This window comes from Alteromonas sp., from assembly GCF_984505615.1.
This window is the reverse complement of sequence record NZ_CFHOXV010000032.1, coordinates 1-50,994: the sequence shown is the minus strand read 5'-3', so window position 1 is coordinate 50,994 and position 50,994 is coordinate 1. Positions and strand designations below refer to the sequence as shown.

The window sequence follows — 50,994 nt, the reverse complement described above, 5'->3', positions numbered from 1 at the left end:
ATTACGCAAGGCTGCCTAATTTAGCGAGTGGTGCACTTCGGAGTTGAATTCGCGAGTAAAGATGAATATTAATTATACAATAAAGAGCGGCAAGAAAGCTGGCGTAATATGTGCCCCTCATAGAACTAAAAACGGCAAATTCATTGTTAGTAAAACGCGTTTTAAAGAAGATTATATCGAAGTCTCTACTTACGAAGAGATAAAGTCCTATGTGGATAAAGGGTTTAAGGTCCGAATGAGCGGTGTAACTGAAAAAATAGCACCCAGCCTGGTGTCTAAAGAATCTTTAGTATTTAGTTGATTTTAAGTTGAAGGTACAAAAGTGCCTTCAAAATTTTCTGAGCAAGAGGATAACGTTTGTGGATACTGAAAATTTGAAATTAACTCCATATTCAAATGATGAATTGCTGAAAATTACATATGTAATAACTACAAAACTTCAAAGGTTAACCATGCTTGTTACAACAGGCTATCTGGGTACCGAAGAAACCTTCGCCGCTGAAGACGACGACCCTTACCTTGCTATTGAATTTAAGGCGCTATCAAAAGAAAGGCTTGATGAGCTTCGAACTTTGCAGATTTTTAAGAATTTAGTCCTGCTCAATCGCTATGTGTTCGATCAGACTCTTACGGATACTAATAAAAAGCATTTGTACGAAGGGTTCGGTTATATAGGCGGGGTGGGAGATTTCTGTGTGGAGGCAATATTCCCTCTTATGCAATATCTCAGACTGGAGTCCGGCGATGAGTATTTTTCACAGGAGTATTTCGATAAATCACGATTTAATAACTTTCTTACTAAGTTCCTTACAAAACTCAGCCTTGATGAAAAAGTGGACTATCTTGAAGATTACGGACTGCTTAATTTATTAGGTATCAATTCGCAGGGATATACCTTTAAACAGCTTGCGCTCATGCTGGAGTTAGAAACAGAAAGGACTGCACGCGGACTCGCATCGACGAATACACCACTGGCAAAACGGATCAGGACAGTAAAGGCCTCCGATGGAAGCAACCGGACTTTCATCGAAAAGGATATTTTCTCCAGTTATGTGAATCAATATCATAAACTTCGCTCAGTTCAGCAAGAGGGCAACGTTCAGAAAGTTTTTATAACTCTTACTGGCGGTAATATCAGGAACAATCACATTTACCTGACAAAAGTTATGGATTTGTTTCCTGATAAATACATCGGAGGAGCTAGCAAAAAGGAAGCGGCCGCTGAGAATCTGCTACTTGACGTTGGTGGCGGTAAACAGTTTGAAACAGATATTGATGGAAAAAAGAAAATATTCAGATCGCGTGTAGCCTTGAAGACCTTTTATCAAACCTATGACGTGATAATCGGTGATACTGTTGTTATCACCGAAATCAGTGATGGGCACTATTCAGTCAGACCAGAATCTCATTCAGGCTGACAGAGCGACGACGTCTTCAATATGTTCCATCCACTTGCCCGGTATCAATACGCCTTTATCTATGCAGAACGGCACAACCCAGAGGTGGAGGTCTTCAGAAAATGAAAACACAGGGAGTGGCTCCTTAAACTGTTCGTGTTCAGGATAGATAAGCATCATATGCCCTTGTGAATTCTGGTATTTAGCGCCGTAAGCATACATCTGATAGAGATCAGACTGAGACAACCCATACTTGATAAAGGTATTATTGTCGTGGGCAGATATTAGTTTCCATTTTGTATCAGCGACGATCCGGTCTGTTCTGCGGTTGAATAAAAAATCGGGTCTTAGCTGAAACCAGCGATTTACGCCTGAGAGTTCATCCGGCTGGTGGGTTAACAGATATTCACTGCAAGCCTGTAGTGTTAAATTCCACGGCTTTTTCACAGACTGTCTGAGCCTGCTACCAACAAACGATTCAAAAAGTACTTCCATCGGGAACAGTAGCGAAATGCCCCGGTGGCTACCTTTCTGAAAGTCCGGATTCATTTTTTCAAGAATTAAAGCACACCATGGATTTATCTTCCGGTATCCCTGCATCAGCTTATTGTCAGACCATTTAGATAACAGCTGAGTTGGATTTGCCACTGGTTGCAACTCATCCAGCAGATGGCTGAATTCATTTGCAAGTCGCCAGACTTCCGGAGATTTTCCATAGCGGACGACCGACTGGAGTGCTGTCTTGATCAGACGGTTCTCGATTCTGTCCAGCAGGAAGACATCATGATTGATATTCAGCAGATGCTGCCTTCCGGGAGGCTGACGCTGTTGCCTGGCTATATCAAGCTGCCCACGAAGGAACGGGCTGATTTCACTCACTCTTGAATACTGACCGCGTAAGCCGCTTCCTAACAGTCGTTTTAACTCTTGCAGAAACTGAAGGTAGATCCATTCATGAACGGGTAACTGAGAGCGGGCGAGGGATGCACTTTCAGCCTCTTTACTTTGCATGTTCACCGTCGCGCCGAGCATTCTACGGAGCACTTTTCTTCCATGTTCCGGTTGTTCCTCGCCCAAACGGGACTTCGGCAATATCTCTATACCCGTTCCGCAGGGAGACTCTATATAGCCCACATAGCTGGATAATTTAATGGTGTTTGGGTCACGCAGACTGACGGGGCTTTTTTCCCCGGGCACGATCCAGTTGCAAAGCCAGCTGAACGTAGCTTTGTCGATGTGCGCCAGATCCAGTGACGGCGAGGCCACTGGTCTTGTTGTCAGGCAAGCATACTCCCGGACCCTTATCATTCTTGTGCCTCGTTAAAAGGCAAAATTCTGCGAAAGGATTCAGGATCGGAAAAGGCCTGCTCGTTAATGAGGTAGCGTCGATCGTTAATTTCCTCTGCAACGGCACTGCTGAACAGCTTGCTAATTGAAAGTCCTGTATTTTCTAACTGGATAAACCGGGATGAAGCCGGTTTCTCCAAATCATTTAAAACCCAGCTGATACGCTCCCAGTCAGCAAAGAAGTATTCCTGCAGAAGCGGGATAATCCGTTTTCTGAAAATGGTGCCAATCAGGTTTTCTCTCTCTGCCTGGCTATCCAGTTTCTTAAGCGGCCAGAAATGGCTATGCCCGATAGCATGATCGCGATCCAGCAGAACTTCGATGCGCTGATTCATGATGCTGAGAATGTCTGAAACCTTGACGCCGAAGACAGTTAAATCTGAAAGTAACTCTGGCTGCGGCAATAATTCAATAAACTCAAAGCGCCGGCGCAAAGCGAGGTCCAGTTGTGCCAACGACTTATCAGCTGTGTTCATCGTGCCGAGAATATACAGATTATCAGGGACCGAGAACGCTTCCTTTGAGTACGGCAGAATGACTGTGCGCTGATCTTCGCCGCCTTGTCTTTTATCCGTTTCAATAAGCGTGATGAGCTCGCCAAAGATTCTGGACAAGTTGCCCCTGTTAATTTCGTCAATGATCAGAACATGAGGTAAACACTCTCCTTCAGTTGCGGGGGCAGAAGTCAAAAGAACTTTCAACTTTGACAAATCTATTGTGTCCGAACCAAGGGAATAAAAAGCTTGCTTAGAAAGTGACTTCTTAAACAGCCTTTCCCGCGGTAAGCTTGGGGAATAGTGACTCAGCCAGTTTACCCGGCGTAGCTGCTGGTATCCCTCACGTTCATCAGTTGAAAGATACTCATAGTCGCCGACAACTTCGGCTATAGCTCTGAATTTACTGTTTCCGTCGGGAACAATGATTAAGTCACCTTTTTTCATCACATTTATGAAGCGATTTAATGTACCTGCCTCATAATCGTTTTTATCTTGCGGATCTTTTTGATGCATATCGAGATGTTGTTTTATGGCATCTTTTGTCTCAAGCCCACTAAAGTCAATTTCTTCACCCCAGTTCATCAAAACGTAATTATTGGCAATACATTCATCATAAATATGTCCCTCATTACCCTTACTATCACCAAGTGACAGTTTCCATATATTACGATTTTCGAGGTTCACAGCGTCATTGCCGTTCTTATGAGACTTCACCAGGGCACTGGTGCAGAGCCGCTTGAATATGCCATCTACCACTTCATAACTGATGGTGCCTTTATCTTCGTCAGTTAAAGCGCGAATACCTTCAACAAAATCTTCGTATGAAAAACTCTGATGAAACGTTGTAAATGCAATCCTGCTCTGATTGATCAGGTCATCGTATTTACCTTTCAGCAATGCACGCCATTCGTGCTGATCTGAAGCAGATGATTCCGTCTCTTTGAACCAGTCAGGGTCGGCCAGCTTTACGGCTTCAGCGGTAGTTGAGTAGGTTTTACCCGTTCCCGGAGGGCCGTAGATGATTTGGTTTAGAGGTGTACTTTCGCGCATGTTAGGATTTATCTCAGAATTTTCTTTTGATGTGAGGGTTAGGTCTGAAGTAGTAAGTACAGCGATGAGTTTCTTAAGAGCGCTAAGATTTCTCACAGAAACCTCATGCCCGTATTTCGTACCCACACCACCAAACTTTGGGAATTCTTTATAGCTATTACTTTTTCTCGGATTCCAATTAAAGGCTAAACCATCTATGCTTTCTAGCTCTTCTCTTCTTTGAAAGTTTTCTGGATGTATTACTAAACACCAATCATCAAAGACTCTATCTACGTCATTGTTTTTCTTTACATATAAATAAGTATTTTTCGCCACTTGATGCCCAAAAGCATAAGCGAGATCTTTTTCTGTTCTTAAATAATTTAAATCATTCAGTGCTTGGTGAATTTCTAATGAATTCATTTGTATTATCCCTAACAATTATTCGATAACTCAGACATCAAATTAAACCGCCGGATATCCTCAATCTTATCCGGTGTTCCCTCCAACAAGCTTTCCGCATGCACCACTACTGCTAAGGCCTGTGCCCGGGAAATAGCAACGTTCAGACGGTTTATATTCAGCAGAAAGTCCACTCCCCGGGGCGAATCAACGGCCTGGCTTGCTGCCATAGACACAATCACTATTGGTGCTTCCTGGCCCTGAAACAGATCGACGGTTCCCACACGAGCCCTGGAGCCGATATGCTTTTTCAGTTCGTTAACCTGATGGTTGAATGGCGCAACGACGAGTATGTCACCGGTGGTAACGGGTCTGACGCTGCCGTCTTTTTCCCGGAACGTGCAGGTCAGAAAATGGTTTACCAGTTCAGTTATTTTGGATACTTCTTCCGGACTGTGCTGTTTGTTGCCGGAGTGAGGTATACACACGGGGAAAATCCCGGTTTCAGGAAACGAAGTCGCCACCGGGTAAATAATTTTCTGGTTATCACAAGCCAGATGATTTTCAAGCCGGCCTTCGTAAATCATGGTTGAAATGAACTGGTTCACATCGTTGTGCATACGATAGGTCCGGTTCAGAAAAATACCTTTTTCAGCGGGGATAGTTCTTAAATCATCGAGCAGAAAATCCAGTACTGACTTACCACTGTCGCCCGGATGAGTGCCCTGAACAGGCTGCGGCAGCTGCATCTGGTCGCCCATCACAACGATATTCCTTGCAACCCGGGCCATTGCTATCAGGTTGGCTATTGAAACCTGTCCGGCTTCATCGACAAACAGATAATCGAGTTGAGGGCCAGTATTTTGTGCTCCCCACACAGTGAAACCAACGAGGCCGGTCGACGTCATCTCAAACGGACTTTTCCGCGTAGTATTAACATGCTGAATTGGATAATTCCGGAATATGTCGTCGTCATTATCGGTTTGAATTTTATATATAGGATAAGGCGTTTGCTTATCTACTGATAATTGCGCTGTCGCCATCAAAAGGTGGTTGATTGCAGCATGACTGTTTGAGGACACACCTATACGTTTGCCCTGGCCGAGCAAATGCAGAATCACATGGGAAGCGGTATAAGTTTTACCTGTGCCGGGTGGCCCCTGAATGGATAAAAAGGTGTCATTCATGGCTGATACGGCTTGCTCAATCAGCGCCAGCTTCTGGTCATCTCTGGCGGCGTCGATAGCTCGCAACAAGTCAGAATCGATTCCCGGGGATTGTCTCAAAAGAAAGCATTTTAATGCAGGATGAATTTGTCTGAATTCGGCAAATCGCTGAGCACAATCCCATAGCGATGCTTCCAGAGACTTCTTATTGAAAATTTCATAGCTGATGAGCGTGATATTTTGCGGTAATCCGAATCCGGAATCGGCTTTAATCTGCACATGCCCTTTATCAGTATCAACGGCTTTTATTGATACTTTTTGCCCGTTTGCGCCGATAACAAAAGCCTGAGTGAAGCGCTTGTTCCTGAATTCCTGATTAATATCGTACTGGTAAATCAGAACCGGTTGCTTGCCCGACGCATCATGTTCCATGAAAACACAATCCACCAGACAGTCAGGATCCTCATACAATTCATCAAAGGTCATTTCCAGGCGTTCGAAGAACTTCCACCAAGTCGGCTTGTCCTCACGCTGATAAAAATCAGTGAGGTCAGCCAGCACAGTAGCGATGTGACGATCATCAGGCTCGTTTCGGGTATCTGCTGCGATGTTCCGTAGCTTATCTTCAGTGACTTTATGCGGAAGGAGGACGCTGCCCTCAGAAGGTGTCGTCGCTTTGACGGCGGTAATATCGAGAGGCTGATAGTCGATACCCGAACGGCGTTGTTCGCCGCGCAGCCATTCAGTCAGTTCCTGAGTCGAATCGCAGTCATCAATGTTGTAACTGCGGATAAACTTCAGTGCCTCAGAGTGTTGCCAGTCATCTCCGTCCGGATTTGAACGCCAGTTGGCGTATACAACAACGGAATCATCGCCGGATGCTACATCTGTATCCCGGGCTTCACGGTAAAGTAATTCTACTTTTTTGATCGAATAGGACGGGGCACCCACCAACACGGCGTGCCTGACGATCTGATACAGGTCGACGAATACACCAGCACGCAGCATATCGTCGATCTGATTTTCCATCACGCCGTAACGGCCCATAAGGCGCTTAAGCACAGATATTTCATAATGCCCGTAGTGATAAACATGCATGTTTCTGTCATTCTGCCAGCGCGTGAAGGCAAAATTAACGAAATCAATCAGGGCGTTTTTTTCCTGCTGGTGGTCGTGAGCCCAGCGTTCCCAGAACAAACGCTGACCATTTTCGTCAAAGCAGGTGACGCCCCACAGGTATTCAAGTCCACCGTCGGTAAAGGGAAAGCCTTCGAGGTCAAAAAACAGATCACTATTGCTATGAGGAGGTAAAGCCCGGAAGCCCAGGCGGTCTTCGCCCGATACTTCAGGTAAACATTCACAGGCAATTTTTCCAGCGCTTTCGCTTTCAAGTTGAATGGCTGCCTGCTGCTTCAGCCGCTGATAAACCTGCACGTTGATTTTCGGTAAAGAGGCGCGGGTTTCTGACACCAGTTCAGCGCAGGTCATAATGCCGAGTGCGTTGAGCTTATTAATCTGGTTGCGCGTGATATTGGCAATTTTTGACAGATGATCCTGTTGTTCGCGAAGAGTATCTACATAAGATGACCATTCTCCCACATCGCCGGCTGAGAAGGGGTCAACCGGCTTCGTGGCATCGAACGTGTGCTGTAACTGCAGAAAGTCAGATTTGATACGCTGGTAGTAGGCGTAAAAGTCTCTTGTTCGATACGTGGCCTTTTCCTGTGTGCCCAGCACCACAGTAAGATTATCCGGTAGCCTGCCCTGAACAGCCTCAATCATTTCGGCGTAGCAGCAAAGCTGAATAATGAAATAGGCCTTTGGTTGTTTAGCTAATTTCGTATCCCAGGGCTCATAGGAAAAGGCTCCGAGATCAGATGGTTCTGGCACCTTAACCAGGAAGTCTGCATAGCCTGCAAAATCACCGTGACTCAGTCGGGCCTGAAAGATGACATCGGCACCAGATCGCATGGCATTCAATGTTGCCTCAATCTGCATTGCCTTTGTGGTATTATCCACATCCACAGTCACAACATTTTCATACTCACGCTTGAGGATTTCCAGAAACGCATCCTCATGCTCGTACCCCTTTTCTGCGAGGTACGACAGCATTGTGCTGGGGGTATCCTTTAGTGCTTTAATACCGGCATCTTCGGTTGCACGTCTGTCCATCCAGCTAATAAATGCGGAGCGACTGTAGTTAACCAGGTCCGAAGGGCTGAAGCGTAAGTGACCATCCTGATACTGCATAATTTATCCTTATGTGAACTAATACAACACGTTACTTCGAAGACTCAAACGTTAGTTCGCTGGTCATCTTACCTAAATTGCAGGCTTCGCATAATACCTGCAGATTACTTTCTTCCAGCGCGAGTTCAGGGTACTGACTGCGCGGCTTAATATGGTCAACATGCAACGAGACACCCGCTTCAGCAGAGATTCCGCACAGCTTACAGCGGCCATCAGATGCAGCCAGTACCCTGACCCTGAGCGTCAGCCACGCTTTTGTGCGGTAAAAATTGGTTTTTGACTGAAACGCCTGTTCGGGCAGTTCATACTGGTTGCGGTAAACCACAGGTAACTTGCCGGGCTGATACACCATGGCGATCCCGTTGTTTGCCGCAAACCAGCGTTTAATCGACAGGACTGCACGCTTATGCGTGCGATATTCCTTGCGCGTACATTTTCCATTCTGCTGCAGGGTTACTCTGATCGTCATAGCTGCTCCTTAATACTTGTGCGCAGCGGTGACGAGGGTGTCATCTTCCGTTACCACTACATAAATATCTTTTTGTACCTGCATCAGCAGGCGTTTCAGTCGTTTTGCCAGTGACTTCTGTGTGTCCTTGTCTAACCGGAGAACGTAGCTGCCGCCTTTCTGCATCACTTCGGCACCGAGCATTTCTAATAGCAGGACATAGTCAGCGGAAATACCTCTTTGCTGACAGCGTTGTTGAGCATGTTTTGAATAAGTCACTGGCTGTCTCCGTTTCGTTGTTGAAATGAACAATATGTCGCCGCTCACGGCAGATCAATTACTGTACATTAAGACACGTCGTATAATCAGGCAGGTGCAGGCTTATTTATTGTTGAGACTGGCAGTATTTGAGTGGTTAAAATGTAAGTGCATGATTTTTATGATTTGAATGTGTCGCCTTTAAAACCACGTAAGGTGATGCAATGTTTGTAAAAGTTACCTTGCTATGGTGTTATATTCGAAAGACATGTCGCCTACGGATGCATATGGAAATCAAAACTGATAAGTGGCCGCTACGCTACGATTTACTGCAACGCTACCGCCTGATTGAAATTATTGCTTTATGGGAAGGCAAGCTGAATGCATCGCATCTGACGGGCTATTTCGGTATCGGCCGGCAACAGGCATCTAAAGATATAAATGACTATCTGCGGCTGGTGGCCCCCGGAAATCTCGAGTACAACGCTTCCAGCAAAGGTTACGAACCGTCAGAGAACTTTGCCCCCAAACTTACCTCTGGTCTGGTGGACGAATATCTGCAGCTCGCCCAGCGCAACAGCGATTTGGTAACAACATTCGGGAACTTGTCGCTAGGGCTCGAACATACGCACATGATGCCGTTGCCTCAGTACAGGGTGCGACCTGAAATCTTCCGGATACTCGCCAGAGCCTGCCAGAAAGGCGAGCGGCTCGAAGTCGATTATCGCTCCATCAACAGCCCTGACAGAGATGGCCGGATTATCGCGCCGCATTCAATTGTGCATTCGGGGCTTCGCTGGTATGTAAGGGCATGGTGTGAAAAAAATCAGGCATTCAGAGACTTCGTGCTGACCCGTTTTTACGGTGAGCCGGATATTGTTGGTAAAAGCGATGTTCAGAAAGCGTCAGACTTCGACTGGATGACGCAGGTTAATGTCTGCTTTAAGCCAGACGGACGTCTTACCGCAGAGCAACAGGCCATCGTTGCCGGTGATTACGGCATGACCGAGAATCGCCTGCTGATTACAGTGCGGGGTTCAATGGTGCAGTACCTCCTGCAGATGATGAATGTTGATCAGAACACTATCTCCGCGGATCCTAAAGCGCAGCAAATTGTTATCGAAAATATTGATTCGATTAAGCGGTGGCTGTTTTAGGTCTTAATCTACAAAATTCGTCAGGCCAACACCTTACCAGCAGGGTGAATTATCTGTAATTCCCTGGTCACATTTTGGAAAGCCAAAGTGAGAAATAAAGAATGTTGGTGATCAGAAAAACCAACCCGCAATACCAGCAAATCCGTTATACTCTGACCTGATATTTATAAGCGGAGTTTTTAATGCGTGTATGTGGTGTAGAACTGGCGGGAAATGATGCAAACATTGCCCTGTTGAATCTTGAGAACGATATGTTCCGGCTCCCTGATTGCCGCACTCGTAAATTGAGCCTGCAAAAAGCTGCTACTGCCCATGAGCTTAAGTATTTCCAAAAATCCTTCGCGCAGTTGGTGCAGGATTACAAAATCGAAATAATCGTTATCCGCCAGCGTCCGATGAAGGGCAAGTTTGCCGGTGGCGCTATTGGCTTCAAATTGGAGGCGGCGCTGGAATTACTAAGCGGGGTGCAAGTTATCATAATGCCGCCGACCGAAATTAAAGCAGCATTAAAAGATAGCCAGATGTACGTAGAGTTTAGCGAGACGGGTTTAAAAGGATTCCAGAAGTCAGCATTTGAAACTGCTCTGGCCTACATGAGTCAACACCTGTAGTTTTCCCGCAAGGTCATTTTGCTGAGTATCTCTCCCTTGTGCCAAACCCGCCTTGCTGATATACCTGTTTCATTCAATTGCATCTTGCAAATAGCTGGCGAAGGAAACGCTGCTTGACTGACAACATCACCTATTATTCGAAGCATGCTGAGCGTTTGACTGCGCAGTACAACAGTGTGTCTTTCGAACAGGTGCATGAGGACTGGCTGGATGAAATACCGCAACAAGGCTTTGCGCTGGATATTGGTGCCGGTTCCGGTCGTGATGCGCGCTATCTGGCGTCCAGAGGGTTAAGTGTGGTTGCTGTTGAGCCAGCCGGCGGCATTCGCGAGCGGGCGCAACACTATGCCGTAAATCAACCTGTTCACTGGCTGGATGACAGTCTGCCGGAACTCAAAAAAGTGTTTAACCTGTCTGCCCGGTTCGATCTTATCTTACTCAGCGCGGTCTGGATGCACATTGTGCCTTCTGAGCGGGAGCGCTGCCTGCGCAAAGTCAGTGGTCTGCTAAAAGCCAATGGCAAAATTGTTATCTCTCTTCGCCATGGTGGCGCAGTTGATGACGGGCGCACTATGTATCCGGTTTCCGCAGATGAACTGTCAGCGCTGGCAAAGCGGTTTGGATTAAGCTTCAGGCTGCTGAACAAAAAAGCAAAACATGATGAACTTGGACGTAGCGACGTAACATGGGAAACCGTGGTACTCACGCTACCGGACGACGGCTCCGGTGCATTTCCGTTACTTCGAAATATCATCGTAAACGACAGTAAGTCATCAACATACAAAGTCGCCTTACTCAGAACGCTTCTCAGAATAGCCGAAGGTCACCCAGGAGCGGTTATCGACCGTACCGACGGGTATGTTGTATTACCGGCGGGACTGGTGGCGTTGTATTGGATCCGTTTATTTAAGCCTCTCCTCGATCATTTTAATCTACCGCAGAACAGCGACCCGGCTAAAAAGCCCGGATTCCTGAAAGAAGATGGCTGGGGAAAACTGGCTTCGTTTTCCGGCAATGATTTGTATGTCGGGGCGAACTTCTCAGACCCTCTGAGTGCCCGTGCTGTTCATCGCACAATAAAAGATGTGGCCACCGTTATCAGAGATATGCCGGCCAGATACATCACGCTTCCCGGCACAAAAGACAATGTGTTTCATGTCACTCTTAACCATCCCCGTATTAAGGACTGCCTGTCACTCGACGGGGCTTATTTTGCATCTGTGGGTAAATTCTATGTGCCTGAACGCGTCTGGGATTCCCTTTCACGGTTCAGCGTTTGGATAGAACCGTCGCTGGTGAATGAATGGGTAGCGCTGATGGAAAGCTACATGACCAGACAAAACCGTGCGGTCTCTAAAGGGGATTTACTCCGTGCACTTAGCTGGGAAGACCCTGTCAGAACAACAGCCAGAGTCAGGGGCCGCGTGGACAAGTTGCTGACGCAGGAAGAAGTGAAATGCTGCTGGTCCAGCAAGGCTATCAGGATAAACAGTTATGCGGTCGATCACGCAATGCCATTTGCACGCTGGCCTAACAATGATCTTTGGAATCTGTTGCCGGCACAATCAAAGATTAATGCTGAAAAATCCGATAAGTTACCGACGAGTTTGCGGATGATGAATAGCCGGCATGTCATTACCGGATGGTGGGAGCAGGCGTGGCAGGATCAGGCAGATGAGTTTTTTATTCAGGCGAACCTGTCTCTTCCTAATTTAAGTGCCGCAAACCGTAGTTTCTCAGACGTATTCGAAGCCATGGTGATGCAACGGGACAGAATAAAAGATTTCCAGCAATTGAAAGAATGGTAGTGCGGCGCGGCGTTAAGTCCTATAGTAAGTTTAGTGAAACTGCCCGAACCATGCGCCAAAGAGGGAACGATGAACGCATTCAAACACCTGTTACTACTGACTACTCTGATGTTTACTACACTTGCTCAGGCTGCCGACAGCGGTAACTTTGAAAAGCTGCCGCCGCTGAAGAATTTTCAGGTAAATACTGAGAATATGGTGAGTTCCGGCCTGCCGTCAAAGCCTCATTTTGATGTGTTCAAAGCGCAGGGCGTGACCACTGTGATTGACCTGATCCCCGGTGACAGAAGTGAGGAACGGGAAATTGTTCTGAATACCGGCCTGGCGTACGAGAATGTGCAGGTGGTGTGGGATAATCCGACGCTGGAAAATTTTCAGGAGTACGTGGGTTATATGCAGCAGGCACAGAGCCGGGAAGGAACAACGCTGACTCATTGTAAACTGAACTGGCGTGGCGCTGTGTTTACCTATTTGTACCGCGTCACTCAGCTGGGCGAGCCTGAAGCTGAGGCGAAGGCAGACCTGGATGCCATCTGGCAACCTAATGAAACCTGGCAGGCTTTCATCGACACCGTTAAGGCGCATTATCAGGTAAGCTGAATACCGCGGCGCATTTCCTCAAATGCGCCTTCCACTTGGTCCCTTTTTATTTAAGGCACCCTGAAACCGCCCCTAATCTGCCCGTAAGCCCGGTTTTCTTATCGGGGCCGCGCTGTAGTCTGAGTCTTTTACCTTATCGGACTACCTGAATGACACATCCCGCCCGTGCTTTTATGCTTGTGATTGTAACTGTCTTCTCTGCTGCTGCGCTGGCAAATAAGCCTGCTGATGAAGAAAAGATGCCTTTGCAACTCGCTTCACAGTACTCAGATTCGATTGATATTCAAAATTACCTGGTAAGTGAAAAGCTGGATGGCGTCCGGGCGCGGTGGACGGGTACAGAACTGAAAACGCGAAATGGCAATAAAATACATGCGCCGGAATGGTTTACTGCGAACTGGCCGGCACAGGCGCTGGACGGGGAGTTGTGGACGAAGCGTAATGATTTTCAGCGTATTGCATCGGTAGTACTGCGTGATACGCCGGATGAACGGTGGAAAGAAGTCAGCATGATGGTGTTCGACCTGCCGGGTTCCGCAAAACCCTTTGCTGAGCGGGTACAACTAATCAATAAGCTGGTGGCCAGTACAAACAGCATTACGCTTAAAGCTGTGCCTCAGGAGCAGACTGCTAGTGCAGCAACTTTGGAGCAAAGGCTGGATAAGGTCGTTAATGCGGGCGGTGAAGGACTTATGCTGCATCACAGGCAGGCCCTGTATAAGGATGGTCGCAGTGAGCTGCTGCTGAAGCTGAAACGTCATGAAGATGATGAAGCTGAAGTGATTGGCTATGTGCCGGCGAAAGGAAAATATGCAGGACTGACCGGCTCGCTCATCGTGCAAAGCCGGGATGGCCTGATTTTCAATGTAGGCAGTGGCCTGAGCGATGCAGATCGCGCAAGTCCGCCACCGGTGGGTAGTTGGATCACGTATAAATTCTACGGCAGAACACAAAAAGGTCTGCCCAGGTTTGCCAGTTTTATGCGGGTGAGGCCGGACAAGGATATGGGAAATCATCAGTAAAGAGAGTCACATCTCTGCCGGCTTCTCTTTGCTCACTTTTGCCCGGCTAACCGGTACACTTTCACTGATGAAGAGTCCCGCACTGCATCGAACCGCACCAGTGCAGCATGAGCGTGCTCTTTCATTAAGGCTTCTGCACGCGCTCCCTGACGGTTTAGCAACGCATCAACAATGGCATAGTGCTGCTGATGTGCGTAAAGCAGGCGCCGGTATTCCCTGGCGCTGTCTTTCGGATCAAATACCATGGCGCTGACCGAGGCCATGGGTAAAAATTCGTTGGGCTGTAATGCCGCCGCAATGGCAGGATTGCAACTGGCTTCAAGGATCACCGAATGGAAGGTGTTGTTCATTTCTACATAACGCTGTACATCATCATCGGTGAGTTCGCCGTCAGCAAAAATCTCATCGCCCTCATGCAGACATTCTGCTAATTGTGCCTGATGCGCTTCGCTCAGGCCTTTCTCTGCCGCCAGCCGCGCGGCCAGTCCTTCCAGCACACCACGCACTTCCACAGAACCGTTTATGTCTTCCTGATTAAGATGACGTACCTGATAACCACGTCGCGGGAGTTTGGTAAGCAGTCCTTCCTGAGCTAACTGTCTGAATGCAATGCGTACCGGAGTACGTGATACACCCAGCGCTTCTGCGGTGGGGATTTCCGCCAGTCGCTCACCCGGAGCAAAATCACCGGAAAGGATTTTGTTTCTCAGAATACTGATAACAGCGTGTTTACCTGTAACCAAAATGAACCTGTTGTTTATGCTGTACAAACTGACACAAGCATACACGCCCCCGTGAAAAACATCATGTACTCCGTGAGACAACGCATATTTCGTTCTTTGGATCCATTCTTGTTTGCTAAACCGGTTTAACACTATTTATTAGTCCGAATAATGATCTATTGGATCCAATATTAAAGTTAGTGTAGGGTTAATGCCGTTACTTTACTTTAACATTGGATCCAATTTCAGGGTGTTTCTATGACGACGTTTATGAAAAATACCTGGTATGTGGCGGCTGCCGCTGACGAGGTAAATGCCACAGCGCCACTTGGCAGAACCGTATGCAATATCGACATTGCTTTTTATCGTGATGAAACAGGGGCAATTCAGGCCGTTGAAGATTTCTGTCCTCACCGGGGAGCACCCTTGTCGCTGGGTTACGTGGAAAAGGGCAAGCTGGTATGCGGTTATCACGGTTTGCAAATGGACAAAACCGGTAAAACCCACTCTATGCCTAATCAGAGAACGGAACGTTTTCCCTGCATCCGTGCTATTCCTGTTGAGGAAAAGTATGGCTACATCTGGATCTGGCCCGGCGACAAAGAAAAAGCCTGTGTGTCTGACATTCCTCATCTTGAGTGGGCAGAAAGTCCTGAGTGGGCGTACGGCGGCGGGCTGTATGAAATCGCCTGTGATTACCGGCTGATGATAGATAATCTCATGGATTTAACGCACGAAACCTATGTGCATGCCACCAGTATCGGACAAAAGGAAATTGATGAAACACCGGTAAAAACCACCATGGAAGGTAAGCAGGTGGTCACCAGCCGGTTTATGGAAAACATTATGCCTCCGCCATTCTGGCAGGCGGCAATGGAGATGAACGGGCTGGATAAGAATGCGCCGGTAGACCGCTGGCAAATTTGCCGCTTCGACTTACCCAGTCACGTGATGATTGAAGTGGGCGTAGCTCTGGCCGGTAACGGCGGGTATCACGCACCCGATGAGGTGAAAGCCAGCAGCATTGTGGTGGATTTCATCACGCCGGCGACCGACACTTCTATTCTGTACTTCTGGGGCATGGCCAGAAAATTCAAACCGCAGGATCCGGCACTGACCGATAAAATTCGCGAGGGGCAGGGTAAAATTTTTGCTGAAGATCAGGAAATGCTGGAACGCCAGCAACGGAACCTCAGCCGCTATCCTGAACGCCATTTACTGAAACTGGATATCGACGCGGGCGGTGTGCAGGCAAGACGCATGATCACAAAAGCCATCAAGCTTGAATCTGAGTCTTCTGTTGCGGAGCAGGTGGCATGATTAAAGCTACTGTCGTCTCTAAAATCTTACTCAATGATTCGGTGTGTCAGTTGAAGCTGGTGGCTGAAAATGGCCTCCGGTTGCCTGAGTGGCAAGCCGGTGCGCACATTGATGTGCAGTTGCCGGGTGATTTCACCCGTCAGTATTCTCTGTGCGGTCAGCCGCAAGATAATCATTACACCATCGCCGTACTAAAAGATAAACAAAGCCGTGGCGGCTCTGTGAGCGTGCACGAAACAGTGCGGAAAGGCGACACGCTGATCATCAGTGAGCCCCGTAATCACTTTGCCCTCGATAACAGCGATGCGCCCTGCTACCTGTTTGCTGCCGGTATTGGTATTACGCCCATTGTGACCATGGCTGAAGCCTGTCAGAAAGCAGGGCGGCCGTTCCGTGTTTTCTATGCAGTTGCTGACGACAAACGGGCCGTGTATGCAGACCGGCTCGGACCGGCATCCTGTGTGCACGTTATCAGTAAGGCTGCGTTCGCCGGTAAGCGGGTTGATCTGAACAGTTGTTTTTATGGTGCGCCTGATAAAGCACAGGTGTATGTGTGCGGGCCGGGCGGGTTTATACAAGATGTGCTCAGCGCGGCAAAGAACGCCGGATTATCGCCTTCACAACTGCACCGCGAGTTTTTCACCGCAGCAGAAACGGATACCTCATCAGATGAAGCATTTGAGATTGAACTCAAATCCAGTGGTGACATTTTCACCGTGAATAAAGACAGCACAATCCTCTCGGTGCTGGAAGAAAATGACGTGTTTGTGCCGGTTTCCTGTGAAGAAGGGGTGTGCGGCACCTGTGTCACCGGCTTGCTGGATGGCGAAGCCGATCACCGCGATGTTTTTCTCACCGACGAAGAAAAACAACAGATGAGACTGATCACCCCTTGCTGTTCGAGGGCCAGAAGCGGACGCTTAGTGCTGGATCTGTAAAAACCTACCCTCTCACCGGCCGGTGAATGTATTGGTCAACCAATTTGGCCGGCAATTATTTTGCCGGCGAGTCACGTTTAATTTTCCGGATATATGCCTGCCACCGAAGTTTCCATAACTCCCTGATATTGCTTCTTTTATCTCTATTCCCACATCAATTATTTGTAAAATTTATGTACTCTGTTAACACTGCTTACTATTTTTGGTAAAAATAATTGGTTGACAAATTGGTCTGATAAAAATACCTTTTTATTGTGATTGGTTGGTCATGGCTATCAACCATTTTGTTTGGCAATTCAAGTAGTGTCATCTGAATAATTGAACAAAGCTGAACTATGCCGGTGATGACAGGCGGGGAAGTTCAACTCAATCTCAGGACTGCTTGCAACAATGAATTCGGGAGATAGTAATGTCTAAACCAGTAATCGGTTTTATTGGCCTTGGTCTTATGGGCGGTAACATGGTGGAAAACCTGCAAAACAAAGGTTACCCCCTTGTTGTTATGGATTTAAATAAAGAAGCCGTAGCCAAGTGTGTAGAGCGGGGCGGAAAAACGGTACAGACGGGCAAGGAACTGGCAGAAGCGGTTGATATTGTTATGCTTTGCCTGACCACGTCAACGATTGTTGAGAAAGTGGTATACGCTGAAGATGGTTTGCTGGCAGGGATGAAAGAAGGTTCTGTGCTGATCGATTTCGGCACTTCGATTCCTGCTTCCACGAGAAAAATCGGCGCAGACCTGGCTGCAAAAGGCGCGTCTATGATCGACGCTCCGCTGGGTCGCACACCTGCACATGCAAAAGATGGCTTACTGAACATCATGGCTGCAGGTGACAAAGCCACCTTTGAAAAAGTAAAACCTGTACTTGATGATCAGGGCGAGAATGTTTTCTATCTCGGTGAACTGGGTGCCGGCCATACTACTAAGTTAATCAATAATTTTATGGGCATGACCACCGTGTGCACCATGTCTCAGGCCTTCGCTGTGGCCGAACGTGCGGGCGTAGACCGCCAGCAACTGTTCGACATTATGTCAGCGGGTCCTTCGAACTCTCCTTTCATGCAATTCTGCAAAAACTATGCAGTAGACAATGTCAGCGATCTCGGTTTTTCCATTGCGAATGCAAATAAAGATTTAGGCTATTTCCTGCAAATGGTCAGTGATCTCGGTACTGAATCTAAAATTGCAGAAGGCTCTTCGTCTTATCTGCAGGCAGCCTTTGATGCGGGCATGGGAAATGGCAATGTACCGGAAATTTACGACTACTTCCTGAAGCTGAATAAATAAGCATTTGCTGAAGCGAAAGCTTTAGCCAAATACCTGTCTCCTAAAAGCAATAATAATGAAACAGGAACCTCGTACTACCCTACGAACCCGCTGAAGCACTATGAGCTATGATTTACATGGTGTTTTCAGCAACTCTTTACGGGTGAAACAGACAAGGGACAAGAACAAAATGAAGAAGCTTTGCCTGATACTTTTTGGCTTCATTACATCCTTCACTATCACTGCCGGTGAATATCTCGTTGCCACTCCGGCAGAATATCAACGTGTTGCTGAAGAACTGGCGCCCGGTGATACCGTTATTCTTAAAAATGGTGTGTGGACAGACTTCGAAATCGTATTCTCTGCTAAAGGGACCAAAAATGCGCCGGTATCTTTAACAGCGGAAGAAAAAGGCAAAGTGATTCTCAGCGGGCAATCTGATTTGAAACTTGCCGGCGAATATTTGCATGTGTCCGGACTGGTATTTAAAAACGGCTTCGCGCCGGGAAGCGCAGTGATTGAGTTCCGCGATGGCAAGAAACTGGCCAGCCACTCCAGAGTATCGGAAGTGGTAATTGATAATTACAACAATCCTGACAGACAGGAATCGGATTACTGGGTTGCGCTATACGGAAAGCATAACCGGTTCGACCACAGCCATCTGGCCGGAAAACGCAACAAAGGCGTGACAGTCGCCGTGCGGCTGAACAGTGAAGCCAGTCAGGAAAATTATCATCAGATTGATCATAACTATTTTGGCTTCCGTCCTGTATTCGGTTCAAACGGTGGTGAAACACTACGCATCGGAACCAGCCATTACTCGCTGACCGACTCGTTTACTAATGTGTCTTATAACTACTTCGACCAGACAAATGGTGAAGTAGAAATCATATCGGTGAAATCCGGTAAAAACAGTATAACTAACAACGTATTTAACGAAGCCAGAGGCACGCTGACATTACGTCACGGTAACGGCAATAAAGTTGAAGACAATGTGTTTACAGGTAACGGACAGGATCATACTGGTGGCATCAGGGTCATTAACAAGCATCAGATAATTAAAAACAACTATCTCGAAGGCTTGACGGGTTACCGTTTTGGTAGCGGCTTTACCGTGATGAACGGCGTGCCGGACTCTCCTGTGAACCGCTATCACCAGGTTGAAAATGCGCTGATTGCCGGTAATACCTTTATCAATGTGGATCATATTCAATTCGCGGCAGGCAGCGATGCAGAAAGAACAGCAACGCCGGTCAATTCCGCTTTCACACAAAACCTGGTGCTGAATCAGAATGGAACCCAACCCTTTACTGTTTTTGATGACGTTTCCGGCATCCGTTTTTCAGAAAATGTTGCTAATACGAATGTGCTGGCTGATATCCGGAGTGGATTCAGCAAACAGGAGGTTGCGCTGGAAAGAGCAGATAATGGCCTACTCTATCCGGCTGATGATTCTCTGAAGGCAGGTGTAAACCGCGATATTCAGGTTATTGCGAAAGAGGATACCGGAGTAGCCTGGTATCCGAAAACGCCGGCGACTACCGCATTTGATTCTGGTGAAACGGTGACGGTTGCGGCTGATGCTGATGCACTTATCAGTGCCATTGACAGGGCGGAAGACGGTGACGTTATTCATATTGAGGCCGGAAAGTTTGTCGTTCCCCGAATTGTCAAAATCAATAAGGTAATCACTTTGACAGGTGCAGGAGACGGCAAAACGGAAATCAGCTTTGAGCGTTCAACACTATTTGAAGTACATGACGGCGGAAGCCTGAAACTGGCTAATCTCTCCCTTACCGGTGCTGCAAGTCCGGATGCGGCTGGCAACAGTGTCGTACGCACGAAAAAGTGGGGCATGCTGCACAACTACCGCTTTGTCGCTGAAAACGTAAAAGTAAGTCAGTTAGACATTAACCACACTTTCCACTTTTTCCTCTCTGGCAAAGGTGCATTCGCAGACAACATCACAATTGCTGACAGCAATTTTAAAAATATTACCGGTGATATTCTGGTGCTGAATACCGAAATCGAAGACCTGGGGATCTACAACGCAGAATATGTTTCATTAACAAATAATACGTTCAGGAATGTTGCCGGAGCAGTTGTAACGTTATACCGGGGCGGTACTGACGAAAGCACCTTCGGACCGCATTTGTCCATGTCAGGCAATACGCTGAGTAACGTGGGTAAAGGAAAGCGTAATAAAACGTCTGCATCTGTATATCTGCATGGTGTTCAGGTCACTGCGATAAGTGATAACCAGTTTGATCATTCTGAGCCTGTAATTGTTGAGCATACCGTCGGTGAGCCGCAGACAGAGATAACCGGCAATGCGTTTAAAGCCACCGGTAATCCGCAAGTTAAAGAGCTGAACGCTGAAGGCGGACCTTTCGCGTTGATTGAAAACAATACGCGTCAGGCACAGTAGTCAGGGGAAGGTAAGTAGATTATGAAACAAGTGATAAAAGTAGCCATTGCCGTTTTTACTTTTGCCTCATTGATTATTTTTAGCGGTAAAACCATGGCACAGCATCCGAATCTGGTGATCACCAAAGAGGATGTTGTGGCAATGCGTAAGGCCGTTAACGTACCGGGACGGTTTGCCACTGCTTATGAGTCTGAAAAACAACATGTGGATGCACTGATTTCGCAACAAACCGATGTACCGGTTCCTGTAGACGGTGCCGGTGGCTATACCCACGAAAAGCACAAGAAAAATTATCAGGATATGTACCGGACCGGTTTGATTTATCAAATTAGTCAGGATGAGCGCTACGGAGATTTTGTGCGCAAGATGCTGCTGGATTACGCGGAGTTGTACCCGACACTGGATGTGCACCCTGAGCGTAAAGTGAATTCCCAGAATCCCGGTAAGTTTTTCTGGCAAAGCTTAAATGAGGCAATGTGGCTGGTGTACACCATTCAGGCATATGATCTTGTTTACGATGCCATACCTGCGGATGAGCGTAAGTTAATTGAAGATAACCTGCTGAAGCCGGTAGCGCTTTTCATCTCAGAAGGTCAGCCATCTACTTTCAATAAAGTGCACAACCACGGCACGTGGGCAACTGCAGGTGTCGGGATGAGTGGTTATGTAATGAATCAGCCAGAGTGGGTTGAGAAAGCCCTTTATGACCTGGATAAATCGGGTGAAGGCGGCTTCCTGAAACAACTGGATATCCTGTTCTCACCGGATGGTTACTACAACGAAGGTCCTTATTATCAGCGATTTGCCCTGCTGCCATTCGTCACGTTTGCCAGCGCTATAGAAAATAATGAGCCTGACAGACAAATTTTTGCCTACCGCGACCACGTTTTGCTAAAAGCCATCAACGCGACGATTCAACTGAGCTATAACGGCAAATTCTTTCCGATAAATGACGCTATAAAAAGTAAAGGCATTGATACTATTGAACTGGTTCACGGGGTGGCAGCAGCGTATCAGATCACGGGTGATACCGGGCTTTTAGATATTGCTGAAAAGCAAGGCCAGATCCTGCTTACCGGGGCAGGACTTGCCGTAGCCAACGCACTGGATGCACAAAAAGTAACGCCGTATGCGTTCAGCTCTGTGGCGTTCGGAGATGGTCATGATGGGAAAGAAGGGGCCCTGGTGATAATGCGGGAGCCTCAGGAAAATGGTGCTGCACTGCTGTTTAAACCGGCATCGCAAGGTCTTGGTCATGGCCATTTTGACAAGCTGACCTGGCAATTCTACGACCACGGTGCTGAGATCGTGACCGACTACGGCGCAGCACGGTTTCTGAATGTTGAAGCCAAGTTTGGCGGACGCTATTTACCGGAAAACGAAACATACGCAAAGCAGACTGTAGCGCACAATACCGTGGTGGTGGACGAAAGGAGTCATTTTAACGGCGACGTTGATGTAGCCAATGCAAATGCTCCGGAGTTATTGCTATTTGACAGCAGTGAAGCCGGAACCGTATCTAAAGCTACCATTTCTGCTGCTTACGATGATGTTTCTCTTTCCCGCACAGTCGCGCTTATTCCTTTGCCTGAACTCGAGCAAACTATCGCACTGGATATATTTGAAGTGGCGGGTAAAGAAACTCACCAATTTGACCTGCCTTTGCATTACAGCGGTCAACTGATCGAAACGAATTTCCCCGTTGTTGTGAACCCGGCTCAGTTATCGGCGTTGGGAGAGGCCAGTGGCTACGAACATTTGTGGCTGAAGGGCAGTGGCAAAGTTACAGATGATTTGGCAAAGGTCACCTGGCTGAACGACAACGGGGTTTTTTATACTCAAACCAGCATTGCTGGTAAAAATGAAACGTTTTTATTTACTCAGACCGGGGCAAACGATCCGAACTTTAATCTGAGGAACGAAAACGCATTTATCCGCCGCGTTAAAAAGAGCCGGAATCACAAATTCGTTTCCGTGCTTGAGCCTCATGGTGAATACAACCCGTCAAAGGAATACACGCTGGGCGCTAATAGCCGTGTAACGGGTCTCGCCTATACGCAGGATAAAGATGTCACTCTGATCAATCTTGCCATTGCGGGTCATGATTACCTTATTGCAATCAATGAAGCACAACCGGCTTCCTCACTTTCTTTTCAATACAAGCAACAAAACTTTACCTTGAGTGGCGGACTCGCGGTGTTTTTGCTTGACCATCAGGAGTAGAGAATATGAAAACTCAAAGCGAAAACTTTTTATCAGCCAATGAAAAAGAAATCGAAGACTTGGGCAATGGCCTCAAACGTCAGATGCTGGGATATAACCTTGAACTGATGGCAGTGAAAATCTGGTTTGATAAAGGCGCAGAGGGGTATACACACAAGCACCGGCATTCACAGGTTTCCTACGTGGTGGAAGGCGAATTTCATTTCACTATCGATGGCGTAATGAAAGTGATGAAGCCCGGAGACAGTTGCATGATCCCGCCTTATGCCGAGCATGGTGCTGTTTGTCCGACGGGAGGCATTCTTATTGACACGTTCAGTCCCGCCCGTGAAGATTTTATTAAGGACTGACTATGAAAATGTCCGGATTACGCTGGTGGGTTGTCAGTCTGATTGCCCTGGCGACCATCATTAACTATATCGACCGTCAGGCGCTCAGTGTGCTTTGGCCCGATATTGTAGAAGATCTTTTCCCCGAAAAAACAGCGCTGGAACGTAAACAGATATACGCCAATATATCTATTGTGTTTGTGTTTGCTTATGCGTTTGGTCAGGCCATCTTTGGCAAAATTTTCGACTGGATTGGTACACGTATCGGTTTCGTGCTGTCTATCGGTGTGTGGTCACTGGCAACGGTGGCTCATGCTTTTGCACAGGGTATGCTGAGTTTCAGTATTTTCCGGGCCATCTTAGGGATTGCCGAGGCGGGAAACTGGCCGGGCGCGGCCAAAGGGAACGCCGAATGGTTTCCCACTAAAGAACGTGCACTGGCACAAGGTATTTTTAACTCCGGCGCGGCAATAGGCGGCATCATCGCCATTCCGATGATTGCCTACATGACAGTCTATTTTAACTGGCAACTGATATTTATTGTTGTTGGCGGAGCAGGACTACTCTGGTTAATACCCTGGATGATTCTGGTGAAAGCGCCGCCTGGTAAGCACCCATGGATCACGGAGCAGGAAAGGGAGTATATCCTCACTGGCCAGCGGTCAACCACACAAGCAAGCGACGCAGAAGAGGAAGAATATGCGCCCTCAACCGGCGAGCTTCTGGCACGTAAAGAGAGCTGGGGTGTCATTATTGCCTCAGCGGCGATTGACCCTATCTGGTGGCTCTTCGTTTTCTGGATCCCTATTTACCTGAATGAAGTGTACGGCATGGATGTACAGGCCATCGGTATTTATGGCTGGGTTCCCTATGTTGGCGCGATGTTCGGTGCCTGGTTTGGCGGACTGTTAGCGCAAAACAGGTTGAAAGCGGGATGGGATACCAACAAAACCCGCAAGCTGGTGATTACGTTGGGATGCTTAATAATGCTGCCTGCCCTGATAGCCATGGCTGATCCGGGTGACCCTGTCGCCGCGGTGATGATAATGGCAGTAATCCTGTTTGGCTTTCAGACTGCCATCGGCAACGTACAAACATTACCCAGTGATCTTTACGGTAAGAAAACCGTGGGTTCGCTCTCAGGGTTCTCAGGTATGGCTGCTAAGTTGGGTGCCGTCGGACTCACGTCACTGGTGCCTTATCTGACTGCCGACGGTAACTACACGCCGGCATTTGTCATCGGCGCTTCTCTTGCCATCATAGCGATGCTGGCAATATGGGTACTGATCCCCCGTGTCGAACGTTTGACCATTAAGAAGTGAGGCCGGGGTAATGAACAGTATTTACTTTCTTGGCGAATGTATGGTGGAGTTGAAGTCACTCAATGAAAATACCATGCACCAGTCATTTGCCGGTGACGTTTATAACTCAGCGGTGTATTTGAAGCGATGCTTCAGGGATATTGAAACCGGTCTGATCTCGGCTGTGGGCAAGGATTCTCTCAGTAGCAGAATGATTGCAGGCTTTGAAAAGGAAGGCATTAATTCAAAGTATGTTTTCCGGCACGAAAGCCTTGCTCCCGGTATGTATTACATTGAGACAGATTCTGCCGGCGAGAGGCGGTTTACTTACTGGCGTAATCAATCTGCTGCCCGCAAGATTGTTTCTTTCCTTGATGACGATGTGCTGAATCAACTCATTGATTGCGATTACTTTTTCTTCTCTGGCATCTCACTTGCGGTCATCGAACCTTATCAACGCAAGCTATTCTGGCAAAAGTTGGAAAAACTCAAGCGTTTTGGCGTCAAAATCGTCTTTGATCCCAACTACAGGGCAAGGCTTTGGGGAGCGGAGAGAGAAGCTGTAGATAATTTCAATACGGCGTTCAAACTCGCTGATATCGTATTGCCGGGCGTCGAAGATTTGGAGATGTTGTACAGCATTGATAATGCCCATGACGCTGTTGCTTACTGCACTAGCTTGGGGGCGACAGAAGTGGTGGTGAAAAACGGCGCTTCATCAGTACTCACGTATAGCAACGGAATTGTCGCTGAGCATGTCATCACTCCGGTAGGTAACGTCGTTGACACGACATCCGCCGGTGACGCTTTTAACGGGGTTTATCTTGGCGCCCGGCTATCCGGTTTCGATGTTGGTCACGCTGTAGCACAAGCAGCAAAAGCTGCAGGAATCGTTATTCAGTTCCCCGGTGCCATTGCTCCTGAATCAGGGTTTATGCGCTTATTCGAAAGCGGGTAAATCTGAACTTGTAACCCTAATCTGAGAACTGAAACATGAAGCAATTTTCTGAATTAATGTCGGGGCAGTCTTTGCTGCCGATAATACAGGCCAACACCCCCGATGAAGGCGTGAATATAGCCAGGGCAATGGCTAACGCTGGTCTTCAACTGGTCGAAGTCGTGTTAAGAACAGATTCTTCCCTGGACGCATTGTCTGCGATAAAGCAGGAGGTACCTGAATTAACCGTGGGTGCCGGCACGGTTATCAACGCCCGTATTTTAGATGACGCCCTGAAAGCGGGCGCTGACTTTATTGTCACGCCGGCTTCCAGCCCCGGCCTTCTCGGTGCAGTGGGGCGAAGTGGTGTGCCTGTGCTGCCCGGAGTATCAAATACGGCTGATATTCTACTCGCACTGGAATATGGCTTTCCCGAGCAAAAGCTCTTTCCGGCTTCACTGTCCGGTGGTGCTGCATTCTTGTCTGCCGTCTCATCTGTATTCAGGGACGTGTCTTTCTGTCCTACAGGTGGCATTAATGCTGATAATAAAGAGGACTACCTGAAGCTGCCCAATGTGTTCGCTGTGGGCGGCACCTGGGTCGCCAAACCTGAATGGATTAAAAACGGTAATTGGGAGGCTGTCACGAACGCCTGTTCGCAAGCCCTTTCACAGTCTGTCTGAAATATCGACTCCTCCCCCTTACACTAAATGAACCGGCTCAACATGAATTTGGTTAACCAATATTTGTGAAGGGCTGGTTTCATGGCGTGAATGTGCACTATAACCAAGATTTATAATTGTCCTCCTACTGCTATCCATTACGATAAAATCAGTTCAGCATTAATGTTTAAATGGTTGAATTTGTTGTATATATCTTCTTTTATCTCTGTTCTTAGATAAACATCTTTAAACGATGGTTATGTATTTACCAATTTGTGTTGTTTATATATTTACCAAAATTGGTGATTATTATTACCAAAGAGGTTGACCTTTGGGTGTTTACCTGTAAATATCATGTAAAAGCTTTGTAACCTCTTCTGAGATTGCAAATTTAAAAACAGTTATATTGATTCGGGAAACACAGGAAGCAGCTATGGGACACAAATTATCTAAGATCTCACTGGCCATTTTGTCTGCCAGTGCCATCAACGCTATGTCTGTTGCACATGCGCAGCAAAACGATCCGGAGGCCACCGAAGATCTTGAAGTTATCGAGGTTTCCGGTATTCGTCAGTCTCTGACAAACGCCCTTGCAGAAAAACGCTCCTCAGACAATTTAATTGAGGTAATCCAGGCTGTAGATATTGGTAAGTTGCCGGATCAAAACCTGGCGGAGGTATTGGAAAACGTCACCGGGGTCCAGATTACCCGTGAAGCAGGTGTGGGTACGGGGGTTCAAATTCGGGGTACCAACGCCAACCGAACTGAAATTAACGGTGTATCTACGGTCGGTTCAGGTGCGGGGCGTAGCGGTATTAATTTTGAAGATGTATCGGCAGCCATTATCTCTGCCGTTGAGGTAACAAAATCACCGGAAGCTAAAACTATTGAAGGTTCTGTAGGCGGTACAATCAACCTGCGAACCATTCGTCCGCTGCAACTTAGTAAGCCTCTGGCATCTGTTCGGGTGCAGGGTGAAGACAGCAGCCTTTCTACTGACGGAATTATGCCAAGATTCTCCGGTGCATGGGGTGATAACTGGGACACTGACGCAGGCCGTTTTGGTATCGTTTTAAGTGGTAGTTACACTGAGCAGGATGTGACTGCTTTTCGTCCCCGTGCAGACCGCGATAATTCCGTTGCCGCAGACAGCGGTGTTGCCAGTGCCCAGTCTTTCGATTATCTGCCGGTGCAGTTTCTGAATCAGGATTATGATAACTATGAGTACGAGACAGTTAACCTTGCCGGTACCATAGAATGGGCTCCGAATGATCATACAAAGCTTTTCTTTGATGCGGTCATCAATGACCAGGAGCGTCGCCAGGAAAGTTCCAGGGTTCAGGCATCCGGTCTGAGCGATTTAAAAGACACAGCAATACCCGATACCTTTGAGACAGTTAACTTTGGTTCCCTTGATGGTCAGGATCTGGGCAGTATTCAAGCTGCACTGACAGGTGTAATACCGGTAGAAGATGGCGGTGCGGATCCAAACCTGCGCTTTTCCAGTGACACGAATTCACGCATTACCAAAAGTCAGATATTCCGGATTGGCGGTGAGTGGCAGGGAGAGACGTTATTCGTATCAGTTGAAGCATCTTCTTCAAATTCAGAATCAGATACGCCCAGTTTCAATACTACGCTTAACTTCATAAACCCGAACGCAGCTACAAATGACTCAAATGAGAACGGTACACCGTTTGAGTATGACCTGACCAATGGTCTGGCATTTGGTATTGCATCCGGTGAAGCTAATGCGCCTACGGCTGAACAGCTTCTTGATCCTGCCAATGTGGTACTGCGGGACGTTAATCTCGGACAGGACAGAACTGAAAACTCAGAAGATGCCTTCCGGGTAGATTTTAAGTACTACCTCGACAACATTGACTTTATTAATACCATTGATTTTGGTTACCGCTACAGTAAGGCAACCAGTATGTCTGATGAAGTGCGAAATAACGTCGGGTTGCGCAGTATGGACGAAAGTCCGTCCGGCGACCTTTTTGCGGATATTCTGGTGGCTGGGCCGGACAATTTTAATGCTGCTGACGGCCGGGCGCTTTACATCGAAAATTTCCTGCTTATTGATCCTGAACTGGTTGCATCTGACCCTGATGGTGTACTTGATACCCTGAACGCGGCGATTGTTGCTAACAATGCAATCACCGGCTCAGACAGAGCGCCGATCAGCGCACCGACTTCTCAGGTTAATGCTTTCTTCGATATAGAAGAAATCACCCATGCTCTTTATGCGCAGATGAACTTCGAGTACGGTATATTCCGCGGTAATTTTGGTGTGCGGTATCTTGAAACAGAAGTTAATTCACTGGGTAATTCAATTACTCAGGATGATGCCGGAAACGAAATTATTTCTCAGGTGGAAACCAGCGGGGATTACGATTTTATTCTGCCCCGGCTCAATGTTGTCGCCAATGTGGCAGAAGACGTAATTTTGCGCTTTGGGGCGGGCAAGGACATAAGACGTCCGGACTACGACGATTTGTCTACGTCAGTCACTTACAGCACCAGCCCGAACACTGCGGTGTCGATAGGTAATCCGGGGCTGACGCCGGAAGAAGTACTGTCTTTCGATATCAGCGCTGAATGGTACTTTGCGCCGGCTGCGGTAGCCAGTGTGGGCTATTTCCATAAGACGAGAAAAGATTTGCACGTGATTCAGCAAGTTGACCCGTATGAAGATCCGACTACAGGTTACCGCGATGTGACCGGTCCGGACTGTGAGCAAGGCGGTATATTTAACCCGATTGCTGACATTAACGTGTTTGGTCCGGAACCTGGTGTAGGTTTGTGTGTGCCGACTTCAACAACGATTAATGATTCGGGTGAAACAACGCAGAAAGGTATCGAGCTGGCGGTGCAGTATGACCTGTCCGGTTTCGAAAAAGAGCTGGGTTGGGCTTCTGGCTTTGGTGTTGCGGCGAACTATACGTATCAGCAATTCTCCGGCGGAGATTCAGTTGACACAGCGACAAGCAGAGCAAACGCGGTATTCCGGTTAACAACCGGAATTGAAGACCTTGAAGTAACAGCGAACCAGCCTCTCGTTGATTTGTCTGAAAATGCTTACAACGTAACGGCTTATTACGAGAAATATGGTTTATCAGTTCGTGCCCGATACACATGGCGTGAAGCTTACCGTTCCACAGACTTTGGCAGTACGTCCAGCTTCCCCTGGGGGTTCCCGGTTGTTCAGGAAGACAGAGGACAGCTTAACGCGAGTATTAGCTATGACATCAACGAACAATGGAACGTGGGCGTGGAAGCTGTAAACCTGACCGAATCGGATGTTACGCAGTCCTGCGTGAATGAAGGTGCGCTTCTCTGCTATCAGGGTTTGACAGATAGACGCATTACATTTGGTACAAGTTACAGATATTAATTTGTCAGATAAGACGAAAAAAGCTCCTCTACGGAGCTTTTTTTATGGACAGAGCTTTTAATCCTGCACCGGCGCAACCGGTGGCAAAACAATTACTGAGTAAGGTGAGAGATTGAATACAACCCGCGTGTTTCATCAGTTCTGCGTTTAATCTCTTCGAGAGCCTTCGCTTCACTCGCCTCAAAAAGTGCATTGATTAGACGGTTGAAGTGATTATGCATGGCTTTACGGGCTGCGCCAGAATCTCTTTTAGCAATGGCATCATAAATGGCGGTGTGCTCTACCAGGCGTTGTTCGACGCTTTGGGAGCAAACATCCTGATAAGCTGCCACGATTTGAGCTTCAGTGCGTCTGAGCTTCCACAAATTATTAATCGACATAACCAGTGCATTATTTCTCGTTGCTTGCGATATAATTTCATGAAAACGACGATCGGCTTCGTCGGCGGTTTCAGGTGACTTCATGTCTTCCAGAGTGCTTTGCAACGTTTCCAGTTCCTGAGGCCGGATTGTTGCAGCAGCCAGTGCTGCGGCTTCAGCTTCTACAAGGGCTCTTGCCTGAGTCAGTTCAAAAGCACTGATAGGCTTCTGAGGCGTACTATGGTCTGCACCACTGGTAACATATACTCCTGAGCCAGTTTTTACTTCCACTCTTTCTCTGACTTCCAGAGCGATAATTGCTTCCCGTACTGTAGGACGGCTAACATCATAAGCTTCGGCTAACTCTCGTTCTGCAGGCAGGCGACTACCGACCGGGTAAACACCTTTATCGATTAATGCCTCAAGCTTTTCAACAACACCCCAGAAACGTCTGCGCTTTTTCATGATCTGCTCCTGATAACAGAACGTCTATCTAAACTGCGGCGAAATTCTATTGTTCCGGACGCAGCGCCGTACTTATCTTTATACTATATTTCAGCAAAACTTTACATTATTGGTAAGCATTATTTTTGAAATTGGTAAGCCATGGTGCCGCAATCAACGAAATGTGACGTTTACCTCAAACCAGTTTTCCTCCGAACGGATCTCCAGTTGCCATTGCATCTAATTGCTTCAGTGCAGCGAAAATAATTAACGCGTGGCTGTGAAAAACTCAATTATCCACATCTAATATGTCGAGGTATTAACTAAAGGAGTAAAATTTTATGCATTAACCGGCTTTATTGGCTTTGGCATTTGCTACCATAGTGGCAAGTGCGGCGTACTTGTGGAAAGCATACTGTCCCAGCACAATTGCCATCAGCAAACCACGCCAACCGTCCAGGAAACCTAGCCGCAATACATATTGCTGCAGGAAATCGGTAAAAAAACGTAGTATTGCATAAGCTAAGCTGGCTTTTTTACCACGGGCAAACTTATCTTTGGCACCAAGACAAGCGTATTTAATATGCTTTTCCTGACAATGCTGATAACTGCGCCAGCTATTATGAATGATCGGCGATCTCAGAACTCTTACTTTTTCATACGGTAGCAACAAGGTTTCATGTACTTGGCGATCTTTAAAACTGGCACCGGTCTTTAAGAATAATTTCCCTTGGGGCGTAGAATAGCGTCCGCGCTTAAGTAACTTGCCAAAGAAGTAGGTATGCCAAGGCATTTTAATAAAATTGGCATCCAGCTCAGGTTCTGATAACACCCGGTCAATTTCTGCTTTTAACTCTGTAGTAAGAACTTCATCGGCATCAATGCTCATTACCCAATCATGTTCGCACCATGCAAGTGCGCGATTGCGTTGAGGGCCAAAGCCCGGCCAATCTGTCTGAAATACGCTGTCGGCATATTGGTGGGCAATTTCGACAGTTCTATCTTTACTGCCAGAGTCGACCACTATCAGTTGGTCAACCCAGCCAGCTAAAGACTGCAAGCACGCTTCTATTCTGTCGTCTTCGTTACAGCAAATAACAAAGCATGAGATTCTACGGCTACGCATGCTTAGACCTCTTCGCTTGATGGCTGGTTATGATATTGCACAGACGAAAGATCGCCCGACAGATTTTTTTTACGCACCGCATACAGTCGCAGACGGTAAACAAGATTACGCCAGAACGAGGTACCACCTTTGCGTGTACCTCCGCTCATTTTGTCAATTTCGCTTTCAAAACGGCTGGCAGACCACAGGCGGTAAGGCAAAATCGAATAAATCGATAATTCCAGCTCAGGATGAAACTGTAAATCAACATCTACAGGCCGGAAAAATCGTTGCCGGCTGAGCAGCTTTTCCGCTCCTCGCAGCGTTAGCGCATAGCCGGTAGTGCAATTCGGCACTTTGGCAAAATTGACCAGCTCATAGCCATCACCCAGCGCTAACTTTTGCTCGCCTTTACCATCGCGGTCATCTGCCAATTTAATCATATCCCAGTTTTCTAACCGGTTAATTTTCTTCAGTACGGTAACAAACTCAGGCTCTATATCAATGTCGTCTTCAAGGATTAGAGCCACTGGGATGTGTTCGTCTATCATACGCTGCCAAAGGGCTCTGTGACTGAGATAACAGCCAATTTCACCTGCCGATAAAGGGCGACGAAATTTTTGCTGATTCAGCTTGGCATCGTAGCAAGCGGTAATGTCGTCTGGCTGCAAATTCTTGCCATAAATGGCACTGAAGCGTTCCGCCAGTAGTCCAATTTTACTCAACTGTTCAGTCGCGGATTTGAAACGCTCCGGATTTGAATCCAAATTAATGAGCCAAACAGGGAAACTAAACTGTTGTGTCATTATATTTTTCACTTTATTTTCGTTTGTCGCGACATTTTACCTGACGAGAAACGTTTTACTAGCTACGGATACCTTCTAAGCGTTTAGCTGGTTATCTACATAGCGTGTTCAAACAACATTGCTATCAACGGGTCTGGCTGTTGCTGAATAAATGGTGATAAGCGCTCAAATACCTGTTTCGGTGGTAAACGGGTTTTACTGCCAACCACACAAAACAAACCTGGGTTATCAGGGGCAAAGCTAGCCGCCACATTCCAGTTTTCATATGGGTGCGAGTCGTGGATTAGCAATAATTGAGGTACGGTATCAGTACCGGCAATTACATGAAACTTATCCAAAATATCCAGTTTAAGTGCACACAGGTAATACAGCGAATATTCTGTCCATTTTAGTTTAAGGTATCGGCCAATCCACCAGTTACGCGGGTCTGATGGGTTATGCAGCGAACACAGCATGTCTACCCAGTTTTGTGTAGCGCTTTTGGGTGTCAAATGTTGTATTAGTTGCTTACTGACCGTTCTGGACATCAGTGCCGGCGTGACGGTCATGCCCACCCCTTTGGGGCCGATATCGCTGTTCATCTGTAATAATCTGGCTGAAGAGCGCCACCATTTCGGATGTTGTGCTCGCTGTTCATACTGCAACAATGCCTTGCCATCCACAATAAGCTGTTGCTCAGTAATGTGTTTTAAGCATATGACATCAGCATCAAGTGTGAGGTAAAACTCATTAGCCACCTTTTCAGCAATGGCTATTTTAACCAGTTGCTGCTTCCTCCAACCGCGCATTTTGGGGTAGTGTTTAAACTCAGGCAGTAATTCATCTTCTGATAGCACGATGATATTCAGCTTTTGCCAGTGGGAATATTCTCGTTTTACCAACTCAACTTCTTGCTGAGGCACCACGACAAATAATTCGCTGATAAGCCCCGGTTCCATAAAGGTGCTAAGAGAAGTAAACAGAATATGCGCTCTTTTTAAATCGTTTACATCGTAACTACCACAAGCTTTTAAAGGTAGTACAGCACTAATTGTCATAAAAAACTCTCTCTGCTGTTACCTAACTGTTGCTGGTCGCTTATGTGGTGTTAAGCAACCCAGCGACAGTGGTAACGCATTAAAAATATGTAATAGTTTAACTGAACACAGACTTGGCAATATTTGTCTTTGTTTATTATTAATCGCAATACATCGGTGACCACGTCATGGTAAATGACGGTGCAACTGTACTACGAAAGTTCCAGACCTATTTGTGATACCAAGTGGCGACTATCCGTCATTTTCAATGAAGTCCTGCAGCTTTCCATTGTCGCAGCCTTTTTCGGACATAAGTTAAACCGATTAAAAATTGTAATACACAGGTCAAACTCCGGTGGTAAATTTCGCCACCATAAATCTGTGCGCATTCGAAAAAGAATGCCTTTCAGGTTATTTCTACCGTCTTATTAGCTATAATCGCGCCCACTTGCTTTGAGGGGGTGTTTTAACTTTTTACTTGTCAACGTCGTTAGTTGTATAACATATCTTTTTGAAATAACAATTCTTTGCGAAACCTTTATCCCTTGATGTTTTACTGATTTTTTATACGCAAAGAATAACACTCTGATAGTAATGTGTTCTTTTTTTCAATAAGCAAGACTCGCTCAGGGCACCATAACCTTTCTACCGGAGATGAAACTGATCATCCCCTTGTTGTTCGCGGGTCAGAAACGGACGGTTAGTGCTGGATCTATAAAACGGGGCGGCTAAACGGATCTCCAGTTGCCACTTATCAGTAGTGATTATTACTATTGAGCCTGCATAGGTATGGACATTTTTGAAAATGTTCCGGAGAGCAATAACCGTAAAACTGGACGGTGCCATAAACGTTGCACTGTCATCAGCTTAAAGCGCTTGCATTCTTGGTGGAGTCGTAAAGTGTCTTTTAGGGTTCTTTTTAATGTGCAACATCTATATTACCTTCCCCAGTATTTGCGCTGTCGTACGAGTTTTAAAAGAGAGGGGGCTTCCGTGCAGTTTGTTTTACAAACTGAAAAGGGGCTCGATGAGATAAAGCAAAAATGTTAGAACAAGAACTGGTTGATTACTGCTTTATTTATGGAAAGTACGGAACACTTTCATTCTATAAAAAAAATTGGGTTATTTTCGGCAATCTTCTTTCTTTTAGCTGTAAGGACAAGAAATCGGTTAACGCAAAATTAGGACTAATACAGCATGGAATTGGACCAAAATCATGTAATTACGATGTATCTGTCTATCCTTTTGATGTTCATTTTGTGGAAGGTGAATTTAGGTTAAAAAGGTTAAAAAAAATTTTTCCTAATTTCGTTTATGAATGTATCAGAGGTGATGCTGTCCAACGCTGTTTCGCTATTGCTCTTAATTTGCACTGCCATATTGACAGGTTATACTCAATAATTATTTCCGACTAGATATAATTGTACACTGTGAGACTACGCCAGAATCGATCGAGAACTTCGCAGTCGGTGTTTTAGTAGTCTCACTAAGTTGACTCAACCTATAGAAAGATCATGGAATGTAGGCAGTTAATACAAATAAATCGACACTGCTATCACTCATACCTTTGAATCCTACAGCCCCAGCATTACCTGGCATACTGTAGTAACACCCTCTCCTGTTTGGAATAAATTTGCCATATGTACTATAACCGCCTGAAAATGAGATAATGCAATGAGAAGTATAGTAACCTTCATCGAATCCACCATTCGTAATACCTCTATTAATGGCCATTTCTATATTTTCATTTGTGAGAGGTGTCTGCCTGTATTCCACCCCATCGGGGGGTGTTAGCAACACATAAAAATTACTATTTCTATAAGCTTTACCCTTCCACTCAACATTACAGTAACCATTCTCCACAACACCCGGAACTCTTCTATTAGTTTTATCAGTGCAGAATGATGTTGTTGTAATTTGATTTTGTTGTGGCTCATCTAAAGCAAATGAATTTCCACTTCTATGGGCAGAAACGTAATCTCCAAACCAAGCTGCATTAGCATTACTTATAGTTAAAACAAGAAAAATTATTCCGCTTACTATCCAATAAAACAAATTTTTCATTCAATATTCCTTTTTGAAATTCCATGTTAGTAAGGTTTACAGCTTATATAAAACTCCCCTAATTAGTTACATCCATAATCAGAGGTTTCAGCCAGTTCATATCTACTTAAATATTCCCATGGTGTCAAGTCATTCAGTGCACCATGGGTGGTCTTCGTTTAGTGTTCTGAATACATACATGTTGAGTATCTCCGTCCGGTAAGTACGGTTGAATCTCTCGATAAAGGAATTCTGTATAGGCTTTCTGGGTTTAATAAATTTCAGAGCAATACCATGTTCTTCCGCCCAACTTGCCAGAGTGACTGAGATGAATTCCGGCCCGTGGTAGCTATTGAATAATGCTTTTCGAGCAATCTTCTTAGAGATGTCGGCCATTAACTATTACTTATAGTGACCAAACAATAAGTGGAGTTAACAAATGACACACTGTAAACCTCCCCTAAAACGGCGACCGCTATACTCGCAGCTATTGGTAATAGGAGTGAGTTTAAGAATGGAAGGCACTTTTCAACCTGGCTGGCTTGGTTCCTAGATAACATTCCAGTGGAGATAGAAAAGTTTTTATGAATGTAACGAAGCGAGGAGTCCAGCACTTGCGAATCCTTTTAATTCATGGGGCCAGGGCTGTTGTGCACACATATATGCGTCAAAATAACCTATTTAATAAATGGGTTGGAGATTTGAAAGAACGACGAGGCTACAACAAAGCAACCGTAGCTGTCGCCAATAAAATGCAAGAAAAGTTTGGTCAATTCTGCTCAATGGCGATGAGTATAGGTTGCCGGTATAAGTAAGCACATCACATAAATTGCAGAAAAACGATAAATGTCTAAAGGTTGAGCCATCATATACGGAACCTGATTACCATAATGTGCTCTAAGCTCGACCAGTTGTTTAGGAGTGTATGGGCGGATTTCCCGTTTGGGCAAAAAGAAAAATTCTGTTATGCCGAATAGATGTTGGCAATCGGATCAAAAAACTAAAATTGTTATTGCAATACGGAGGTAGTCCATAGATGTAGTATGTTGCATCTGAAATACCCTGCTCAGGGCTGGCTTCTTTGTCTAGTCTGCATGATTCCACTTCGTTTAAGATCTTTACGACCTATGACTCTGTTCAACGGGACTTTTCATCCGGAGTTTTCCATTCTTGGCTTAGTTTACGCCGAAGAAATCCAAAAACACTAAACTGGAGTTTTTCAGGTTTGAGCGTGTGATTGGATGTATCGTTATAATATTGCCTATCTCCAGCGATCGCTCTAAGTAGCGCTATACAGTTATTTATAATGTTTAGTTCGACCGGAATGAATAGTACTCATACGGGAAATCCAAAGTAACTAAAATCCGGAGTCCCGGACGATCAGGCAATAAAGCCGGACAATTACGTTATCCGATTCTGGCTGCCTTGTGCTAAAAATAACGTTATAAACAGCGTTTTTTTATCACCCGGGATCAGGAATATGCTTCACTCTGCAGCCATCGATATTATCAGCGATAAACTTGCTGACCGGATTAGCCGGCATACCGCCGGTCAGTCAAATGTGATCACTGATATTGCCGGGCTCAGTTTTTATCGCAAAGATGCGCCGACGGAGTGTACAACCTGCTTTGTTGAACCAAGCATCGCGCTGGTGGTGCAGGGGGAAAAAAGGATGGCGCTGGGTAGTGACATTTTTCACTACAACCGCTACCGCTTTTTAATTACCTCACTGGACTTACCGGCGCAGGCGCAGATTTTAAAAGCTGAGCGTGCTGAGCCCTATCTCGGTCTGGCGCTGCGTCTGGATTTTACCACAATGAGCGAACTGCTCATGCAAGCGTCGGCAGATACCAAAACTTTAGCCTCTTCTAACAGTGGTATGTCCGTTGGTAATACTACGCCGGAGTTGCTCGATGCCTGTGACCGGCTGGTTAGTCTGCTGGACGATAAGGCATCGCTTTCAGTGCTGGCTCCGCTGATTAAAAAAGAGATTTACTGGCGGGTTCTGAATTCGGAACAGGGTGACAGACTCCGTCATATTATTTCAGCAGGAAGCCAGGGCTTAAGGATAGCGAAAGCCATCGACTGGTTGAAAACTCATTTTACGCAATCTTATACCGTGGAAGAGCTGGCGGAACGTGCGCAAATGAGTAAATCCACCTTCCATCATCATTTCAGACAGCTCACCTCTATGAGCCCGCTGCAATATCAGAAAAGCCTTAAACTGATGGAAGCCAGACGTCTTATGATAGGCGAACAAATTGACGCTTCGGACGCTGCATACCGTGTGGGCTATGAAAGTCCTTCCCAGTTTTCCCGTGAGTATTCGCGGTATTTTGGGAACTCTCCGAAGCGGGATGTGGAAGCGCAGTGGCGTATGATCGAAGGCGAAAAAAGGACTCTGCAGGCGGGGTGACAGTGAACATCACCGCGCCTTTATTCCTGATATTTCAACCGGTCGATAACCAGTCGCATGGCTGAACTGATCTGCCGGTTGCTGGAAATACACAAATGGTAGCCGTCGAAAGGCGGGCACCAGTCCGCAAGTACACGGCGTAATACACCGCTTTCTATTTCATTTTCTACTTCCTGTTCAGTGACAAAGGCAATGCCGTGGCCCTCACGTGCCGCATCAATACACATATCGCTTTCACTGAATATGAACGGGCCTGATACTTTTTTTACGATCTCAATACCCTCCTTTTCAAACTCCCAGTCATAGGCCGGTGCCAGCGCATTAAACCGCAGAGACAGGCAGGCGTGATGGTCCAGTTCGTCAGGATGTTCGGGGACACCATGTTTTCGGAAGTAGTCAGGCGTAGCGACTGCTGCCAGTGATACAGGGGGGCCAATTTTTATCGCAATCATGTCGGGGCTGACAAATTCACGCAGCCTGACACCGGCATCAAAACGTTCCGCAGCAAGGTCATTCAGACGGCTGTCGAGGTTCAGTTCAATATTCACTTCGGGGTAATCCCGAACAATACCAGATATCTTCGGCCACAAAAGAAAACGGGCAGCAGGTTTACTGGCTGAAATCCGCACTGTTCCTTTGGGCGCATCGCCAAGCATCCGCAGCTCTTCTATTCTGGCAGTGATCTGGCTGATACCGGGTTTCAGTGCAGCCAGCAACTTCTCGCCGGCATCAGTTACCGACACTTTTCGTGAGGTTCTGTGCAACAGCCGGATCCCCACCGAAGCCTCCAGTCTTCTCACCGCGTGGCTTACTGCCGACTGTGATACGCCCAGTGTTACAGCTGCGCGGGTAAAACTCTTTTCCTCTGCGACCACCATAAAAAGTGACAAATCGCCCAGTTCGTCTCTGATCATCACATTATCTCTTTCGCTAATCTGCCTGCCAGTGTACGCAGTGCCAGCATAAAAAACATCTTCTTTGATGAAATCAATTCATGGTTGAGATGACAGCGAGCCAATTGTTCGCTGTAAATAACGAAAATATAATTAACGTGAATTTTATTGAGCAGGTTGTAATGAATAGAACTCATCAAAACGATAGCAGTAACAAAGCCGGTTACTGGAGTGCAGTGTTCTCAATGACACTGTGTGTTGCCATGCTGATTGCTTCTGAGTTTATGCCCGTCAGTTTGCTTACACCTATTGCAGATGGCCTGGATGCGACCAAAGGGCAGGCCGGTCAGGCAATTTCAGTCAGCGGTTTTTTTGCCGTTGTCGCCAGTCTGTTAACCAGTACTGTTGCAGGCAAACTGAACCGGAAATGGGTATTGCTGGCGATGACAGGGTGTATGCTGCTGTCACTGGTATTCATTGCTCTTGCGCCTGACTTCATCATGTTAATGGTAGCGAGAGCGTTACTTGGAATTTGTGTCGGCGGTTTCTGGTCGCTGGCGACTGCTGTGATCATGCGCCTTGTACCGGCAGACAGTGTATCAAAGGCTCTGGCAATCATGTATTCGGGACAAGCAGTGGCTGCTGCATTCGCTGCTCCTCTTGGCAGCTACCTGGGTGATCTGATTGGCTGGCGCGGCGTGTTTTGGGTACTGGTACCTGTGGTGGCAGTTAATCTGATTTGGCAGATGATTTCACTGCCTTCGATGCCCACAGATAAAAAACAAGGTTTTGGTGAGATGTTCGGATTACTGAAACGGGGCTACTTTGCCCGCGGCATCATTGCCTCTATTTGTGTTTATGCCGGTGCATTTGCCATGTTTACGTATTTGCGGCCCTACATCGAATCTGAAGTGAAAGGGGACGTTCTTCTGCTTACCTTCCTGTTACTCTTACTCGGCGTAGCCGGATTCGCAGGCACCTGGCTTGGCGGCAAATTCGCAAACGATCACGCTGTACGCTTTCTGCAAGGGGTACCGCTGGTGATGAGTGTGGTAACCGCCGGACTTATCGGGTTAAGCGGTTCTGTATTCATGGTAGGTGTGCTGCTGGCTTTATGGGGCATCTGCAACACGGCTATGTCCATCGGCTGGATGACCTGGCTCAGTCAGAATGTGGATGATGCACCTGAAGCGGCGGGCAGTATTATAGTGGCGGCTATTCAGGCGGCGATACTTTTCGGTGCAGCAGCCGGCGGTGTATTACTGGACGGTTTCGGTATCAATGTGACCTTTGCAGGCAGTGTGGTGCTGACGCTGGTATCGTTATGTCTGGTGGGGAGTGGTCGCGGAGTGCTTAAGCCTCAGGCGGAGTGATTACTCCGCCATCAGGTTATGCAGTTTGAACGACACAACAAAACCGCCTTCCGGCGTGCTTTCATTATAAATGTCGCTGGCCAGTGTTACTTTTACCAGGTTGTACACCACACTCAATCCCAGGCCCGCGTTTCCTGCACCCCGTTTAGTGGTGTAGAAAGGCTCAAACACTTTTTTGAGTTCTTCTTCGGTGATCCCCACACCGTCATCGGCAAAAGTAAACTGATACCCGTCGCCGGCGGGGGCAATGGTGATGGTAATTTTGCAATGCTCATGACCCGGGCCTGAGGCGTGGATCATCACATTGGATGTGAGTGCCATCAGGATCTGAATAAGCACGGCCGGGTAGGTGGTGACGATGATTTTAGGTGGAAATCTTGGAATAAAAGTAATGGTTTTATTCTGAGAATGATGCTCATAGGAGGCGATAAATTCTGTGACCAGTTCTGATACGTTTACCTGCTCCAGCTGGCTGGCTTCTTCAGACTTTTTAACCGCAACTTTCTTAAAGCTGGTCAGCAGCTTCGATGCGCGCTGCATGTTCTTCAGCATACTGGAAGTGATGTCCTGCGAAGTCTCCAGGAACTCTGCGAATTTATCGGTATCAAGCTCGCCGTTGTCAAAGTCCTGTTTGAGTTCGTCAAGCAGTTCCATCAACAGCGTGCAGTTTGCAATATTAACACCCAGGGGCGTGTTGATTTCGTGGGAGACACCGGCAACCAGTCCGCCCACTGCATCCATTTTTTCAGATTCAAACTGCTTTTCCTGATCTGTTTGAGAGGATGAATTTTCAAATGCTTTGTTCATGTACGTCAATTCAGTTTCAGTGCTCAGAACCAAAAAGCAGGGGAGCATATGTCGCCTGCTGTACCTGATAAAAGCGTAGTGGCTAAAAAGCAGAGCTGCAAAAAAAGTGACGTGTCAGTTGCGGGTAAAGTGGTACATATTTGCACCACTCAGAGGGTAAACGGGTAGTGGATCTACTGGTAGTCTTCACCGGCTGCAGCAGTAAATGCCATTTCTACCAGCCAGTCCGGATCAGCCAGTTCCACTTTCACACAAGCGCGGCTGGGGGCTGTCCCTTCGTCAAACCATTCGTCCCATACCGCATTGAGGCGGTCTACATTGGCAAAGTCGGTTATGTAAATAGTGACAGTAAGAATTCGGGACTTGTCGCTGCCCACCAGTGCCAGCATGGCTTCAGCCTGAGAAAACACGGCTTTTACCTGTGCTTCGATAGTGGTGGCGCTTTCGTCTTCCGGTACTTCAACAAAGTTCGCGATACCGTTAAAAACAGTGACTTCAGACCAGCGTCGGGTGGGATTAATTCGATGTATTTTCATGGCTGTGAGGCTTTCATTGCAAAACGTCTAGTGTGGCATTTTTGCTCCGGTAAATCGACCCGAAGGATCACCGCGCATTAATGAGTTTTACTAATAACGCTGTGTTGGACTTAGTGATTATCGTTTGTGGTGGCCGCCGGTATGGTGAAGCACGGGGATGTATAAGGAGAAAAGAATGTTATTCAAAACACTGAACAGTGGCGAAACGATGCCGGCTCTGGGTCTGGGCGTGTATCAGGTTGAGGAACCGCGGCTGTGTACCCGCTGTGTGGAAATTGCGCTGGATACCGGTTATCGCATGTTTGACACTGCATCAGCCTATCGCAATGAAAAAGCGGTGGGTGAGGCGGTCAGAACCAGCCATGTTGCCAGGCAGGATATCTTTCTGACAACCAAATTATGGATCTCTGACATGGGGTATGACTCAACCTTAAAAGCAGTAGAAACATCCCTGAACAACCTGGGCACGGACTATCTGGATTTGTATCTTATCCATCAACCTCTCAATGATATTTACGGCTCATGGCGCGCCATGGAGAGGTTGCACAAAGAAGGTGTGCTGAAAAGTATCGGGGTCAGTAATTTTCATTCCGACCGGATTGCTGATTTAATCGCCTTTAACGAGATTAAACCGGCGGTAAATCAAATCGAATATAACCCTTTCTATCAACGCAAAGCCGAGCTGGAATATCTGAAAACCAAGGGTATTGCGCTGGAGTCATGGGCACCGTTCACTGAGGGGCGGCATAATTTGTTTGAATTGGCAGAGCTTAAGGCCATTGCAGGAAAGTACGGCAAATCCGTGGCTCAGGTAGTGCTTCGCTGGCAACTTCAGGAAGGGATCATAGTGATCCCGAAATCGGTAACGCCTTCCCGCATTAAAGAAAATTTTGAGGTGTTTGATTTTGAATTAACTGCAGATGACATCGCGCAAATTGAAGCTCTGGACCGTAAACAAAGTTGTTTCTTTTCTCACAGAGATCCGCAAACCATCGAGTTTCTGGCATCTTATAAATAGGCTGGCAAGGTGTTGGTATTAACTAAGCAAACGCGGAATAAGATGTAGAGCAGGTCAGCGATGAAAATGCTTCCGCCACTGAAGAGCTTTGTTTCCCGTAGCGATCTGGCCAGCAAAAACATTTATCCGTTTAATACGAACACCGGCTTCTTCAGCCGTCAGATAAATATAAACACTAAGCGGATACATTTAAAACGTGAATCCGGTTACCACCATTTTTGCTGCGGCAGCGATTCCAGAGTGAATGTTTCGCCAATGTGCGGCGTTGCTACATTCAGGTTCTTGCCTTTGGCGGCTCTGGTGAACCGGATCACCGGCTCGTTCCAGTCATGAAAAGCGAGGTCAAACTTACCCCAGTGGATTGGCATTACGTTCTTCGCCTTAACATCCCGCGATGCCTGCACGGACTCTTCCGGCAACATGTGAATTTCCGGCCAGTAGGGGCTGTAAGCGCCGTCTTCCATAAATGCCATACCGAATGGACCAAACCGCTTTCCTATTTCGGCAAAATCGGGGCTGTAGCCACCATCGCCACTGAAATATACCGATACTTCAGGCGCCTGAACAACCCACGAGCCCCACAGTGTGTCATTCCGTTGTCCGGGTTTGCGGCCGCTGAAGTGTTTCGATGGCGTGAATATAAACCGCGTATCATTCAGCATGGCGTCACCGAACCAGTCCAGCTCAGTAATTTTACTGTCGTCTATACCCCATTTCAGTAAATGCGCCCGCACAGCAAGGGGGACATAGAAGTGACCTGTTTTACTGTCAAGCTCTGCGATGGCTTTAGCATCCAGATGGTCATAGTGGTCATGAGAAATCAGTACCGCGTCGATATACGGAAGACCGTCGATAGTGAGCTTTTTATCCGCCGGATACGGTGTGCCAATCAACCACACAGGAGAAGCGCGGTAAAAAACAGGATCCGTCAGCACAGTCATTGAACCGGTGTTGATAAGAATGGTGGAGTGTCCGAACCAGGTAAACGACGGTGTTTGCTGTGCAACAAAATCCGGCAATTTCGCCGGCAGCAAGCCGGTAGGGTGCTTACCCGCCGGCGGGAAGATAACCGAATTCAGCCATTTTCCCATGGGAGGCTTCGCGCTGTCGGGATTGTCGGAAACTGGGTGGCGGTTAACAAAAATGTCGTCTTTAAAGTTATCGGAAGCCAGCATCCGCGCCCGGGTTTGTTCATCAGGCTTACCACCAAATACCGGCGACAATGTCACAAATAAAAAACCGCTGACAAACAGCAGTATCACAATGGCCAGCGACCAGACCAGTAGTTTCTTCATTACACCCAAAGCAGGTACTCCAGCGACTTATTCACCGTCATTTAGTGCGAACGAAGATTGTCAGCTAAATCACGGCAGGGACGCAATCTTTCTGCGTTCAAGTCAGTACTATGCCGGTTTTCCGGCGGGTAAAGCAAGGCAGGGGTGAAGAGTGACTTGGGTTCATATTTTAAAGGATACCTTCATATGTGGCATTTGGTAAGGCCGGTTGTTATGTGTTGAATATGGGATTTACTCTATGAAAATACCAAATGTTAATATATCTATATTTTTGATGACTGCTATCCATATCTTGGTAGCAACCGTATATGCATGAAATTAATAAATTTTTCATCATGTTTTGCATTGTTGGCCGTAGGGTTTCAAGAAAGTTTTTAACAGAAGGTTGTCAATGTTTATATTTAACGTATATTGGCCTTACCAAATATTTCTGTTTTACCAATTTCAAATGAAAAGAGTTATTTGAGAGAACTTATGAAACCTGCGAGCGAAAAAAATCTATCACCATTAGCCATTTGTATTTCTGCACTCGTATCGGGCGTTTCGATTGATGCCGTGGCCGCCGAGCTTGAAATTATTGAAGTAAAGGCGCAAAAGCGAGCCCAGGCGCAGCAAACTATACCTGTAGCCGTGTCAGTACTAGGAGAAAGCGCCCTTGAAAGACTCGATGTAAAGAACTTTGACGATGTGACCCGGGTCTCTCCATCATTGACGGTAGAGCATGGTGACGATCCTCAATCAAGTAGCATTCGCATGCGGGGCGTCGGCACATCAGCTTATAGCATCGGTGTGGAATCCAGTGTGGCGGTGGTTGTCGATGAAGTGCCGCTGATGATGGCTGCACAAGCTTTTAGTAATCTTACAGATATACAGCAGGTCGAAGTGTTAAGAGGTCCTCAGGGAACCCTGTTTGGTAAGAATGCGTCTGCGGGTGTTGTAAACGTAACCACTAAAGCGCCATCGCCGGATTTCGAAGGCAGGGTGGAAGCTGGCCTGACAAGTGATGATGAGGTTAAAGGCCTGATAACCTTATCCGGCCCTGCTTCAGATACGTTGAGTTATCGGATTAATGGCTATTACAAAGATCGTGATGGCTATCTTAATAACTTAACTACCGGCGAAAAAGAAAACGGTGAGAAGAGCCATGGCTTGCGCGGAAAATTACTCTGGTATGCAACAGATGAGCTAGACGCCACGCTAATTTACGACATCTCACATATCGAAGGTGGAAGTACCCCCACCTGGGTCGATGCAGAAGAAGGGGTTGTTGGTGAAGGCGAGGTGCCGGGAGAAGATAATCGCAACGTCAGACGTGATACACCCAATGAGTTCGAAACAGACCAGTCGCTGGCTGTTCTCAAGCTAAATTATAATATCAATGACGATCTGGTATTTACTTCCGTATCAAGCTTTCAGTCATTTGAACAAGCAGCTATTGCAGATGCCGATTTGACAGACGTTGCGATCGAAGATGCTTTTCCTCCATTTCTGCAAGAGAGATTCAATCCACTGGGGCTGACCGGTCCTCAGGTTGAGCAAAAAGGCTATATTGACGCTGATGCTTTTACCCAGGAACTGCGTCTCACCGGCACATTGTCTGAAAAATTCGAATTCATAACCGGGCTTTTTTACAGCGATCAGTCGGTATACCGGGATTTCGATCGTAAACCTTTGGTGTTCGTGCTTGATAAATGGGATGCGCAAGCGGACTCAGAATCCATCGCTTTGTTCGGACAGGGTGCCTACGAAATTTCAGAAAGTACTTTTGTTGATGTAGGGCTTCGCTTCAACCATGAAAAAATATCTGTCGACTTCAATGATTTCTATGCGAACGGGTATGCGTTGAATCCAAACAGTGCTGCTACTTTCAGTGGTAATGACGACCAGGACGCGGTTACCGGTAAGGTCGCAATCCGACATTTCCTCGAAAATGGCACCATGATATTTGGCTCTGTAAGTACAGGCTATAAAGGTCAGGCTTATGATGTTGCATCCGGGTTTACGCAAAATGACGCGGACAACCCAATTGGGGAAGAAACGTCGGTATCTTACGAACTAGGCATAAAAGGGTTTTCTGATAGCCGGAATTTTAGCTATGAAATCATTGCGTTTATGACAGATTTCGAGGATTACCAGGCACAGGGCGGTCGTAATGACGAAAATGGCGCGCCAGTGTTCACGTTGAATAATGTGGGTGAGCTTCGCACTAAAGGCATAGAAACCGAGTTCTCTTATCAGGCTACTGATGCTTTGCGATTGGATGCTTCCATTGCTTATACCGACGCTGTTATTGAGTCGTTCGTCAATGCGCCCTGTTACGGTGGACAAACTGAAGCTGAAGGCTGCACATTGTCTGCAGATATAGAAGGCCTGAATGTACAGGACTTAAGCGGACATGACCTCAATAACTCTCCCGATTTCAAATACAACCTTGCCGCTTATTGGGAACAGGCTGCTCAGGGATACGAATTCAGCTGGTTTGCGCAGGCAAGTTACCAGTGGCAAGACGATGTAAGCTACGACTTGTACGGAGACCCGTTAAACCGTCAGGAAGCATATGGGATTGCTAACGCCGGCGTTGGCATCGTGGACAACCAGGATCGTTACAAAGTGACCGTATTCGTCAACAACCTTTTTGATGAAAATTATTCTATGGGTTACACAAATTATGATGAGCGTTTTCAGGGCCTGACAGCACTCTCGAAACGTTGGTCGCGGGGAGCTATGCGCTATTTCGGTGTAAACGTGTCTTATCGATTCTGACACTAACATGATTAACAAAAGCAGTATGACAACAATCCATGCTGCTTTTGTCATTTTAAACATATTTAAGGAGAGTTCATGAAGCGTTGTAGCGCACTCTTTTTCATCTTACCCGCGGTTTGTATTCTTATCGCTTGTACTCAGGTTGCTGATTTTAATGCTGACTTACCAAAAAATGTGGAAGTACGAGACCAGCAAACACTGAATAACGACTGGCAGTTTATCTTTGCCGATGAAATTCCAGCGGGTATCCATGCCCCAACATTTAAATGGACTGGCGCAGTGGATGTCTCCGTGCCACATTCCTGGAACCGGGTAGGCTATTATCTTGATAATCAGTCTGCTCACATTCATAACGCAGGAAATATTAATAATGCGCAGGGTAAAGGTCTCTACCGGAAGGTGTTTAATGTACCTGCACAGATTGAAAATAAACGACTGTGGCTGGAATTTGATGCAGTCAGTCGTGTGGCAAACGTGTGGGTGAACGGAAAATTTGCCGGCGAACATCGCGGAAGCTTCAATCGCTTTCGCTTTGATATCACTGACCTCATAAACGTGGGCCGACCTAACGTACTGGTGGTTCAGGCAGATAACAGCAAGCCAACAGCAGATTCAACCACTGCAGATACGTTACCTATTGCCGGAGATTTTTTTGTACATGGGGGAATTTATCGGCCGGTAAGACTTATCACAACGAGTAATATTCATGTTGATATGAAAGACTTTGGTGGTCCCGGCGTTTACGCGACTACCGCGGTTGAGGGCGACAAGGCGGTGGTTAGCATCGAAAGCAGGATCACTAGCAATGAAGGCGAAGCAGAAAACGTAACGCTACTTACTCAATTGACTGACGATACTGGAAAGATAGTAGCAAAAGATGTCCGGGATATTTTGCTTCAGCCGGATGAAACAGAAATAACCGATGTGTCTCTTTCCGTATCTTCACCACAATTATGGCAAGGTATAGATGACCCTTATTTATACACGCTCGCAGTGTCGATATTAGACAACAATGACAATCTCCTCGATACGGTGAAGCAAAATATCGGCTTGCGCACCATTGATATCTCGGCAGATAAAGGATTGACGTTAAATGGTCAACCCCTTGAGCTTCGCGGTGTGGGCTATCATCAGGACAGAGAAGGAAAAGGTTGGGCAGTCTCTGCTGAAGAAATAGAAGAAGATGTGCAATTGCTGATGGATATGGGGGTAAATACTATCCGGCTGGCACATTATCCTCATGGTCAGCCAGTGCACGATTTGGCTGACAAACTTGGCCTGTTGTTGTGGGACGAAATCCCGCTTGTTTCTGCGTGGCGTTACGGCGAGGAACATGAGGCTGTAAATACCGCGTTAGCTGATAACGCCAGTCTGCAACTCACAGAAATGGTTAAGCAGAACTTTAATCACCCCTCTGTAGCGGTATGGGGTATAGCCAACGAAGTTGACTTTGGTGCCGTCGTCCCCGTGTTCGTGCAGAGTAGTCCCGGCTCTAATCCTGACCCGCGACCTATCTTAAATCGCTTGAAAGCGGAAGTAGCGCAGTTGGATCCGACGCGTAACTCGACGTTAGCCAACTGTTGTGCGGGTGTGCCAACATGGGATCAGTCAAAGGTGCCCAACACCTCCGCTATCACCACTACTACGGGCGCAAACCGCTATTTTGGCTGGTACTACGGCGAGCCTGCAGGCCTGGCGGAGAACCTCGACGCCTTGCATAAGCAATATCCGGAGCAGCCGCTGGCTGTCACTGAATACGGCGCAGGCGGAGCGCCTAGCTTCCATTCTGACAACCCTCTGGGAGGGCCGGTAGCGGCAACCGGCAGAAATCAGCCGGAAGAGTATATGAGCTATGTGCATGAGGAGAATTGGCGCGTACTCAGTGCGCGGGATTACCTGTGGGCAAACTGGATTTGGAATGGTTTTGACTTTGCGACAACTACTCGAAGAGAAGGTGACTCACAGGATATTAATACCAAAGGGCTCATCACTTATGATCGCGCCATAAAGAAGGATGCATATTATTTCTACCAGGCGAACTGGTCAGCTCACCCTATGGTTCATATTGCTTCACGGCGCTATATACAGCGGGCTTACCAAACCACGGATGTCAAGGTGTACAGTAACGGCAAACAAGTCGAGTTGTTGGTGAATGATCGGGAAGTGAGTGAGGCACCTGATTGCGATCAGAACACCTGTATATGGCGGGATGTGCGGCTAGTGGCTGGACAAAATGAGATTGTAGCGCGGGCAATTGGTTTCGCCTCCGCACCATCAGGCCGCGTTGAAGACCGTGTGATGTGGCATCTGGATGAATCGCAGATCAACGCATATTACATTGATGCGGGCGCCATTATGTCAGCGGATTCGTCAAAAGCCCATTTCGGTTCGGATGACTTCTTTACCGGAGGAAAAGCAATGTCGCTTGATAAGCCAGGAGGGTGGGGTAGACCATCAGTAAAAGCGGTAATCGGGAATACGCAAGAGCAGGCTTTGCATACAACTTACCGTGCCGGTGAGTTCTCATATCATTTACTGTTGGATAAAGGGCAGTATAAGGTCACACTCTCTTTAGTCGCTCCAGACAGTAAAAGCCACTTTGATGTATTCGCGGAGGGAAGTGCTTTGTTTGCGAATATATCTGGAAAACAAAATGCAGATGAAAGTTTTACCGCGTTTACGGTGGCAGAAAATGTGAATGTGTCAGATGGCAGTCTTGAACTCAGTTTTAAGCCGTCAGTAGGTGACGCTTATGTGTCAGCAATAAGTGTGATGCCCGTTAAGTAAAATAGAATGCGTGTTATTTCGCCCGGCCGTGAACAGCGTGCCCGGGCTTTTTTTGACTCTTTTTATAGAGTGTAGCAATATGTAGCAAATCATATTTTATTGGTATATTCATGGGCATTGTTAAAATCTCCGAACAATTGCACGAAGAAGTGCGTAAGAACAGTGTGGTGATGGAGCGTTCTATCAATTCGCAGGCTGAGTTCTGGATGAAAATCGGGAGACTTGCAGAGCAAAACCCCACGCTTACCTATGAGCAAATTCTGGAACAGGAAAAACGTCAGCAAAACGTATCTACAGTGAGGTTGGTTCATGAGTAATGTATCGATAAAAAATGCACAGGAAATCGCATTGATGCGTGAATCCGGTCGGTTACTGGCCAGTGTATTTCATGCGCTGGACAAAGAAATTCAGGCCGGCATGACCACCATGGAAGTGAATGATTTCGTCGATGCATACATCACCGACACCTTGCAGGCAAGACCGGCCAGCAAAGGGCAGTACGGCTATGAATATGTGCTTAATTCATCGGTAAACGAAGTGGTATGTCACGGCGTGCCGTCGGTGGCAAAGAAGCTGCGGAAAGGGGATATCGTGAATGTGGATATCACGCTTGAGAAAAATGGCTTTATTGCCGACAGCAGCAAAATGTATTGCATCGGTAAAGTATCACCCATTGCGAAAAAGCTCGTAGATACGACTTACGAAGCCATGTGGAAAGGCATCGAAACTGTAAAGCCAGGCGCTACACTGGGTGATATTGGTCATGTTATTCAGTCGCATGTAGAAAAAGAAGGCTTCAGTGTCGTGCGGGATTACTGCGGGCACGGTATTGGCCGTGAAATGCATGAAGAACCGCAAGTTGTGCACTATGGCCGTAAGGGCACTGGCATGCATTTAGTGCCAGGCATGACATTTACCATTGAGCCGATGATTAATCAGGGCACCTACAAAACCAAGCAAAAGAAAGACGGCTGGACAGTGGTGACCCGCGACAAAAAACTCTCAGCACAATGGGAGCACACCATTCTGGTGACTGAAACCGGGTTCGAAGTGCTTACGTTGCGGGATGAAGAGAAGTAGTAAGCAACAAAGACTGGCCAGAGTGACGGCTTGAACGTGCTTATAATTTGGTCTATAAATGAGCTTCATTCCGACGTAGGGGGTAAGTTGTGCAAATTAAGCCAATAAGTTTTATAGAAAAACATGCTGCAGATCTACCTATTGACGAACCTATCGTTGTGACGCAAAACGGGGAGCCTGCTTACGTTATCGAAAATTATGCCCAGAGAAAATTCAGGGATGACGCTATAGCAATGCTGAAACTTTCCTCGTTTTCAGAAAAAGATGTGGCGGCGGGTGAAGTGATTGATTCTGATGTTCTTAAAACCCGTCTGAGGCAAAAACTAAAGGCTGCGTCTGAGAGCCGCTAATTTGTTTCCAAGCAGAAAGGAACTCTGCCGTGGACTACACCATTTATTACACGAAGACATTTGAACAACTTGTTGAACTCTGTGTTCAGCATCTGGCACCATTCACTTTAGAGGAAGAAGTGCTCGAAAGAGTATTCAGGGCAATTGAACGTTTTGAATTCACTTTGGCTGCAGGCTCTGAGGCTGCCCCCGTATCTCCTTATCTGTCGACACTGGGCGTCTTTAATTACAGAGAGTTTAATGTCGATGGCTTTCGAATATTGTATCGCCACGATCGGGCTGCAGATGCCATCATCGTCGTTCTCTTCTGTTCTCAGAAGCAAGATCTGATTACTCTTCTCGTAGATTACTGCCTTATTTACAAATGACAAAATAACAAAGGCA

At 46.8% G+C, this 50,994-nt stretch carries 41 protein-coding genes and 2 pseudogenes; 27 read left to right on the top strand and 16 right to left on the bottom strand.

Annotated elements, in window-relative coordinates; translation table 11 throughout:
• The first annotated feature begins 61 nt into the window (after positions 1-61).
• Together AC4PME_RS15510 and AC4PME_RS15505 are read left to right on the top strand one after the other, a co-directional pair.
• Positions 62-301 carry a hypothetical protein gene (locus AC4PME_RS15510; RefSeq protein ID WP_491044593.1) on the top strand — a complete coding sequence of 80 codons (240 nt, stop codon included), beginning with the start codon at positions 62-64 and terminating at the stop codon, positions 299-301.
• Between the two features lie 58 nt (positions 302-359).
• Positions 360-1,418 carry a hypothetical protein gene (locus AC4PME_RS15505; RefSeq protein WP_491044594.1) on the top strand — a complete coding sequence of 353 codons (1,059 nt, stop codon included), beginning with the start codon at positions 360-362 and terminating at the stop codon, positions 1,416-1,418.
• Here AC4PME_RS15505 and AC4PME_RS15500 read toward each other — a convergent pair.
• From AC4PME_RS15500 to AC4PME_RS15480, 5 genes are read right to left on the bottom strand one after another with little or no spacing between them, the layout of a single operon-like run.
• Positions 1,410-2,705, bottom strand: coding sequence for an McrC family protein (locus AC4PME_RS15500; protein ID WP_491044595.1), 1,296 nt, complete (start codon positions 2,703-2,705; stop codon positions 1,410-1,412). The genes AC4PME_RS15505 and AC4PME_RS15500 overlap by 9 nt on opposite strands.
• Complete coding sequence (locus tag AC4PME_RS15495) at positions 2,702-4,693, bottom strand: DUF8426 domain-containing protein (RefSeq protein WP_491044596.1); 1,992 nt, start codon at positions 4,691-4,693, stop codon at positions 2,702-2,704. The genes AC4PME_RS15500 and AC4PME_RS15495 overlap by 4 nt, the downstream gene beginning before the upstream one ends.
• 11 nt (positions 4,694-4,704) lie before the next feature.
• Positions 4,705-8,088: a TM0106 family RecB-like putative nuclease gene (locus AC4PME_RS15490; protein ID WP_491044597.1), complete on the bottom strand. Its 3,384-nt coding sequence runs from the start codon at positions 8,086-8,088 to the stop codon at positions 4,705-4,707.
• Positions 8,089-8,119: 31 nt separating this feature from the next.
• Entirely contained in the window at positions 8,120-8,557 is a 438-nt protein-coding gene (locus tag AC4PME_RS15485) for an HNH endonuclease (RefSeq protein ID WP_491044598.1), read from the bottom strand.
• Positions 8,558-8,566: 9 nt separating this feature from the next.
• Positions 8,567-8,815, bottom strand: a complete 249-nt coding sequence (locus AC4PME_RS15480) for a DUF4258 domain-containing protein (protein WP_491044599.1) — start codon at positions 8,813-8,815, stop codon at positions 8,567-8,569.
• 266 nt (positions 8,816-9,081) lie between these two features.
• Between AC4PME_RS15480 and AC4PME_RS15475 the strand changes: the two genes are divergently transcribed.
• From AC4PME_RS15475 to AC4PME_RS15455, 5 genes are all read left to right on the top strand, one after another.
• Entirely contained in the window at positions 9,082-9,951 is an 870-nt protein-coding gene (locus AC4PME_RS15475; protein WP_491044600.1) for a helix-turn-helix transcriptional regulator, read from the top strand.
• Positions 9,952-10,133: 182 nt separating this feature from the next.
• Entirely contained in the window at positions 10,134-10,562 is a 429-nt protein-coding gene (locus AC4PME_RS15470; RefSeq protein ID WP_119503238.1) for a DUF3010 family protein, read from the top strand.
• 113 nt (positions 10,563-10,675) lie between these two features.
• On the top strand, positions 10,676-12,370 hold the full coding sequence (locus AC4PME_RS15465; RefSeq protein ID WP_491044601.1) for a class I SAM-dependent methyltransferase: 1,695 nt from the start codon (positions 10,676-10,678) through the stop codon (positions 12,368-12,370).
• Positions 12,371-12,439: 69 nt separating this feature from the next.
• A complete protein-coding gene (locus tag AC4PME_RS15460) occupies positions 12,440-12,970 on the top strand; it encodes a protein tyrosine phosphatase family protein (protein ID WP_491044602.1) in 531 nt (176 codons plus the stop codon).
• A 149-nt stretch (positions 12,971-13,119) separates the two neighbouring features.
• Positions 13,120-13,992 carry a DNA ligase gene (locus tag AC4PME_RS15455; RefSeq protein WP_491044603.1) on the top strand — a complete coding sequence of 291 codons (873 nt, stop codon included), beginning with the start codon at positions 13,120-13,122 and terminating at the stop codon, positions 13,990-13,992.
• Between the two features lie 32 nt (positions 13,993-14,024).
• On the opposite strand, the gene AC4PME_RS15450 is transcribed toward AC4PME_RS15455, so the two are convergent.
• Entirely contained in the window at positions 14,025-14,735 is a 711-nt protein-coding gene (locus AC4PME_RS15450; RefSeq protein ID WP_474844071.1) for a GntR family transcriptional regulator, read from the bottom strand.
• A 237-nt stretch (positions 14,736-14,972) separates the two neighbouring features.
• On the opposite strand from AC4PME_RS15450, the gene AC4PME_RS15445 reads away from it, so the two are divergent.
• From AC4PME_RS15445 to AC4PME_RS15400, 10 genes are all read left to right on the top strand, one after another.
• Complete coding sequence (locus tag AC4PME_RS15445; RefSeq protein ID WP_491044604.1) at positions 14,973-16,034, top strand: Rieske 2Fe-2S domain-containing protein; 1,062 nt, start codon at positions 14,973-14,975, stop codon at positions 16,032-16,034.
• Positions 16,031-16,972 (top strand): PDR/VanB family oxidoreductase, encoded by a 942-nt coding sequence (locus AC4PME_RS15440; protein WP_491044605.1) that lies wholly within the window; start codon positions 16,031-16,033, stop codon positions 16,970-16,972. Before AC4PME_RS15445 ends, AC4PME_RS15440 begins: the two co-directional genes overlap by 4 nt.
• 409 nt (positions 16,973-17,381) lie before the next feature.
• On the top strand, positions 17,382-18,260 hold the full coding sequence (locus tag AC4PME_RS15435; RefSeq protein ID WP_491044606.1) for an NAD(P)-dependent oxidoreductase: 879 nt from the start codon (positions 17,382-17,384) through the stop codon (positions 18,258-18,260).
• A 169-nt stretch (positions 18,261-18,429) separates the two neighbouring features.
• On the top strand, positions 18,430-20,667 hold the full coding sequence (locus AC4PME_RS15430; protein ID WP_491529650.1) for a chondroitinase-B domain-containing protein: 2,238 nt from the start codon (positions 18,430-18,432) through the stop codon (positions 20,665-20,667).
• A 21-nt stretch (positions 20,668-20,688) separates the two neighbouring features.
• On the top strand, positions 20,689-22,890 hold the full coding sequence (locus AC4PME_RS15425) for a heparinase II/III domain-containing protein (protein WP_491044607.1): 2,202 nt from the start codon (positions 20,689-20,691) through the stop codon (positions 22,888-22,890).
• Positions 22,891-22,895: 5 nt separating this feature from the next.
• Entirely contained in the window at positions 22,896-23,240 is a 345-nt protein-coding gene (locus AC4PME_RS15420) for a cupin domain-containing protein (protein WP_491044608.1), read from the top strand.
• A gap of 2 nt (positions 23,241-23,242) precedes the next feature.
• On the top strand, positions 23,243-24,541 hold the full coding sequence (locus tag AC4PME_RS15415; RefSeq protein WP_491044609.1) for an MFS transporter: 1,299 nt from the start codon (positions 23,243-23,245) through the stop codon (positions 24,539-24,541).
• Between the two features lie 10 nt (positions 24,542-24,551).
• Positions 24,552-25,478: a sugar kinase gene (locus AC4PME_RS15410; protein ID WP_491044610.1), complete on the top strand. Its 927-nt coding sequence runs from the start codon at positions 24,552-24,554 to the stop codon at positions 25,476-25,478.
• A gap of 35 nt (positions 25,479-25,513) precedes the next feature.
• Positions 25,514-26,140: a bifunctional 4-hydroxy-2-oxoglutarate aldolase/2-dehydro-3-deoxy-phosphogluconate aldolase gene (gene eda / locus AC4PME_RS15405; RefSeq protein ID WP_491044611.1), complete on the top strand. Its 627-nt coding sequence runs from the start codon at positions 25,514-25,516 to the stop codon at positions 26,138-26,140.
• Positions 26,141-26,552: 412 nt separating this feature from the next.
• Entirely contained in the window at positions 26,553-29,516 is a 2,964-nt protein-coding gene (locus AC4PME_RS15400; protein ID WP_491044612.1) for a TonB-dependent receptor, read from the top strand.
• Between the two features lie 92 nt (positions 29,517-29,608).
• Here AC4PME_RS15400 and AC4PME_RS15395 read toward each other — a convergent pair whose 3' ends face one another.
• From AC4PME_RS15395 to AC4PME_RS15370, 6 genes and pseudogenes are all read right to left on the bottom strand, one after another.
• The gene (locus AC4PME_RS15395) at positions 29,609-30,340 is read right to left on the bottom strand and encodes a FadR/GntR family transcriptional regulator (protein WP_491044613.1); all 732 of its coding nucleotides are present in this window, start codon (positions 30,338-30,340) and stop codon (positions 29,609-29,611) included.
• Between the two features lie 325 nt (positions 30,341-30,665).
• Positions 30,666-31,445 carry a glycosyltransferase family 2 protein gene (locus AC4PME_RS15390; protein WP_491044614.1) on the bottom strand — a complete coding sequence of 260 codons (780 nt, stop codon included), beginning with the start codon at positions 31,443-31,445 and terminating at the stop codon, positions 30,666-30,668.
• Positions 31,446-31,447: 2 nt separating this feature from the next.
• Positions 31,448-32,230: a glycosyltransferase family 25 protein gene (locus AC4PME_RS15385; RefSeq protein WP_491044615.1), complete on the bottom strand. Its 783-nt coding sequence runs from the start codon at positions 32,228-32,230 to the stop codon at positions 31,448-31,450.
• A gap of 95 nt (positions 32,231-32,325) precedes the next feature.
• Positions 32,326-33,267 (bottom strand): DUF6492 family protein, encoded by a 942-nt coding sequence (locus AC4PME_RS15380; protein WP_491044616.1) that lies wholly within the window; start codon positions 33,265-33,267, stop codon positions 32,326-32,328.
• Positions 33,268-34,758: 1,491 nt separating this feature from the next.
• A complete protein-coding gene (locus AC4PME_RS15375; RefSeq protein ID WP_491044617.1) occupies positions 34,759-35,310 on the bottom strand; it encodes a hypothetical protein in 552 nt (183 codons plus the stop codon).
• Positions 35,311-35,372: 62 nt separating this feature from the next.
• Positions 35,373-35,634: pseudogene (locus AC4PME_RS15370) on the bottom strand (integrase core domain-containing protein); the annotation flags it as partial.
• Between the two features lie 114 nt (positions 35,635-35,748).
• Between AC4PME_RS15370 and AC4PME_RS15365 the strand changes: the two are divergent.
• Together AC4PME_RS15365 and AC4PME_RS15360 are read left to right on the top strand one after the other, a co-directional pair.
• Positions 35,749-36,100, top strand: a pseudogene (locus AC4PME_RS15365) (transposase); the annotation flags it as partial.
• Between the two features lie 669 nt (positions 36,101-36,769).
• The gene (locus AC4PME_RS15360; RefSeq protein ID WP_119499514.1) at positions 36,770-37,705 is read left to right on the top strand and encodes an AraC family transcriptional regulator; all 936 of its coding nucleotides are present in this window, start codon (positions 36,770-36,772) and stop codon (positions 37,703-37,705) included.
• A gap of 20 nt (positions 37,706-37,725) precedes the next feature.
• Here the strand turns inward: AC4PME_RS15360 and AC4PME_RS15355 are convergent, their stop codons facing one another.
• Positions 37,726-38,619, bottom strand: coding sequence for a LysR family transcriptional regulator (locus AC4PME_RS15355; RefSeq protein ID WP_491044771.1), 894 nt, complete (start codon positions 38,617-38,619; stop codon positions 37,726-37,728).
• Positions 38,620-38,780: 161 nt separating this feature from the next.
• Here AC4PME_RS15355 and AC4PME_RS15350 point away from each other — a divergent pair, with 161 nt between their 5' ends.
• Positions 38,781-39,971 (top strand): MFS transporter, encoded by a 1,191-nt coding sequence (locus tag AC4PME_RS15350; protein WP_491044618.1) that lies wholly within the window; start codon positions 38,781-38,783, stop codon positions 39,969-39,971.
• Here the strand turns inward: AC4PME_RS15350 and AC4PME_RS15345 are convergent, their stop codons facing one another.
• Positions 39,972-40,778 carry a sensor histidine kinase gene (locus tag AC4PME_RS15345; RefSeq protein ID WP_491044619.1) on the bottom strand — a complete coding sequence of 269 codons (807 nt, stop codon included), beginning with the start codon at positions 40,776-40,778 and terminating at the stop codon, positions 39,972-39,974. It lies immediately after the preceding gene.
• A gap of 173 nt (positions 40,779-40,951) precedes the next feature.
• Positions 40,952-41,314: a RidA family protein gene (locus AC4PME_RS15340; protein ID WP_490710200.1), complete on the bottom strand. Its 363-nt coding sequence runs from the start codon at positions 41,312-41,314 to the stop codon at positions 40,952-40,954.
• 175 nt (positions 41,315-41,489) lie between these two features.
• Here AC4PME_RS15340 and AC4PME_RS15335 point away from each other — a divergent pair, with 175 nt between their 5' ends.
• A complete protein-coding gene (locus AC4PME_RS15335) occupies positions 41,490-42,332 on the top strand; it encodes an aldo/keto reductase (RefSeq protein WP_491044620.1) in 843 nt (280 codons plus the stop codon).
• Between the two features lie 206 nt (positions 42,333-42,538).
• On the opposite strand, the gene AC4PME_RS15330 is transcribed toward AC4PME_RS15335, so the two are convergent.
• The gene (locus AC4PME_RS15330; RefSeq protein ID WP_491044772.1) at positions 42,539-43,627 is read right to left on the bottom strand and encodes an MBL fold metallo-hydrolase; all 1,089 of its coding nucleotides are present in this window, start codon (positions 43,625-43,627) and stop codon (positions 42,539-42,541) included.
• Between the two features lie 474 nt (positions 43,628-44,101).
• Here AC4PME_RS15330 and AC4PME_RS15325 point away from each other — a divergent pair, with 474 nt between their 5' ends.
• The 6 genes from AC4PME_RS15325 (at position 44,102) to AC4PME_RS15300 (ending at position 50,978) form a co-directional block, all read left to right on the top strand.
• Entirely contained in the window at positions 44,102-46,390 is a 2,289-nt protein-coding gene (locus AC4PME_RS15325) for a TonB-dependent receptor (protein WP_491044621.1), read from the top strand.
• A 78-nt stretch (positions 46,391-46,468) separates the two neighbouring features.
• Positions 46,469-49,180, top strand: a complete 2,712-nt coding sequence (locus AC4PME_RS15320) for a glycoside hydrolase family 2 TIM barrel-domain containing protein (protein WP_491044622.1) — start codon at positions 46,469-46,471, stop codon at positions 49,178-49,180.
• A gap of 110 nt (positions 49,181-49,290) precedes the next feature.
• On the top strand, positions 49,291-49,497 hold the full coding sequence (locus AC4PME_RS15315) for a ParD-like family protein (protein ID WP_070125995.1): 207 nt from the start codon (positions 49,291-49,293) through the stop codon (positions 49,495-49,497).
• Complete coding sequence (map, locus tag AC4PME_RS15310) at positions 49,490-50,260, top strand: type I methionyl aminopeptidase (RefSeq protein WP_491044623.1); 771 nt, start codon at positions 49,490-49,492, stop codon at positions 50,258-50,260. The genes AC4PME_RS15315 and map overlap by 8 nt, the downstream gene beginning before the upstream one ends.
• An 89-nt stretch (positions 50,261-50,349) precedes the next feature.
• A complete protein-coding gene (locus tag AC4PME_RS15305; protein ID WP_491044624.1) occupies positions 50,350-50,610 on the top strand; it encodes a type II toxin-antitoxin system Phd/YefM family antitoxin in 261 nt (86 codons plus the stop codon).
• 29 nt (positions 50,611-50,639) lie between these two features.
• Positions 50,640-50,978 (top strand): hypothetical protein, encoded by a 339-nt coding sequence (locus tag AC4PME_RS15300; protein ID WP_491529647.1) that lies wholly within the window; start codon positions 50,640-50,642, stop codon positions 50,976-50,978.
• Positions 50,979-50,994: the final 16 nt, after the last annotated feature.

Excerpts from the sequence above, each read along its gene's own strand:
- AC4PME_RS15315 (WP_070125995.1), top strand. The coding sequence starts at position 49,291 with ATGGGCATTGTTAAAATCTCCGAACAATTGCACGAAGAAGTGCGTAAG.
- AC4PME_RS15495 (WP_491044596.1), bottom strand. The coding sequence starts at position 4,693 with ATGAATTCATTAGAAATTCACCAAGCACTGAATGATTTAAATTATTTA.
- AC4PME_RS15380 (WP_491044616.1), bottom strand. The coding sequence starts at position 33,267 with ATGACAATTAGTGCTGTACTACCTTTAAAAGCTTGTGGTAGTTACGAT.
- AC4PME_RS15510 (WP_491044593.1), top strand. The coding sequence starts at position 62 with ATGAATATTAATTATACAATAAAGAGCGGCAAGAAAGCTGGCGTAATA.
- AC4PME_RS15395 (WP_491044613.1), bottom strand. The coding sequence starts at position 30,340 with ATGAAAAAGCGCAGACGTTTCTGGGGTGTTGTTGAAAAGCTTGAGGCA.
- AC4PME_RS15460 (WP_491044602.1), top strand. The coding sequence starts at position 12,440 with ATGAACGCATTCAAACACCTGTTACTACTGACTACTCTGATGTTTACT.
- eda (WP_491044611.1), top strand. The coding sequence starts at position 25,514 with ATGAAGCAATTTTCTGAATTAATGTCGGGGCAGTCTTTGCTGCCGATA.
- AC4PME_RS15490 (WP_491044597.1), bottom strand. The coding sequence starts at position 8,088 with ATGCAGTATCAGGATGGTCACTTACGCTTCAGCCCTTCGGACCTGGTT.
- AC4PME_RS15335 (WP_491044620.1), top strand. The coding sequence starts at position 41,490 with ATGTTATTCAAAACACTGAACAGTGGCGAAACGATGCCGGCTCTGGGT.
- AC4PME_RS15390 (WP_491044614.1), bottom strand. The coding sequence starts at position 31,445 with ATGCGTAGCCGTAGAATCTCATGCTTTGTTATTTGCTGTAACGAAGAC.
- AC4PME_RS15425 (WP_491044607.1), top strand. The coding sequence starts at position 20,689 with ATGAAACAAGTGATAAAAGTAGCCATTGCCGTTTTTACTTTTGCCTCA.
- AC4PME_RS15340 (WP_490710200.1), bottom strand. The coding sequence starts at position 41,314 with ATGAAAATACATCGAATTAATCCCACCCGACGCTGGTCTGAAGTCACT.
- AC4PME_RS15400 (WP_491044612.1), top strand. The coding sequence starts at position 26,553 with ATGGGACACAAATTATCTAAGATCTCACTGGCCATTTTGTCTGCCAGT.
- AC4PME_RS15470 (WP_119503238.1), top strand. The coding sequence starts at position 10,134 with ATGCGTGTATGTGGTGTAGAACTGGCGGGAAATGATGCAAACATTGCC.
- AC4PME_RS15440 (WP_491044605.1), top strand. The coding sequence starts at position 16,031 with ATGATTAAAGCTACTGTCGTCTCTAAAATCTTACTCAATGATTCGGTG.
- AC4PME_RS15360 (WP_119499514.1), top strand. The coding sequence starts at position 36,770 with ATGCTTCACTCTGCAGCCATCGATATTATCAGCGATAAACTTGCTGAC.
- AC4PME_RS15430 (WP_491529650.1), top strand. The coding sequence starts at position 18,430 with ATGAAGAAGCTTTGCCTGATACTTTTTGGCTTCATTACATCCTTCACT.
- AC4PME_RS15415 (WP_491044609.1), top strand. The coding sequence starts at position 23,243 with ATGAAAATGTCCGGATTACGCTGGTGGGTTGTCAGTCTGATTGCCCTG.
- AC4PME_RS15435 (WP_491044606.1), top strand. The coding sequence starts at position 17,382 with ATGTCTAAACCAGTAATCGGTTTTATTGGCCTTGGTCTTATGGGCGGT.
- AC4PME_RS15485 (WP_491044598.1), bottom strand. The coding sequence starts at position 8,557 with ATGACGATCAGAGTAACCCTGCAGCAGAATGGAAAATGTACGCGCAAG.
- AC4PME_RS15375 (WP_491044617.1), bottom strand. The coding sequence starts at position 35,310 with ATGAAAAATTTGTTTTATTGGATAGTAAGCGGAATAATTTTTCTTGTT.
- AC4PME_RS15455 (WP_491044603.1), top strand. The coding sequence starts at position 13,120 with ATGACACATCCCGCCCGTGCTTTTATGCTTGTGATTGTAACTGTCTTC.
- AC4PME_RS15350 (WP_491044618.1), top strand. The coding sequence starts at position 38,781 with ATGAATAGAACTCATCAAAACGATAGCAGTAACAAAGCCGGTTACTGG.
- map (WP_491044623.1), top strand. The coding sequence starts at position 49,490 with ATGAGTAATGTATCGATAAAAAATGCACAGGAAATCGCATTGATGCGT.
- AC4PME_RS15420 (WP_491044608.1), top strand. The coding sequence starts at position 22,896 with ATGAAAACTCAAAGCGAAAACTTTTTATCAGCCAATGAAAAAGAAATC.
- AC4PME_RS15385 (WP_491044615.1), bottom strand. The coding sequence starts at position 32,230 with ATGACACAACAGTTTAGTTTCCCTGTTTGGCTCATTAATTTGGATTCA.
- AC4PME_RS15355 (WP_491044771.1), bottom strand. The coding sequence starts at position 38,619 with ATGATCAGAGACGAACTGGGCGATTTGTCACTTTTTATGGTGGTCGCA.
- AC4PME_RS15475 (WP_491044600.1), top strand. The coding sequence starts at position 9,082 with ATGGAAATCAAAACTGATAAGTGGCCGCTACGCTACGATTTACTGCAA.
- AC4PME_RS15410 (WP_491044610.1), top strand. The coding sequence starts at position 24,552 with ATGAACAGTATTTACTTTCTTGGCGAATGTATGGTGGAGTTGAAGTCA.
- AC4PME_RS15320 (WP_491044622.1), top strand. The coding sequence starts at position 46,469 with ATGAAGCGTTGTAGCGCACTCTTTTTCATCTTACCCGCGGTTTGTATT.
- AC4PME_RS15500 (WP_491044595.1), bottom strand. The coding sequence starts at position 2,705 with ATGATAAGGGTCCGGGAGTATGCTTGCCTGACAACAAGACCAGTGGCC.
- AC4PME_RS15325 (WP_491044621.1), top strand. The coding sequence starts at position 44,102 with ATGAAACCTGCGAGCGAAAAAAATCTATCACCATTAGCCATTTGTATT.
- AC4PME_RS15445 (WP_491044604.1), top strand. The coding sequence starts at position 14,973 with ATGACGACGTTTATGAAAAATACCTGGTATGTGGCGGCTGCCGCTGAC.
- AC4PME_RS15345 (WP_491044619.1), bottom strand. The coding sequence starts at position 40,778 with ATGAACAAAGCATTTGAAAATTCATCCTCTCAAACAGATCAGGAAAAG.
- AC4PME_RS15330 (WP_491044772.1), bottom strand. The coding sequence starts at position 43,627 with ATGAAGAAACTACTGGTCTGGTCGCTGGCCATTGTGATACTGCTGTTT.